The sequence below is a fragment of the Nonomuraea sp. NPDC050153 genome (assembly GCF_044460125.1).
Taxonomy (GTDB): Bacteria; Actinomycetota; Actinomycetes; order Streptosporangiales; family Streptosporangiaceae; genus Nonomuraea.
In genome coordinates, this window is the sequence record NZ_JBITJQ010000040.1 from 56,512 (window position 1) to 109,357 (window position 52,846).

50 protein-coding genes and 1 pseudogene (1 of these 51 cut by a window edge) are annotated in these 52,846 nt (G+C 71.4%); 28 read left to right on the forward strand and 23 right to left on the reverse strand.

Annotation, left to right across the window (positions count from 1 at the left end; genetic code table 11):
• Both ACIBQ1_RS52990 and ACIBQ1_RS52995 read right to left on the reverse strand, forming a co-directional pair.
• Nucleotides 1-214: the 5' portion of an alpha/beta hydrolase gene (locus ACIBQ1_RS52990; RefSeq protein ID WP_397290105.1), read on the reverse strand. 1,238 nt of this gene lie to the left of the window's left edge; 214 of the gene's 1,452 nt are visible here — the first part of the coding sequence; its start codon is at nucleotides 212-214; its stop codon lies beyond the left edge, outside the window.
• Between the two features lie 99 nt (nucleotides 215-313).
• Entirely contained in the window at nucleotides 314-517 is a 204-nt protein-coding gene (locus tag ACIBQ1_RS52995) for a DUF2530 domain-containing protein (protein WP_397290107.1), read from the reverse strand.
• An 83-nt stretch (nucleotides 518-600) separates the two neighbouring features.
• Here ACIBQ1_RS52995 and ACIBQ1_RS53000 point away from each other — a divergent pair, with 83 nt between their 5' ends.
• The 4 genes from ACIBQ1_RS53000 (at nucleotide 601) to thpR (ending at nucleotide 4,541) form a co-directional block, all read left to right on the forward strand.
• Nucleotides 601-2,043, forward strand: coding sequence for an NCS2 family permease (locus tag ACIBQ1_RS53000; RefSeq protein WP_397290109.1), 1,443 nt, complete (start codon nucleotides 601-603; stop codon nucleotides 2,041-2,043).
• Between the two features lie 117 nt (nucleotides 2,044-2,160).
• Nucleotides 2,161-2,685, forward strand: coding sequence for a MarR family winged helix-turn-helix transcriptional regulator (locus ACIBQ1_RS53005; protein WP_397290111.1), 525 nt, complete (start codon nucleotides 2,161-2,163; stop codon nucleotides 2,683-2,685).
• Between the two features lie 23 nt (nucleotides 2,686-2,708).
• The gene (locus ACIBQ1_RS53010) at nucleotides 2,709-3,932 is read left to right on the forward strand and encodes an MFS transporter (protein WP_397290113.1); all 1,224 of its coding nucleotides are present in this window, start codon (nucleotides 2,709-2,711) and stop codon (nucleotides 3,930-3,932) included.
• Between the two features lie 51 nt (nucleotides 3,933-3,983).
• On the forward strand, nucleotides 3,984-4,541 hold the full coding sequence (gene thpR / locus ACIBQ1_RS53015; protein WP_397290115.1) for an RNA 2',3'-cyclic phosphodiesterase: 558 nt from the start codon (nucleotides 3,984-3,986) through the stop codon (nucleotides 4,539-4,541).
• Nucleotides 4,542-4,636: 95 nt separating this feature from the next.
• Here the strand turns inward: thpR and ACIBQ1_RS53020 are convergent, their stop codons facing one another.
• From ACIBQ1_RS53020 to ACIBQ1_RS53030, 3 genes are all read right to left on the reverse strand, one after another.
• Nucleotides 4,637-5,605 carry an aldo/keto reductase gene (locus ACIBQ1_RS53020; RefSeq protein ID WP_397290117.1) on the reverse strand — a complete coding sequence of 323 codons (969 nt, stop codon included), beginning with the start codon at nucleotides 5,603-5,605 and terminating at the stop codon, nucleotides 4,637-4,639.
• A 197-nt stretch (nucleotides 5,606-5,802) separates the two neighbouring features.
• Nucleotides 5,803-6,957, reverse strand: a complete 1,155-nt coding sequence (locus ACIBQ1_RS53025; RefSeq protein ID WP_397290119.1) for a hypothetical protein — start codon at nucleotides 6,955-6,957, stop codon at nucleotides 5,803-5,805.
• The gene (locus ACIBQ1_RS53030) at nucleotides 6,954-7,478 is read right to left on the reverse strand and encodes a SigE family RNA polymerase sigma factor (protein WP_397290121.1); all 525 of its coding nucleotides are present in this window, start codon (nucleotides 7,476-7,478) and stop codon (nucleotides 6,954-6,956) included. Before ACIBQ1_RS53030 ends, ACIBQ1_RS53025 begins: the two co-directional genes overlap by 4 nt.
• Before the next feature lie 104 nt (nucleotides 7,479-7,582).
• Here ACIBQ1_RS53030 and ACIBQ1_RS53035 point away from each other — a divergent pair, with 104 nt between their 5' ends.
• From ACIBQ1_RS53035 to ACIBQ1_RS53050, 4 genes are all read left to right on the forward strand, one after another.
• On the forward strand, nucleotides 7,583-8,605 hold the full coding sequence (locus ACIBQ1_RS53035) for a hypothetical protein (RefSeq protein WP_397290123.1): 1,023 nt from the start codon (nucleotides 7,583-7,585) through the stop codon (nucleotides 8,603-8,605).
• A gap of 114 nt (nucleotides 8,606-8,719) precedes the next feature.
• Complete coding sequence (locus ACIBQ1_RS53040) at nucleotides 8,720-9,961, forward strand: MFS transporter (protein WP_397290125.1); 1,242 nt, start codon at nucleotides 8,720-8,722, stop codon at nucleotides 9,959-9,961.
• Between the two features lie 2 nt (nucleotides 9,962-9,963).
• Entirely contained in the window at nucleotides 9,964-10,851 is an 888-nt protein-coding gene (locus ACIBQ1_RS53045; protein WP_397290127.1) for an SDR family oxidoreductase, read from the forward strand.
• A gap of 240 nt (nucleotides 10,852-11,091) precedes the next feature.
• On the forward strand, nucleotides 11,092-13,179 hold the full coding sequence (locus ACIBQ1_RS53050; RefSeq protein WP_397290128.1) for an MMPL family transporter: 2,088 nt from the start codon (nucleotides 11,092-11,094) through the stop codon (nucleotides 13,177-13,179).
• Here ACIBQ1_RS53050 and ACIBQ1_RS53055 read toward each other — a convergent pair.
• Genes ACIBQ1_RS53055 through ACIBQ1_RS53065 form a run of 3 tightly spaced genes read right to left on the reverse strand, consistent with a single transcriptional unit; the run spans nucleotide 13,158 to nucleotide 16,464 of the window.
• The gene (locus tag ACIBQ1_RS53055) at nucleotides 13,158-13,880 is read right to left on the reverse strand and encodes a PEMT/PEM2 family methyltransferase (protein ID WP_397290130.1); all 723 of its coding nucleotides are present in this window, start codon (nucleotides 13,878-13,880) and stop codon (nucleotides 13,158-13,160) included. The genes ACIBQ1_RS53050 and ACIBQ1_RS53055 overlap by 22 nt on opposite strands.
• Before the next feature lie 36 nt (nucleotides 13,881-13,916).
• Nucleotides 13,917-15,203 (reverse strand): cytochrome P450, encoded by a 1,287-nt coding sequence (locus ACIBQ1_RS53060; protein ID WP_397290132.1) that lies wholly within the window; start codon nucleotides 15,201-15,203, stop codon nucleotides 13,917-13,919.
• Nucleotides 15,204-15,237: 34 nt separating this feature from the next.
• Nucleotides 15,238-16,464: an aminotransferase class I/II-fold pyridoxal phosphate-dependent enzyme gene (locus tag ACIBQ1_RS53065; protein ID WP_397290133.1), complete on the reverse strand. Its 1,227-nt coding sequence runs from the start codon at nucleotides 16,462-16,464 to the stop codon at nucleotides 15,238-15,240.
• Between the two features lie 117 nt (nucleotides 16,465-16,581).
• Here ACIBQ1_RS53065 and ACIBQ1_RS53070 point away from each other — a divergent pair, with 117 nt between their 5' ends.
• The 4 genes from ACIBQ1_RS53070 to ACIBQ1_RS53085 are packed head-to-tail and all read left to right on the forward strand — an operon-like array spanning nucleotide 16,582 to nucleotide 20,168.
• Complete coding sequence (locus ACIBQ1_RS53070) at nucleotides 16,582-16,824, forward strand: acyl carrier protein (protein ID WP_397290135.1); 243 nt, start codon at nucleotides 16,582-16,584, stop codon at nucleotides 16,822-16,824.
• Nucleotides 16,821-18,050 (forward strand): beta-ketoacyl-[acyl-carrier-protein] synthase family protein, encoded by a 1,230-nt coding sequence (locus ACIBQ1_RS53075; RefSeq protein ID WP_397290137.1) that lies wholly within the window; start codon nucleotides 16,821-16,823, stop codon nucleotides 18,048-18,050. The genes ACIBQ1_RS53070 and ACIBQ1_RS53075 overlap by 4 nt, the downstream gene beginning before the upstream one ends.
• A gap of 13 nt (nucleotides 18,051-18,063) precedes the next feature.
• Nucleotides 18,064-19,188, forward strand: a complete 1,125-nt coding sequence (locus tag ACIBQ1_RS53080; RefSeq protein WP_397290139.1) for a GNAT family N-acetyltransferase — start codon at nucleotides 18,064-18,066, stop codon at nucleotides 19,186-19,188.
• Nucleotides 19,185-20,168, forward strand: coding sequence for an NAD-dependent epimerase/dehydratase family protein (locus ACIBQ1_RS53085; RefSeq protein ID WP_397290141.1), 984 nt, complete (start codon nucleotides 19,185-19,187; stop codon nucleotides 20,166-20,168). Before ACIBQ1_RS53080 ends, ACIBQ1_RS53085 begins: the two co-directional genes overlap by 4 nt.
• Nucleotides 20,169-20,183: 15 nt before the next feature.
• On the opposite strand, the pseudogene ACIBQ1_RS53090 reads toward ACIBQ1_RS53085, so the two are convergent.
• Nucleotides 20,184-20,945 (reverse strand): annotated as a pseudogene (locus ACIBQ1_RS53090) (phosphatase PAP2 family protein); the annotation flags it as partial.
• A gap of 150 nt (nucleotides 20,946-21,095) precedes the next feature.
• Between ACIBQ1_RS53090 and ACIBQ1_RS53095 the strand changes: the two are divergent.
• Nucleotides 21,096-22,289, forward strand: coding sequence for a wax ester/triacylglycerol synthase domain-containing protein (locus ACIBQ1_RS53095; RefSeq protein ID WP_397290143.1), 1,194 nt, complete (start codon nucleotides 21,096-21,098; stop codon nucleotides 22,287-22,289).
• A 23-nt stretch (nucleotides 22,290-22,312) separates the two neighbouring features.
• Here ACIBQ1_RS53095 and ACIBQ1_RS53100 read toward each other — a convergent pair whose 3' ends face one another.
• Nucleotides 22,313-22,687 carry a hypothetical protein gene (locus ACIBQ1_RS53100; RefSeq protein WP_397290145.1) on the reverse strand — a complete coding sequence of 125 codons (375 nt, stop codon included), beginning with the start codon at nucleotides 22,685-22,687 and terminating at the stop codon, nucleotides 22,313-22,315.
• Between the two features lie 118 nt (nucleotides 22,688-22,805).
• Here ACIBQ1_RS53100 and lhgO point away from each other — a divergent pair, with 118 nt between their 5' ends.
• The 6 genes from lhgO to ACIBQ1_RS53130 all read left to right on the forward strand — a co-directional run bounded on the left by lhgO (nucleotide 22,806) and on the right by ACIBQ1_RS53130 (nucleotide 30,268).
• Nucleotides 22,806-23,996, forward strand: coding sequence for an L-2-hydroxyglutarate oxidase (lhgO, locus tag ACIBQ1_RS53105; protein ID WP_397290147.1), 1,191 nt, complete (start codon nucleotides 22,806-22,808; stop codon nucleotides 23,994-23,996).
• A gap of 17 nt (nucleotides 23,997-24,013) precedes the next feature.
• Nucleotides 24,014-24,706 (forward strand): response regulator transcription factor, encoded by a 693-nt coding sequence (locus tag ACIBQ1_RS53110; RefSeq protein WP_225963761.1) that lies wholly within the window; start codon nucleotides 24,014-24,016, stop codon nucleotides 24,704-24,706.
• A complete protein-coding gene (locus tag ACIBQ1_RS53115) occupies nucleotides 24,706-26,118 on the forward strand; it encodes a sensor histidine kinase (RefSeq protein ID WP_397290149.1) in 1,413 nt (470 codons plus the stop codon). Before ACIBQ1_RS53110 ends, ACIBQ1_RS53115 begins: the two co-directional genes overlap by 1 nt.
• Before the next feature lie 65 nt (nucleotides 26,119-26,183).
• Nucleotides 26,184-26,840, forward strand: coding sequence for a response regulator transcription factor (locus tag ACIBQ1_RS53120; RefSeq protein ID WP_397290200.1), 657 nt, complete (start codon nucleotides 26,184-26,186; stop codon nucleotides 26,838-26,840).
• Nucleotides 26,841-26,900: 60 nt separating this feature from the next.
• Nucleotides 26,901-28,634, forward strand: coding sequence for an ABC transporter (locus ACIBQ1_RS53125; RefSeq protein WP_397290151.1), 1,734 nt, complete (start codon nucleotides 26,901-26,903; stop codon nucleotides 28,632-28,634).
• The gene (locus ACIBQ1_RS53130) at nucleotides 28,631-30,268 is read left to right on the forward strand and encodes a YfjP family GTPase (RefSeq protein ID WP_397290153.1); all 1,638 of its coding nucleotides are present in this window, start codon (nucleotides 28,631-28,633) and stop codon (nucleotides 30,266-30,268) included. The genes ACIBQ1_RS53125 and ACIBQ1_RS53130 overlap by 4 nt, the downstream gene beginning before the upstream one ends.
• A 43-nt stretch (nucleotides 30,269-30,311) precedes the next feature.
• Here the strand turns inward: ACIBQ1_RS53130 and ACIBQ1_RS53135 are convergent, their stop codons facing one another.
• The 4 genes from ACIBQ1_RS53135 to tdh form a co-directional block, all read right to left on the reverse strand.
• Nucleotides 30,312-31,478, reverse strand: coding sequence for an MFS transporter (locus ACIBQ1_RS53135; RefSeq protein WP_397290155.1), 1,167 nt, complete (start codon nucleotides 31,476-31,478; stop codon nucleotides 30,312-30,314).
• A gap of 52 nt (nucleotides 31,479-31,530) precedes the next feature.
• On the reverse strand, nucleotides 31,531-32,433 hold the full coding sequence (locus ACIBQ1_RS53140; protein WP_397290157.1) for a LysR family transcriptional regulator: 903 nt from the start codon (nucleotides 32,431-32,433) through the stop codon (nucleotides 31,531-31,533).
• Nucleotides 32,434-32,531: 98 nt separating this feature from the next.
• Complete coding sequence (locus tag ACIBQ1_RS53145) at nucleotides 32,532-33,701, reverse strand: glycine C-acetyltransferase (protein WP_397290159.1); 1,170 nt, start codon at nucleotides 33,699-33,701, stop codon at nucleotides 32,532-32,534.
• A complete protein-coding gene (tdh, locus tag ACIBQ1_RS53150) occupies nucleotides 33,701-34,804 on the reverse strand; it encodes an L-threonine 3-dehydrogenase (protein ID WP_397290161.1) in 1,104 nt (367 codons plus the stop codon). The genes ACIBQ1_RS53145 and tdh overlap by 1 nt, the downstream gene beginning before the upstream one ends.
• Before the next feature lie 210 nt (nucleotides 34,805-35,014).
• Here tdh and ACIBQ1_RS53155 point away from each other — a divergent pair, with 210 nt between their 5' ends.
• Nucleotides 35,015-36,184, forward strand: a complete 1,170-nt coding sequence (locus ACIBQ1_RS53155; RefSeq protein WP_397290163.1) for a Gfo/Idh/MocA family protein — start codon at nucleotides 35,015-35,017, stop codon at nucleotides 36,182-36,184.
• A 20-nt stretch (nucleotides 36,185-36,204) separates the two neighbouring features.
• On the opposite strand, the gene ACIBQ1_RS53160 is transcribed toward ACIBQ1_RS53155, so the two are convergent.
• The 5 genes from ACIBQ1_RS53160 to ACIBQ1_RS53180 form a co-directional block, all read right to left on the reverse strand.
• Entirely contained in the window at nucleotides 36,205-37,368 is a 1,164-nt protein-coding gene (locus tag ACIBQ1_RS53160) for a helix-turn-helix domain-containing protein (protein WP_397290165.1), read from the reverse strand.
• 66 nt (nucleotides 37,369-37,434) lie between these two features.
• On the reverse strand, nucleotides 37,435-37,632 hold the full coding sequence (locus ACIBQ1_RS53165) for an EF-hand domain-containing protein (protein ID WP_397290167.1): 198 nt from the start codon (nucleotides 37,630-37,632) through the stop codon (nucleotides 37,435-37,437).
• A 34-nt stretch (nucleotides 37,633-37,666) separates the two neighbouring features.
• The gene (locus ACIBQ1_RS53170; protein ID WP_397290169.1) at nucleotides 37,667-38,269 is read right to left on the reverse strand and encodes a LysR family transcriptional regulator; all 603 of its coding nucleotides are present in this window, start codon (nucleotides 38,267-38,269) and stop codon (nucleotides 37,667-37,669) included.
• Nucleotides 38,270-38,397: 128 nt separating this feature from the next.
• Nucleotides 38,398-39,693, reverse strand: coding sequence for a hypothetical protein (locus ACIBQ1_RS53175; protein WP_397290171.1), 1,296 nt, complete (start codon nucleotides 39,691-39,693; stop codon nucleotides 38,398-38,400).
• 129 nt (nucleotides 39,694-39,822) lie between these two features.
• A complete protein-coding gene (locus tag ACIBQ1_RS53180; RefSeq protein WP_397290173.1) occupies nucleotides 39,823-42,102 on the reverse strand; it encodes an MMPL family transporter in 2,280 nt (759 codons plus the stop codon).
• Nucleotides 42,103-42,278: 176 nt separating this feature from the next.
• Between ACIBQ1_RS53180 and ACIBQ1_RS53185 the strand changes: the two genes are divergently transcribed.
• Nucleotides 42,279-43,520: an MFS transporter gene (locus tag ACIBQ1_RS53185; protein ID WP_397290175.1), complete on the forward strand. Its 1,242-nt coding sequence runs from the start codon at nucleotides 42,279-42,281 to the stop codon at nucleotides 43,518-43,520.
• Here ACIBQ1_RS53185 and ACIBQ1_RS53190 read toward each other — a convergent pair.
• A complete protein-coding gene (locus tag ACIBQ1_RS53190; protein WP_397290177.1) occupies nucleotides 43,512-43,976 on the reverse strand; it encodes a hypothetical protein in 465 nt (154 codons plus the stop codon). The genes ACIBQ1_RS53185 and ACIBQ1_RS53190 overlap by 9 nt on opposite strands.
• A gap of 124 nt (nucleotides 43,977-44,100) precedes the next feature.
• Nucleotides 44,101-44,751 carry a hypothetical protein gene (locus tag ACIBQ1_RS53195; protein ID WP_397290179.1) on the reverse strand — a complete coding sequence of 217 codons (651 nt, stop codon included), beginning with the start codon at nucleotides 44,749-44,751 and terminating at the stop codon, nucleotides 44,101-44,103.
• A 54-nt stretch (nucleotides 44,752-44,805) separates the two neighbouring features.
• Here ACIBQ1_RS53195 and ACIBQ1_RS53200 point away from each other — a divergent pair, with 54 nt between their 5' ends.
• From ACIBQ1_RS53200 to ACIBQ1_RS53230, 7 genes are all read left to right on the forward strand, one after another.
• Complete coding sequence (locus ACIBQ1_RS53200; RefSeq protein ID WP_397290181.1) at nucleotides 44,806-45,435, forward strand: helix-turn-helix domain-containing protein; 630 nt, start codon at nucleotides 44,806-44,808, stop codon at nucleotides 45,433-45,435.
• A gap of 79 nt (nucleotides 45,436-45,514) precedes the next feature.
• Nucleotides 45,515-46,684: a homogentisate 1,2-dioxygenase gene (locus ACIBQ1_RS53205; RefSeq protein WP_397290183.1), complete on the forward strand. Its 1,170-nt coding sequence runs from the start codon at nucleotides 45,515-45,517 to the stop codon at nucleotides 46,682-46,684.
• The gene (locus tag ACIBQ1_RS53210) at nucleotides 46,666-47,439 is read left to right on the forward strand and encodes a hypothetical protein (RefSeq protein ID WP_397290185.1); all 774 of its coding nucleotides are present in this window, start codon (nucleotides 46,666-46,668) and stop codon (nucleotides 47,437-47,439) included. Before ACIBQ1_RS53205 ends, ACIBQ1_RS53210 begins: the two co-directional genes overlap by 19 nt.
• Nucleotides 47,440-47,453: 14 nt before the next feature.
• Complete coding sequence (fahA, locus tag ACIBQ1_RS53215) at nucleotides 47,454-48,557, forward strand: fumarylacetoacetase (protein WP_397290187.1); 1,104 nt, start codon at nucleotides 47,454-47,456, stop codon at nucleotides 48,555-48,557.
• Between the two features lie 73 nt (nucleotides 48,558-48,630).
• On the forward strand, nucleotides 48,631-49,803 hold the full coding sequence (locus ACIBQ1_RS53220; protein ID WP_397290189.1) for an Ig-like domain-containing protein: 1,173 nt from the start codon (nucleotides 48,631-48,633) through the stop codon (nucleotides 49,801-49,803).
• A gap of 72 nt (nucleotides 49,804-49,875) precedes the next feature.
• A complete protein-coding gene (locus ACIBQ1_RS53225; protein WP_397290191.1) occupies nucleotides 49,876-50,307 on the forward strand; it encodes an NfeD family protein in 432 nt (143 codons plus the stop codon).
• A 3-nt stretch (nucleotides 50,308-50,310) separates the two neighbouring features.
• Nucleotides 50,311-51,387, forward strand: a complete 1,077-nt coding sequence (locus ACIBQ1_RS53230; protein WP_397290193.1) for an SPFH domain-containing protein — start codon at nucleotides 50,311-50,313, stop codon at nucleotides 51,385-51,387.
• 117 nt (nucleotides 51,388-51,504) lie between these two features.
• Here the strand turns inward: ACIBQ1_RS53230 and ACIBQ1_RS53235 are convergent, their stop codons facing one another.
• Entirely contained in the window at nucleotides 51,505-52,035 is a 531-nt protein-coding gene (locus ACIBQ1_RS53235) for a hypothetical protein (RefSeq protein WP_397290195.1), read from the reverse strand.
• Nucleotides 52,036-52,158: 123 nt separating this feature from the next.
• Entirely contained in the window at nucleotides 52,159-52,755 is a 597-nt protein-coding gene (locus tag ACIBQ1_RS53240) for a TetR/AcrR family transcriptional regulator (RefSeq protein ID WP_397290197.1), read from the reverse strand.
• Nucleotides 52,756-52,846: the final 91 nt, after the last annotated feature.

Genomic DNA, 52,846 nt, shown 5'->3' on the forward strand with positions numbered 1-52,846 from the left:
TCTTGTCGCCGTCCGGCTTGGCGTGGTCGAGCGGGACCTTGATCGTGCCGCATTCGACGCCGCGGCCGGCGGCGATCGGCTTGCCCGTCTCGTCGATGAGGTCGGTGCACTTGCCCCAGGCGACCGTGCCCTGCTCCCGTGCGGGCCGGTCAGCCGTGCCACATCCGGCGAGGACCGCCGCGGGCAGGAGGAATGTCACTATGGCCTTCTTCATGCCGACAAGCATGCTGAAGCCGGGATACGCCGAAGTAGTGAGTGGAAACACGACATCCGCGTGACTTTGGCGGAGATCGATAGATGACGAATGTCAGTGTCAGCGTGGGCGGCGTACGAACCACATGCCGAAGAGCCCGAACCCGATCCCGGTCACGCAGGTCCAGATCCACCACGTGTTCTCGGGAGCGGGACGGAAGATCAGCAGAGCGATCAGCGCGACGGCCCACACCGCGGTGCCGACCGCGACGGCGGCCGTGTCGTTGGTCTTGATCGGCTCCGGATCGGGGTGCCATTGCTTCACGTTGTCCAGCCTAGCTTGCAATAGGGTCTCGATCTCATCACCGACTCTTTTCCCAGCTCATCGCGACTGTCACTGTTCGCGTCGTGAGCGACACTCGTAACGCTATCGACCGCTTCTTCCAAATCTCCCAACGAGGCTCGACCGTCTCCCGTGAGGTGCGGGGCGGCCTGGCCACGTTCTTCACCATGGCTTACATCGTGGTGCTGAACCCCATCATCATTGCCAACGGCACGGACGTGCAGAAGCAGGTCATCGGTGACGGCACGACGCCCAACGTGGCGCTCGTCGCCGCCGGGACGGCTTTCGTGGCGGGCATCCTGACGATCCTCATGGGCGTCGTCGGCAGGGTGCCGTTCGCGATGGCGGCGGGCCTGGGCCTGAACGCCTTCGTCACCTTCAACATCGCCAGCGTGATGACCTGGGAAGAGGCCATGGGCCTGGTCTTCCTCGAAGGCGTCATCATCGCCGTCCTGGTGCTGACCGGGCTCAGGACGGCGGTCTTCCACGCCATCCCGGCCCAGCTCAAGACCGCCATCAGCGTGGGCATCGGCCTGTTCATCGCCTTGATCGGCTTCGTGGACGCCGGGTTCGTGCGCCGGGTGCCGGCCGGGCCGCCGCTGGAGATGGGCATCGGGGGCGCCCTGACCTCGTGGCCGATCTTCGTGTTCGTGGTCGGCCTGCTCGTCACTGCCGTGATGGTGGCGCGCAAGGTCAAGGGCGCCATCCTGATCGGCATCGTCGGCACCACCGTGCTGGCGATCGTGGTGGAGCTGATCACCAAGTCCGGCCAGGTCTCGGACAAGAACCCCGGGGGCTGGCAGCTGAACGTGCCGAAGGTCCCCGACGAGATCTTCGGCTTCCACAACCCGCTCACGCTGTTCACGGAGTTCGACCCGTTCGGCGCGTTCAGCCGGATCTCGGTGCTGCTGGCCGTGCTGTTCGTCTTCACCCTGCTCATCACGGACTTCTTCGACACCATGGGCACCATCGTGGGCGTCGGCCGCCAGGCGGGCCTGGTGCAGGAGGACGGCACGCTGCCGCGTACCAGGGAGATCCTGCTCGTCGACTCGATCGGCGCGGCGGCCGGCGGCGCGGGCTCCGTCTCCTCCAACACCACCTACATCGAGTCGGCCGCAGGCGTCGGCGAGGGCGCGCGCACCGGTCTGGCCAGCGTGGTCACCGGGTTGCTGTTCCTCGTGGCGATCTTCTTCGCGCCGCTCGTCAAGGTCGTCCCGTACGAGGCCGCCGCGCCCGCGCTGGTCGTGGTCGGCTTCCTGATGATGACCTCGATCCGCGACATCGACTGGGACGACTTCGAGGTCGCGATCCCGGCGTTCCTCACCGTCGTGATCATGCCGTTCACGTACTCGATCTCCAACGGCATCGGCGCCGGCTTCATCAGCTACGTGCTGATCAAGGTCGTGCGGGGCAAGGCGCGCGAGATCCACCCGCTGCTGTGGGGGGTCACGATCCTGTTCGTCCTGTACTTCGCGATCGGGCCGATCCGGGTGCTCTTCGGCGTCTGAGCACGCCCCCGAAGCCGCCCTGCGCGTGCGGGGCGGCTTCGAGGTACCAAGGAGGTACCAGATATTTGCTTTCGGAAATTTCTCGACATGCCGTATAGTTAGCAAAGGTAATGACACATGCTAACCAACACCCAGCCCAAGACGGACCTGCGCAGCGACGCAGGCCTGGCTTCAGCCCTGCGCGTCTCAATGGCAAGGCTGACCAGGCGCCTACGACGACAGGCGGCAGCCCACTCGCTGACTCCCACGCAGTTCGCGACGCTCGCCGAGATCGAGCGCAGGAGCTCTCGACGAGAGAGCGAGGGACGAGCCAACGAGGAGAGAAGCGGGCGCGACAATCAGCAGGCACGGCATTCCGGGATAACCCCCGGCGAATTGGCCGAGCTCGAGAAGGTTCAGCCCCCCTCGATGACGCGCGTGATCGCCGCCCTCGAGGAGCGCGGCCTGGTCTCGCGCAGCCCGCACCCGACCGACCGGCGACAGGTGACCGTGACGATCACCGAGGCCGCCGAGAAGCTGCTGAAGGAGGAGCGACGCCGCAAGGAGGCGTGGCTGACGCAGCGGCTGAAGGAGCTCTCGCCGGAGGAGCGGTCGGTGCTTCGGCAGGCGGCGCCGATTCTGGAGAAGCTCAGCAGGATATAGAGCCTGAAGAACCCAAGACCGGGATGTTCCGGTCGCTCAGGATTCCTAACTACCGCATGTTCGCGGCCGGTGGCATCGTCTCCAACGTCGGCACCTGGCTGCAGCGCACCGCCCAGGACTGGCTGGTGCTCGACCTCACCCACGGCAGCGCGGCGGCGCTCGGAACGGCGACCGCGCTGCAGTTCCTGCCGATGCTGATCTTCGGGATGTTCGGCGGCGTGCTCGCCGACCGCTACCCCAAGCGGCCCATCCTCATCGCCGCCCAGTCGCTCATGGCCACCCTGGCCCTCACCATCGGCGTGCTCACCATGACGGGCTCGGCCCAGGTCTGGCACGTGTACGTGATGGCGTTCCTGCTCGGCCTGATCTCCTGCGTCGAGGTGCCCACGCGGCAGGCGTTCGTGGTCGAGATGGTCGGCCGGCGAGACCTGTCCAACGCCATCGCGCTGAACAGCTCCATCTTCAACCTCGCTCGCGTGGTCGGCCCGGCGCTCGCCGGTGTGCTGATCTACGTGCTCGGCGGCACGGGCCCCATCTTCCTGATCAACGCGACGACCTTCGGCGCGGTGATCTCCAGCCTGGTCTTCATGCGCAAGTCCGAGCTGAACCCCACCGAACCCGTGCCCAGGGCCAAGGGCCAGCTCCGCGAGGGGCTGCGGTACGTGATCGAGCGCGAAGAGCTGCTCATGCCGGTGCTGCTGATCGGGTTCGTGTCGATGTTCTCGCAGTCGTTCTCGATGTCGATCGCGCTCATGGCCCGCGAGGTGTTCAAGGCCGGGGCGTCCTCGTTCGGGCTGGCCTCCAGCATGTTCGCGGTGGGCGCGCTCGGCGGCGCGCTGCTCGCGGCGCGCCGGGCACGCCTGTCACGCAAGGTGCTGATGGCCGGGGCGCTCGGCTTCGGGCTCTTCCAGATCGCCACCGGGCTGGCCCCGTTCTATCCCGTCTACCTGCTGCTGCTGATCCCGACCGGGATCGCGCTGATCACCATCAACACGGCCGCGAATGCCAGCGTCCAGATCGCCACGTCGCCGGACATGCGGGGCCGGGTCATGGGGATCTACATGCTGGTCTTCACCGGCGGGGCCCCCGTGGGCGCGCCGCTGATCGGCTGGCTGTCCGAGCTGGGCGGGCCGCGGGCGGGCGTGATCCTGTCCGGCGTGCTGGTGCTGGTCGGCACCGGGCTGGCGGTGCTGGTGACGCGCCTGATCAGCGCCCGCGTCGCGAAGCCCGCGCTCGCCGTCGCCTGAGCCCCACCCTGGGGCTCGGGGCGACGCGCGGGCAGGGGAGAATCAAGTCGTATGAGGCTGTTCGCGGCGCTGGTGCCGCCCGACGAGGTCCTGGACGAGATCTCGCGCGCCATCGCGCCGCACGTCGGGCAGGTGCCGGGGCTGCGCTGGCCGGATCGCGCCACCTGGCACATCACGCTGGGCTTCTTCGGCGAGGTGCCCGAGCAGGTGCTGCCCGAGCTGGAGGAGCGCCTGTCCCGCGCCGTACGCCGCTACAGCGTCCTCGACCTCGCCTTCGCCGGCTTCGGCGCCTTCTCCTCCGCCCGCCGGGCCAGGGTCTTCTGGGTGGGCGTCACGGGCGACTCCATGACCAGGCTGGCGGACTCCGTCAAGGCGGGCGCCCGGCGGGCCGGGGCCGCGCAGACCGATGAGAAACGGTTCCACCCGCATCTCACGCTCGCCCGCGCCAAGACGGAGACGGACCTGCGCCCGCTGGTCGAGTCGCTGTCCGAGTTCAGCGGCTCGCCGTGGCGGGCGGAGCAGGTCCGTCTCGTCCGAAGTCACGCAGGACCCCAGGTGAGGTACGAGTCACTCGCCGAATGGGCGCTGGCACCCTCCGGGCAGAGCTAGGCTCCAGACCGTGGATCGTCCTCGCAGTTGGCTGCTGCCCATTGTGCTCGGCCTGCTCCTGCTCATCGTCGTCATCGGCGCCCTGGTGAGCTGACCTACCAGGCGTAGTCCTCCGGGGCCGTCTTGTGGCCGGGGAAGATCTCGTCGATGCGGGCCAGCGTGGCCTCGTCGAGGTCGATCTCCAGGGTGCGCAGGCTGCCCTCGAGCTGCTCCAGGGTGCGCGGGCCGATGATCGGCGCGGCCACCGCCCGCTGCTTGAGCAGCCAGGCCAGGGCCACGTACGCCGGGTCCTCGCCCAGCTCGTCGCAGAGCTTCTCGTACTGCTCGATCTTGTCGCGGTGCTTGTCGAGCTGCTTGACCATGTGCTCGGAGGCCGAACGGCCCTTGTCGATCTTGCGCAGCACGCCGCCGAGCAGGCCGCCGGCCAGCGGGCTCCACGGGATCACGCCGAGCCCGTAGTCCTCGCACGCGGGCAGCACTTCCAGCTCGACCGTGCGGGTGAGCAGGTTGTAGTGGGACTGCTCGCTGATGAGGCCGTTGACGTTGCGCCGGGCGGCCGCCTCCTGGGCCTTGGCGATGTGCCAGCCGGCGAAGTTGGACGACCCGACGTAAATGATCTTGCCCTGCTGGCGCAGGACGTCCATCGCCTCCCAGAACTCCTCGTACGGGGTGTCCCGGTCGACGTGGTGCGCCTGGTAGATGTCGATGTAGTCGGTCTGCAGCCGCTTCAGCGAGGCGTCGCAGGCCCTGCGGATGTTCAGTGCGGACAGCTTCTGGTCGTTGGGCCAGTCGCTCATCTTGCCGTTGAGCTTCGTCGCGATGACGGTCTTCTCCCGGCGCCCGCCGCCCTGGGCGAACCACCGGCCGATGATCTGCTCGGTGATGCCCTCGCCCAGCTTCCAGCCGTACACGTTGGCCGTGTCGAAGAAGTTGATCCCCAGCTCCAGGGCCCGGTCCATGATCGCGAAGGAGTCTTCCTCCGAGGTCAGGGGGCCGAAGTTCATGGTGCCGAGGCAGAGCGGACTCACCTGGAGGCCACTGCGTCCGAGGTTGACGTAATCCATGACTCAACCCTAAAGACCTGGAGTGCACTCCAGGCCATACACCAGGTTCATGATCTTGAATGGAGCGCCGACGGTCATCCGCGCTTCATGATCGCTTTACTTCGCGCCGCCGTGGCGGTGGCCAACGGGCTCCTGGTGGTGCTCCAGGGCACCGGCTTCCACCGCCACAGCGCCAAGGTGGGGCAGGTCCTCGTCGGCTAGAACCCCGGGACGATGAGGTCGCCCGACCAGGCCTTGTATGTGTACTCGGCGAGCTTGCGGATCCGGCCGGTGTTGACGTCGATCGCGTACGTGACCTCGCCCAGCGTGGGCACACCGTCCTTCTTGCCCCCCCAGGACATGTCGCGCAGCACGTCGCTGAGCACCACTTCCGTGGGGCTGTGCCAGCCGCCGATCCGCGGGAAGCGGAAGCCCTCCGGGACGTCGGTGAACTTGGCCCTGGACAGGACCTTGCCGGTGGTGAGGTCGAGCGTGACGATCGTGTCGAAGTCGTGGGTCACGACGTGGTCCTTGACCTCCTGGCCGTCGAGATAGACCAGCGTCCGCCCGTCCGCGGACAGCTCGCCGACCTGCGGCGAGGTCTGGTTCAATGGCGTCACCTTCCCGTCGTCGAACAGCCCCAGCCGGTCCTTGCCGTCGCTGACCACGACCGGGCTCCCGCCGTTGCCGATCCGCCGCACGTGCCACCCCTTGGGGATCTCGGCCACCTGGCCCGTCTCCATGTCCACCACGGAGTTCGTCCGACTCGGCAGGCCGAGAAAGCGCCCGTCAGGGGAGAGGATCAGTAGCGTCCCGTTCTTCACCATCGTCTCCCGCGTGACAGTCTGCGGGGTGAGCCAGATCCGGCCGTCCGCCAGGTCCCGGACCGCGAACTTCTGGTCCTTCTCGCTGTAGTACGCCACCCGCTTCCCGTCCGAGGAGATCGCCAGGGGGCCACCGGTGTTCATGTAGTTCTCGGGGACCTGCTCGGTGTACACGCTGAGCGCCTCGGGCATCCGGAAGCTCCCGCCGGTGCGGGTCACCAGCCGCCACTGGGCGCATTCCTGGCCGGCGAAGGTGTGGGTGTTCTTCCGGTAGTCCCACTGCCTGCCGCAGAAGTCGTAGTACGCGTACGCGGCCGGATCCACGCCGGAGGCGGGCAGTACGTTCGCGATCTCGCCGCTGGTCATCGAGGCGCCGTTCGGGGTGGTGATCAGGACGGTGGCCGTGAGCGCCGCCGCGACCAGCGACGCCACCGCAGAGCCGAGCGTCGCCGCCTTCCGCCTGCGCGCCCCCCGTACGACCCGCTCGGCCAGATCGACCTCGGGCGCCTGGGCGGCGATCAGCTGGAGCTCGTCACGGAACCTGGTCATCGGTGGACCTCCTCAGGATCGACGTCGTGGAGCAGATCGGCCAGCTCGGGGGCGAGCACGCGTAAGCGGCCGAGCGCGTGGCTGGTCTGGCTCTTGACCGTGCCGGGCGAGCAGCCGAGCAGGTCGGCGGTCTCGTCGATGCTGCGGTCCTCGTAGTACCGCAGCACCAGCACGGCCCGTTGCCGCGGCGTCAGGCGCATGAGGGCCTGCTGCAGCGTCATCCGGTGCAGGCTCTCGTCCCCGGGGTCGCGCCCGGCCTGGGTCTCCGGCGGCAGCGCGGTGAGCGTCTCCGCACGCCTGCGCCGCCGCCAGGAGATGTGCTCGTTGACGAGCGCCCTGCGTACGTACGCCTCCGGATTGCCGTCTTTCGCCAGCTTCCTCCAGTGCCTGGCCGTACGCATCAGAACGGTCTGCAGCAGGTCCTCGGCCTGCGGGGCGTCGCCGGTGAGCAGGTACGCGGTGCGCATCAGCGCGTGCTGGCGGCCGCGGACGAACTCCTTGAAGCCCTCATATGGGTCCATGCGTCTCCTTTCACTCGCTATCAACGCGGACACGAGCGGCGGCGTTGGAGGTCAGCCTTGGAGGGCGACTCGTGGGGCATGATGTCGGAGTGGGGGATGGAGTGATGAGGGCGCTGGCCGCCGCGGGGGCCGTGACGATGGCCACCTGCGCGTTGTTCGCTGTTCCCGCCCGTGCGGCGGTGGCGGACGAGGGGATGGAGAGGCTTTTCACCTTCAAGGACCCCAAGATCACGGAGTCCAGCGGGCTGGCCGTCTCGCCGACGCACAAGGGCATCTATTACACGCACAACGACAGCGCCGCCAGCCCCACCTTCTACGCCGTGGACGGCAAGGGGCGCACGCGGGCCACCTTCCAGGTGCAAGGCGCCCAGGCGAGAGACTGGGAGGCCATGGCCGCCACCAAGGACCCGGCCACGGGGCAGGCCACGCTGTGGTTCGCGGACATCGGCGACAACCTGAACGGGGCCTGGCCGGACATCTCGATCTACCGCGTGGTGGAGCCGCAGACCCTCAAGGACGCCACCCTGCCCGCGACCCGCTACCGCTTCCGCTACGCCGACGGCGGCCGCAACGCGGAAGGCATCATGATCAACCCTCGGACGGGCCGCCTCTACGTGGTGTCCAAGGAGTTCGCGGGGTCCGTCTACGCCGCGCCGAAGAAGCTCCGCACCGACAAGACGAACGTCCTGCGCAAGGTGGCCGTCGCGCCCCTCATGGCCACGGACGCCGCCTACGCCCCGGACGGCTCCTCGTACGTCGTCCGCACCTACTTCTCCGCCACCATCTACAGCTCGTCGGGCAAGATGATCACCAGGGTGTCGATGCCGGAGCTGAAGCAGGCGGAGTCGATCGCGTACACCGCGGACGGCAAGTCCCTCCTCACGGGCTCGGAGGGGGCCCAGAGCCCGGTCTACCGCGTCACGATTCCCGCGGCCGCCCGTCCTGCCACCACCCCCAGCCCGACGTCGGCGGCGCCGCAGACGCCCGCACAGGACGCGGGCGCGGCGTCCCGGGCGGCCGTCGACGCGGGCGCGACCGGGTTAAGCATCAAGGACATCCTGATCTGGGTCGCCGCCGCCGCGACCGCCGTCGGCACCATCACCTTCATCGCCCGCCGCACCCGCTGACCCCGCCCCCGTCGAGTACGTATCGAGGATCAATCGTGAAACGCGATCGTTCCGATGAAAAACATGCGTTGGACTCATTGATCCCCCATCCCCGAGGCTGTCGGCATGACGGCGATGAGACCTCATCCGGACGGCCGCCTGTCGCGCGGGCTGCTCCTGCTCATGTCAGTGGCGACCGGGCTGGCGGTCGCCGGTAACTACTTCGCGCAGCCGCTGCTCGACCTGATCGGCCGGGAGCTGGAACTCGGGCCGTCGCAGGCGGCGCTGGTGGTGACGGCCGCGCAGGGCGGGTACGCGCTGGGGCTGATCCTGCTGGTGCCGCTCGGCGATCTGGTGGAGCGGCGGCGGCTGGCGGTGTCGCTCTACGCGGCGACCGCGGTGTTCCTGCTGGTGTCGGCCACCGCTCCCAACGGCACGGTGCTCCTGGCCGGTGCCGCACTGACCGCGCTGGCCTCGGTGGGGGCGCAGGTCGTGGTGCCGTTCGCGGCCACGCTGGCGGGCCCGGCCGAGCGCGGCCGGGTGGTCGGCACCGTGATGACCGGGCTGATGCTCGGGCTGCTGCTGGCGCGCACCGCGTCCGGCGTGCTGTCGGAGCTGGGCGGGTGGCGGACGGTCTACTGGGCGAACGCGGCACTGATGGCGCTGATGGCCGTGCTGCTGCGCGTCTTCCTGCCCCGGCTCGGCGGGGACGGCGGAGGCCTGACCTACCTCGGACTGCTGCGCTCGACGGTGGCGATGTTCCGGCACGAGCCGCTGCTGCGGTGGCGGGCGGGTATCGGCGCGTTGAGCCTCGCCTCGTTCAGCGTGCTGTGGACGGCGCTGACCTTCCTGCTGTCGCGGTCGCCGTACGACTGGCCGGAGTCGGCCATCGGCCTGTTCGGGCTGGTCGGCGTCGTGGGCGCGCTGACCGCCACGGTGGCGGGGCGGCTGGCCGACCGCGGATACGTACAGGTCGTGACCGGTGCCGGGACGGTGCTGCTGGTGGCGTCCTGGCTCGCGCTCGCGGCGGGGGCGCAGTCCCTGATCTGGCTGCTCGCCGGCGTGCTCGTGCTGGACCTGGCGCATCAGGCGGTGCTCAACAGCAGCCAGAACGTCCTCTTCGCGCTGCGGCCCGAGGCCCGCAACCGGATCAACTCCGCCTTCCTGACCGTCTTCTTCGCCGGGGGCGCGGTGGGGTCCGCGCTGGCGTCCGTGGTCTGGGTGCGCGGCGGCTGGACCGGCGTGTTCGTCCTGGGCGTCGCCCTGTCGGCCGGGACCGTCGTGCTCTGGGCCCTGGAACGCATCACCCTCGACCGGCCGGCGGGCAAGCCCCCCAAGACCGTGCTCCCTGCCCCCGTTACCGCCAAAGGAGAATGAGCGTGTCACGCACCGTACTGATCACCGGGGCCACCGGGACCGTGTCCACCGCGCTGATCGACGCGCTGGAAGCAGCCGAGGTGGATCTTCGGGCTCTCGTCCGTGACGAGTCCGGAGCGGCCGGCCTGTTCGAGCGGGGCGCCGAGGTCTTCGTCGGTGATCTCGACGACGCCCGGTCGCTGCCGCCCGCCTTCGAGGGCGTGCAGGACGTGTGGCTGCTGACCCCGAACGGCCCGCGCGCCCCGGAGCACAGCATGAACGCCGTGTGGGCGGCCCGCCAGGCCGGTGTGGAGCGCGTCGTCCGCCTGTCCGTCGTCGGTGCGGCGCACGACGCGCCGAACCGCAGCGGCAGGCTGCACGCGCTGTCCGACCGGGAGCTCGAACGGCAGGGCATGCGCTGGACGATCCTGCGTCCGCACTGGTTCATGCAGAACCTGCTGAACGAGGCGGGCGACATCGCCGCCACCGGCACGTTCTCGCTGAACCTGGCCTCGGCGCGGATCGGCATGATCGACGTACGCGACATCGCCGAGTGCGCGGCCCGCGTGCTCCTCGATGACCCGGAGCGTCACCACGGCGAGACGTACACGCTGACCGGGCCGCGCTCACTGACGTTCGACGAGGTCGCCGGCCAACTGGGGCTCGCTCTCGGCAGGCCCGTCACGTACCTGCCGATCGGCGACGACGCCAAGCGCAAGACGCTGCTCGGCTACGGCGTCCCGAAGTGGATCGTCGACATGCTGGAGGAGTACGCGCAGGCGTACGCCTGCGGCTGGGGCGACTTCACCACCGACACGGTCGTGGACCTGCTCGGCCGCCCGCCGCGCGACATCGCCGAATTCGCCCGCGACCACGCCACGGCGTTCACCTCGACCGGAGACGACAGATGACGAGATCGATCAGGGCCCTTGACGCGATCCTCGCCGCGCTCGCGCCGGCCGTCACCATGGGCGGCCCCGCCGGAGCGACCGCGGACCGGCGGGCCGGGGGACTTGGGGGTTGATCGCGTTTTGTGCTCGATCGACTACTATCAGTCGTCATCCTGATGATCGAGCAACCAGTAGGGGTGGCCGCCCGTGTGGCAGCGTGATTTCGTGCCTCAGGGCAGAGGCGGGAGAGGCCACGCCCTGATGACCCGGGCAGGTGTGACGATCGCCGATCACGGGCGGCTGGTGACGGCGATCTGGCTGGCCGTGGCCGCGCTGTCGCTGGTCCTGCTCCCGCAGTTGCAGCAGCGGCTGAAGCCGCCCGCCTGGGAGATCGAGGGCTCCCCGTCGCAGCGGGCCACGGCCATGCTGGCACGCGAATTCCCCGGCCTGGGCGCCGAGCGGATGGTGCTGGCGTTCGACTCGCCGAGGTGGGTCGCCTCGGACCCGCGCTACCGCCGCGCGGTCGCCGCCACGGCCGGCGCGCTGGCCGCCCGTCCCGAGATCGGCGCCGTCCACCGGATGCGGCCCCTGCCCGGGCAGGATCCGCGCCACGCGTACGTGACGGCGGGCGTCTCCGGCGACGAGGCCGGCCGCCGTCAACGGCTGGACACCCAGCGGGCCGCCGTGCGCGACGCCGTACGGCAGGCGTCCGCGGGCGCCGTCACGGTCACGCCGGTCAGCACGAGCGCGACGTACGAGGAGCTCAACCGCGCCGGAATCGACGACCTGCGCACCGCCGAGATCGTCACCGTCCCCGCGGCCCTGCTGATCCTCGTGCTCGGCCTGGGCGCGGTGGGCGCCGCCGTCGTCCCGCTGCTCGTGGCCGCGGCGGCGATCCTGGCCAGCCTGGCCGTGCTGGCCGGGATCGCGGCGCCGGCCGGGGTCGACTCGACGGTGGTCACCGTCATCTGCACCCTCTGCCTCGGGCTGGGCCTCGACTACACCCTGCTGATCATGTTGCGTTACCGCCAGGCCCGAGCCGGCGGCGACGACCCCCGGACGGCCGTGGGCGGGGCCATGGCGACCGCGGGATCAACGGTGGCCTGGTGCGCGGTCGCGATCCTGCTCGCCTGCGCGAGCCTGTTCGTCGTCCCCGCGCCCGTCGTGCGGACCATAGCCGTGGCGAGCATGCTCGGCACGGCCATCACGATGACGGCCGCCCTGACGCTCCTGCCGGCGCTGCTGCCGAAACTGGATCGCCTGCTCGGCTGGGGACGCCTGCCCCGGCGGCGCCGGGCGGGGACGACGCCGAGGTGGGTGACCTGGGCACGGCACCTGATGCGCCGCCCGTGGCGCTACGTTCTCGGCGTGACCTCCGTCATGCTGCTGGCCGCGGCCCCGGTCGCGGGCCTCCGGCTGGGCATGCACTACGAGAGCTCCTCCATCGCGCACTCCGACCTCGGGCGGGCGCTGGCCCGGATGGAGAGCGACGGGCTGGCGAGCACGACGACGCTCGCCCTGCCGCGCCAGAACGGGGCCGCGCCGGTCGAGACGCGCGCGCTGGTGGCCGCGCTGCGCGCGGACCCGCGCGTGGCGCAGGTCACGGTCATGGACAACGGCCGGAACCTGACCGTGCTGTCCGTCGTCGAACGCCACGCGCCCGACAGCGCCCACTCCGCCGCTCTGCAGCAGCACATGCGCGATCTCGCCCGCCGGCATCTCCCGCCGGGCCAGGAGACGCTGGCGGCGGGGGCGGCGGCGCTGCTCGCCGACCTGGCCGAGGAGTTCCGCACTCGCCTGTGGCAGGTGCTCGCGCTGGTGCTGGGCTGCTCGTTCGTGCTGCTCATGCTGATGTTCCGCAGCCTGCTGATCCCGGTCAAGGCCATCTGCATGAACCTGCTGTCGATCGGCGCGGCCTTCGGGCTGCTCACCCTGCTGTTCCAGCACGTGGGTGCGGCGGGGACGGTGAACGTGGCCCTGCCGCTGCTCGCCTTCACCCTGGTGTTCGGGCTGTCGCTCGACTACGAGGTCTTCCTCACCCATCGCATCGCCGAGCACCACCGGGCCACCGGCGACAACACCGAGGCGGTGATCGAAGGCATCCGGCACACCGCCCATCCCATCACGCTGGCCGCCGCCGTCATGGCCACCACGTTCTTCGGCCTGCTGCTCACCCATCGGGCGGATCACCAGCAGGCCGGGTTCGCCGTCGGCGCGGCCATCATCCTCGACGCGACGCTCGTCCGCATGGTCCTGGTGCCGGCGCTCATGCGGCTGTTCGGCGAGCGCAACTGGTGGCTGCCCCGGCTGCGGTCGCGGCGCGTGCGTCAGGTGGTGGTCGCGGAATAGACGCGCTTGATGAACGGGCGCTCGAAGAGGTAGTAGAAGGCGTAGATGCCGATCTGGTAGAGCGCCGCGCAGGCCAGGCCCTCCAGCGAGCGCGACCAGAGGGCCCAGCCGTAGGCGTGCAGGTTGCCGACGCTGTACATCGGGTTGCTCAGGTAGCGGTAGGGGCCGGAGGTGACGAACTGGCCGGGGGAGGCCGTGCCGCGGAACATGTCGTGGCAGTAGTAGGTGTCCAGCCCCGCCACGTACCCGGCCCAGGTCTTGCACGTGAGTCCGGCCGCCATGAACGCCGCGCCCGCCAGGTAGCTGGCCCAGACCGGCATAGCCGAGGGAAGGCTGTCGCCGAAGGCGTAGACGACGACGCCCTGCGCGAAGCCCTGGTTGCAGAACAGCACGCCGAGACCTGTCTCGTAGATCGGCATGGCGCGCGCCTCGCCGAAGCGGCCGAGGAGCCTGCGCCGCCCCGGGCCGCCGAGCACCAGGCTCAGCCCGCCGTAGTACAGGATCCAGACCGCGACCGCGTACCAGCAGGCGAGGGACGGTGTGACGGCAGGCAGGACGGCGAGGTAGTGCAGCGCGAGCATCCCCGCGAACAGGGCGACGCGCGCCACGCGGTGAGAGCCGTCCAGCCGCAGCCCGGACATGCCGAGGCTGACGACCACGAACCGCCGCACCGCCGAGGCGCGGTCGACTGAGACGAGCATGTGACACCCTTCGATGGATCGTCAGGAACGAGAACGTCAGCGGCGGCGCGCGACGACGAGGCAGTCCTCGCCGGGCGAGTTGGAGATCGCCCTCCACCGGACCGGCTCATCGGGGGCCTTGGCGGGGGACAGGGCGAGCGTGCGGGTGAAGACCCGCAGAAACGCCTTCATCTGCATGATGCCCAGGTGGTCTCCCAGACAGGTGTGGGAGCCGCCGCCGAACGGCATCCAGCCGTAACCGCCCGGCCGCCTGTCGAGCCAGCGTTCGGGCCGGAAGGCCGTGGCATCGGGATAGAGGACGGGATCGTGATGCAACGACCGCAGATGAACGATGATCGTGGTGCCCGGCGACAGCACGCGACCGCCCAGCTCGAACGGGCGTCTCACCGCGCGGCCGAAGAAGGCCACGGGAGGCCGCACGCGCAACGCCTCGTACGCCACCGCCCCGGCGTAGACGTCCGCCGCCGCTTCGTCGCTCTCGTCGGTCAGCCGGCGCAGCGCGTCGGGGTGGCGCACCAGGCGCTCGAATGCCCACGCCAGCCCTGTGGCGGTGGTGGTGCGGGCACCGGCGATGATGCTCATCACCTGGTCACGGACCGCCTGGTCGGTCAGCCGCGCGCCACGCTCGTCGCGGGCGCGCAGCAACGCTCCCAGCAGGTCGTCTCCCTCGTCGCCGCGCCGCCGCCGGCCGATCTCGTCGTAGATCAGCCGGTCGCAGGCCGTCTTCGCGCGGTGGTAGGACCGCCACAGAGCGAGCCCTCCGACCTGCCGCAGGCAGTAGCGCACGGTGATCTCGTAGGAGTCGGCCCGCCGGAACAGCTCGCGCAGCGGCCCCTGCCAGGCGGGACCGGGACCCACGGTGATCGCCAGGATGGCCTCCATCAACGCCAGGTGCAGCAGCGGCCGCAGGGCGAACGGCGTGCCGATCGGGCACTCGTCGGCGACCCGCTGGGCGAGCTGCTCCGTCGCGGCGCGCAGGCGCAGTGACACCTGCTCGCGGACGGCCGGCGCCATGATCGTCCGGAGCCGGCGGTGCTCCGGGCCCTCCAGCCGGGCGAGCCCCTGCGGGCCGATGACCGGCTCCTGAACGCGGTTGGCCGCCGAGGAGTCGATGACGTCGGCGGGGGCTCGGCAGACGTCCCTGACCAGGGTCGGATCGGCCAGCATGACGGCCTTGCCCACACCTGGGATCCAGAGGCCGAACATGCCTTCGGTCCGGCCGAACATCCGGTCGAAGACCCGATCGCCTGCGATCAGGGCAGCGAGCATGACACCGCTGCCGATCCACGGCTCCCACACCGGAACCGCTGCTCGATGGGGCACTGGCCCTCCATGACGGTCGTGGCTCGACGGGGGATCAGCGACGCCCGCCGCCCGGAACGGCATCGGCGGAGGCCGGCGAACCCGGACCCAGCCGGCCGAAGGCGGCGGCCACGGCCTCCAGGATCCGATCCACCTGGGCGTCGGTATGGGCGGCGGTCACGCTCAGCCGCAGCACGGACCTCCCACCGGGGACGCTCGGCGGGAGCATGGCATTGGCCAGCACCCCCTGGTCGAACAGGTCCTTCCACAGGCGGCAGCACAACACGGCGTCGCCGACCTCCAGCGGCACGGTCGGGGTCTGCGCCGCGGACAAGGGAAACCCGAGCGCGGCCAGCCCGGAGCGCAGGCGCCGGGCGGCGGCCATGACCCGCAGACGGCGTTCCGGCTCGGCGCGGATGACGTCGAGCGCGGCCAGCGCCGCCGCGGTGCACGACGGCGACAGGGACGCGGAGAACATCGCCGCCCGGGCGCGATGGCGCAGGAAGTCGATGACCTGCGCCGGCCCCGTCACGGCGCCGCCGACGGTGCCGAAGCACTTGGAGAACGTCAGGGTCTGCACGTCGATCGCCGACTGCCGCCCGAGCAGTTCGGCGGCGCCCCGGCCGCCCGCGCCCAGCAGCCCCACGTCGTGCGCGCTGTCCAGGATGACGCGGGCGCCGTGCCGGATCGCGAGGTCGGCGACGCCGGGCAGGTCGCCCAGATCCCCGGTGACCGAGAACATGCCCTCGGTGAGGATCAGCAGGCCGGCGGCGGGGTCGGCGGCCGCCAGGAGTTCGGCGAGATGCGCCATGTCGTTGTGCCGGTAACGCTGGAGCCCGGCCTGCCCCAGCCGGAGGGCCTCGATGAGCGAGGCGTGGACGTGCCGATCGGCGAGCACCACGTCGCCGCCTCCGAACAGCGGGCTGAGCGCCAGGTTGGCCTGATAGCCGGTGGAGACCACCATCGCCGCCTCGTGCCCGAGGAAGTCCGCGAGCTCGCCTTCCAGCCTCCGGTGCGACTCCAGGGTGCCGTTGAGGACGCGGGAGCCGGAATTGCCGGTGCCGAGGCGTCGCAGGGCCTCGGCGCCGGCCGCCTTCAGGCGGGGATCGTCCGACAGGGCGAGGTAGTCGTTGGAGCCCGCCATGAGCACGCGACGGCCGTCGATGATCACTTCACCGTCGCCCAGGCGCTCGTGAACCGGCTGATAGAAGGGATAGATCCCCTCGGCCAGCAACGCCGGCACCTCCTGAGGCGGCCGGCATTTGGCGAAGGCGTCGGTCATGGAGAGGCTCCCGGTGGGTGTTCCGCGCTCGTCGATCAAGTTTAATAACTTATAGTAATTGAACCTCTCCGTAGAGTAATGATTGCTCAATGTGCCACTGACCGATGAGGAGCACGCATGAGTGACGAGGAAGTCTTCCAAGAGCTGCGTTCGATCTGCGCGAAGATTCTCACGGTCGATCCCGCGCTCCTCTCGCGGGACGTGGACCTGCGCGAGGAGCTGGAGGCCGACAGCCTCGACATGGCCGAGATCGCCGCGGCCATGGAGGACCGCTTCAAGCTCACCGTCGACCTCGACACCGCCCAGCAGGCGCGCACGCTCGCCGACGTGGTCGCGCTCCTCCAGGCCGCCGGCGCATGACCGGCTCGCGCGTCCGGGTGGCCGTGACTGGCCTGGGCGTCCGCACACCCGCCGGCAACCAGATCAAGGAGTTCTGGGAGACGGTGGTGGCGGGCCGCTCCTGCGCCCGTACGATCACCTCCCCTGGCTTCGGCGGGCTGCCCGTCGACTTCGCCTGCCAGGTCTCCGACCTGTCCGCGTCCGGATATGTGACGCCCAAGCAGGAGCGCCGGATGGACCGCGCGACGCTGCTGGCCGTGTGCGCCGCCGCCGACGCGGTCTCCGACGCCGGCCCGGCGCAGGTCCCGCCCGAACGCCGCGCCGTCGTGACCGGGACCGGGCTGGCCGGCAACGAGACCGGCGAGGCCACGCTGCTGGGCCACGACGGCCGCGGCGATCCCAGCGCTCTGTACGTGCCGAAGGTGATGCACAACGCCGCCGCGGCGTTCATCAGCATGCGCCATCGCCTGCTGGGCCCCAGCCTGACGATCTCCACGGCCTGCGCCTCCGGCGGTCATGCCGTCGGAGAGGGGCTGCGCCTGCTCCGCGAGGGCTCGGCCGACATGGTGCTGGCCGGTGGCGCCGAGGCGTGCGTGTCGCCGACCATCCTGCTCGCCTTCCACCGCTGCGGCGCCCTGTCGCAGCGTAAGGCCGAGCCGGAACGCGCCTCGCGGCCGTTCGACGCCGAGCGCGACGGCTTCGTGCTGGCCGAGGGCGCCGCCTTCGTCGTGCTGGAACGCCTGGAGGACGCGGTGCGGCGCGGCGCCCGCGTGTACGCGGAGCTGGCCGGATACGGCCGCACCTCCGACGCGTACCATCTGACGATGCCCGACCCCGACGGGGACGGCGCCGAGCGCTGCATCCGGCAGGCCCTGGCCGACGCCCGCGGTTCGGCGGGGGACGTCGTGCACGTCAACGCGCACGGCAGCGGCACCCCGCTCAACGACGCCACCGAGGCCAAGGTGATCGCCCGGCTGTTCGGGCCCGGCCGGGTGCCGGTGACCTCGACCAAGAGCGTCCTCGGCCACGCCATCGGCGCCGCCGGGGCCATCGAGGCCGTCGTGAGCGTGCTGACGCTGCACGAGCGCCTGGTCCCGCCCACGATCAACCTCGACTCGCAAGATCCCTCGTGCGAGATCGACGTGCCGCGCGAGCCGCGGCCGCTCGTCCCCGGCGCCGTGGTGTCGAACTCGTTCGCCTTCGGAGGTCACAATGCCAGCCTCGTCTTCACCCCGGCTCCTTCCTGACGGCGCGAACGGCATGACGGTGACGGCGCGGCCGGTGCGCACCCGCCGCCGGCTGCGGCAGTTCGTCGAGCTGCCCTACCGGCTGCACGGCCGCGAGGCCGCCTTCGTGCCGCCGCTGCGCGAGGACTGCCGGCGGCTGCTCGACCGGCGCCGCAACCCCTTCTTCGCCTACGGTGACGTCGAGCTGTTCACGGTCGTCGTGGCGGGGCGGGTGGTGGGCCGGATCGCCGCCGTGCACAATCCCCGCCACAACGCCGCCCACCAGACACGTGACGGCTTCTTCGGCCAGTTCGAGTGCGTCGACGACCAGGCGGTCGCCGGGGCGCTGCTGGACGCCGCCGCGCGGTGGGCGGGCGAGCGCGGCCTGACCACCCTGCTCGGCCCGGTGAACTTCACCATGAACGACGAGTGCGGCCTGCTGGTGGACGGCTTCGACACCCCGCCGAGCGTGCTGATGCCCTACAACCCGCCCTACTACCGGGAGTTGCTGGAAGGCTGCGGCCTGATCAAGGCCAAGGACCTGTGGACGTGGCATCGCGGCTCCCATCCGCTCGACGATCGGCTCCGCCGCCTGGCCGAGCACGTCCAGCGGCGTCATCGGCTCTCCGTGCGCCCGCTGGACCTGGGCGACTTCGCCGCCGAGCTGGGCCGGATCAGGGGTGTCTACAACGAGGTGTGGGAGCACAACTGGGGCTTCACGCCGATGACCGACGCGGAGTTCGCCGCTCTGGGAGGCCGGTTGCGCCAGGTCATCGATCCGAGTCTCGTCCTGCTGGCCGAGGTCGCGGGGGAGGCGGTCGGGGTCGCCGTGGTGCTGCCTGACGTCAACCAGGCGCTGCCGGCCGCCCGCGGGCGGCTGACCCGCTGCGGGCTGCCGATCGGGCTGGCCCGCCTGGCCTGGGCGGCCCGCCGCATCGACCGTACCCGCGCGGTGCTGTTCGGCGTGGTGGAGCGGCTGCGCGGACGGGGTGTCGAAGCCCTGCTCTATGCCCGCGCCTTCGAGGCGCTGCGGGCACGCGGGCCCATCGACTGCGAGCTTGGCTGGACGCTGGAGGACAACCGGGCCGTCAACCAGTACCTGATGGCCGACGGCTGCGTGCGGTCCAAGACGTACCGCATCTACCGGCGCGAGTTGTGACCCGCTACCTGCTGACCGGCGCGACCGGCTTCGTCGGCGGCCACCTGACCCGCGCGATCCTGGCCCGCGGTGACGCGGTCACGGCGCTGGCCCGCCCTTCGTCGCGCGCCCGGGCACTGCGCGAGCTGGGCGTGGACGTCGTCGGCGGCGACCTGGCGAGCGGCGACGGCGTCCGCGAGGCGCTGCGCGGCGCCGACCGGGTGATCCATCTGGCCGCCGCGGTCAGGGCGCGCACCGCCGCGGAGTTCTGGGCCGCCAACCGCGACGGCACCGCGAACCTCGTCCGGGCCATGGCCGCCCTGCCCCGCCCTCCCCGGCTGGTGGTGTGCTCCTCGCTGGCCGCGGCCGGCCCCTCGCCCGTGTCGCTGTACGGCCGCAGCAAGCGGGCGGGGGAGGACGTGGTTCGCGAGCACGCCCATCTGGTGCGGGCGGTCGTCCTGCGTCCCTGCATCGTCTACGGCCCGGGCGAGCCCGCCCTGGTGCCCGCGCTCCTGCCCCTGATCCGGCTCGGCCTGGTGCCCAAGGCCGGATTCGGCCCTCGCCGGTACGGCATGATCTATGTCGATGACCTGTGCGCGGCCCTGCTCGCCGCCGCCGAACGCGGCCGGACCCTGAGCCGGGCCGATCCCGCCGCCGGCGTCTATCCCCTGAGCGACGGCACCGCCCACCACTGGCGCGACATCTGCGCCGCCGTCGCCGAGGCCGCGGGCCGGCGCGCTCCCGCCGTCCTACCTGTCCCCGTGTCCCTCCTGGCCGCCGTCGCCGTGCTCGCCGAGGCCGCCGGGCGCCTGCGGGGAGCGGTGCCCGTTCTCAACCTGGACAAGGTACGGGAGATGCGCCGCGCCGACTGGACCTGTGTCCCCGACGACGCCGTGCGCGACCTCGGCCTCGCGCCGGCCACGTCGCTCGGCGACGGCCTCAAGGCCACGATTGACGGCATGAGCGGCCAGGGCCACCAGGAATCCGGCCAGCGCGTCTGAGACGTAGTGATACCAGTCGTACACCACGGCGATCGTCAATCCGATCGTCAACGCCCACAGGACGCGCCGGGCGAGCCTGGAGACGTGCCGCCGCAGCGTCAACAGGGTGATCCAGGCGCCGGCCACGTGCGGAGAGGGGAAACACGTGCCGGGCGGGTCGAACGCGGCCATGATCGCGTTCTGCAGGTCCGTGATCAGGTATCCCTCGGGGCGGCCGGACGGGAACCCCTCCGGCAACGACGCCGCCGGCCCGGCCAGCGGGACGAACATGAAGCCCAGGTAGCACGTCAGCAGTGCCAGCAGCGCGCCGAACAGATAGCGCTCGGCGAGCAGCCTGCGCCCGCGGGCGTACAGGAACAGGGGAATGAGGAAGCCGCCATAATAGGAGAAATAGCAGAATGTCAGGATCTCGGTGAGGAGTGGAGAGTGGATCGCGCCGAGAGAGACATTGGGATGGGCGCCGAAGAATGACTTCTCCCATGTGTTGAGGGTCTCGTCGACGTATCGTCCATGAATGAAGAGCACCGTCTGGGCGGCGGCGGAGTACATGAAGGGAAGCATGAGCAGCGGACCGGCGAACCGCAGCGCGGGCAGGTGGAACCTACCGCCCAGACCGGACTCTCCCCAGGCCAGGGCCAGGATAAGGACGCCGAGGAGGCAGCATCCCGCGATCATCGCCGGCCGGTCGCGCGCCGGCTCACCCCACCCGATATAAAGAATCCCGGTAATTCCGAAATAGCCTAGGACGAGTATCTCGACCGGTCGCAGTTTCGGCATTCTCGTTCGCCCCCGCCAGTAACATGAGCAGCCGTGGACAGTAATACTTCAGGTGCGGCGACTTGTCCAACGGAGGCGGTGCCGCTGACTTTCGGCGACCATTACCTGTTGTGTCTGGGTGCAATCGCGACAGATGATTCGCGCCTGTACATGGCGCTCGGCGCCCACCTGCCGGGCGCGCCGCCCGCACCGGAGGACCTGCACAGGCTCGTCGCGGAAAAGGTGCGGCAGGCGCCCGTCCTGCGCTACCGCCTGACGGGCTCGGGGCGGCGGGCGTGCTGGGCTCCCGACCCCTGCTTCGACCCGGTCCGGCACGTCGAGCACCACCGCCTGAGGTCAGGGCAGGACATTCACCAGGCGGTCGCCGACGTCATGGGCGGCCGGCGGCTGTCCCGCGAGCGGCCGCTGTGGAGGCTCGCGGTGCTGCACGGCCATGCCGCCGGCGAGCACGTCCTCCTCTACTACGTCCATCACGCCTTCCAGGACGCCCTGGGGTGCCTCAGCGTCGTCCGAGCCCTGACCGGCGACGAGACGCTGCCGCTCCCGGCACCCGTGCCCCGCGCGGAGATCTCGATGGCCTCGACGATCCGCAGGGCGCTGCCCGACCTGGTGCGGGTGGCCGCCGCGCCGCCGCGCTGGCACCCCACGCGGACGGCGAGCGGCACGAACCGTCGTCTGCTCGTCGTCCCCCTCGACCTGGCGGCGCTGCACGACATCGCCCGCCGCACGGACGCCACCATCACGCAGATCGGCCTGGCCCTGGTGACCGGCGCCCTGCGCGCGTGGCAGCCGGAACTGTGGAGCTCCTCAGCGCGGCGGCGCGGAGCGATCGCGATCAACCTGGCGGTCAGCCTGCGCGGCCGGCGCGATCACGCGGCGCTGGGGAACCGCGTCTGCTTCCTGCCCATCACCCTGCCCTGCGCGGAGCCCTCGCCACGCGAACGACTGCGCCTCATAGCTGAGCAGAGCACTCTCGCGAAGATCGTCCATCAGCGCCGGACCGCACGTGGGCTCTACGAGATCCCGGCCGCGGTGGCCCGGCCGATGTTCAGGGTCGTCCTGCCCCTGGCCACCCGAGGCCGGGCCAACCGGCTCGACGTCGGCGTGATCCAGGCTGCCCAGGTGTTCCCCGGCGCCCGAGACCTGTTCGCCTGCCCTCCGCTGGCCCCGGGGGTCGCCGGGATGATGACGGTCCTGCACTCCGGCGACACCGCATCGGTCTCGGGCGTCTTCGACACCCACGTGGCCCACCCCGAGCAGGTGCTCGACCTGGTGCGCGGGGCCGTCGAGGAGCTGCGCGCCGACGTCGTCGCCCATCCGTCCGCGGGTCCCGACGGCCCCTGAGGCGGGTGCGCCACCGCTCCGGCTCATCGGAAGTTGCGCATGGTCGCGGTGAACATGTCGCCGCGCAGGGCCTGCTCGACGACGGTGATGGCGCGGGCCAGCCGGACCAGCCGCGGCCCCTCCTCGCGATAGACGTCGAGCACCGCCTCGACCGCGTGCGGAGGGAGATGACCTTTGAGATCCACCGCGGCGCCCCGGTAGCCCGCCCTGGCGGCTTCGACCGCGGCGTTCACGTGGTGGATGGCCATCCTGGCCAGGGCGATCGGATGGCGCCTCAAGATCTCGTAGGCGCGGTAATCGGGGGGCACGGCGTCGAGCAGCCAGGTCACGGCCGAGGTCTCCCAGTCAGGGACGCTGGGTGGCCTGACCTCGGGTGGCCACTCCGGCGGAAGGTACATGCCGCCATCGTACTCATGTTCGACTGGATGTCCCCGGAAGGGCCCGCTGCGCCCATCGGCTCAAGTACCGGATCGCCCGCATATGGCGGGGACGGCCGGATAGCCGGAAAATCGTCATGTGACGGAGAAGATCGGAGTCGTGGGAGCGGGCATAGTCGGCCTGGCCGTGGCGCGTGAGCTGGCGCGGGCCAGGGGCGCCGAGGTGACCGTGCTGGAGAAGGAGTCGCACGTCGGCGCCCACCAGACCGGCCACAACAGCGGCGTCGTCCACGCGGGCATCTATTACCCGCCGGGCTCGCTCAAGGCCCGGCTGTGCCGCGAGGGCGTGGCGCTGCTCAAGGAGTACTGCGCCGCGAACGCGCTGCCGTACGACGAGGTCGGCAAGCTGGTCGTGGCCTCCACTCGGGCCGAGCGGCCGCTGCTGAGCGCGCTGGCCGAGCGGGCGCGCGCCAACGGCGTGCCCGGCATCGCCGAACTCGACGGGCTGGCGCTGCGCGAGATCGAGCCGCACGCGGTCGGCGTCGGCGCGATCCACTCGCCGCACACCGCGATCTGCGACTTTCCCGCCGTCGCCCGGCGCCTCGCGCTCGACGTGGAGGAGATGGGCGGGTCCGTACGGCTCTCGCATCCGGTCAGGGCGATCAGGGAGCGGTCCGGGGGCGTGGAGGTCATCGCGGCCAGGCGGAAGTTCACCTTCGACCGGCTGGTGGTGTGTGGCGGCCTGGGCACCGACACGGTGGCCGGGCTGGCGGGGCATCCGGGGGACGTTCGGATCGTCCCGTTCAGGGGGGAGTTCTACGCGCTCCAGGGCGCGGCCAAGGACCTCGTCCGCGGGCTCATCTATCCGGTGCCGGATCCGCGCTATCCGTTCCTGGGGGTGCACCTGACGCGCCAGACGGACGGCGGGGTGCTCGTGGGGCCGAACGCGGTGCTCGCTCTGGCCTACGAAGGCTACACCTGGCGAAATATCCGAAATTTCGGTCAAATCCTTGGCTGGCCGGGGACGCTGCGCATGGCCAGAACCCACTGGCGCACGGGGATCAAGGAAGTCCACGGATCCCTCGTCAAAGGCGCGTTCCTCCGGGCCGCCCGCCGCTACGTCCCCGCGCTCACCGCCGCCGACCTCGTACGGGCTCCCGGCGGCGTACGCGCCCAGGCGGTCTCCAGGGACGGCCGCCTGGTCGACGACTTCGTGGTGGACGTGCACGGCAACATCGTCCTGGTGCGCAACGCGCCCTCGCCCGCCGCCACCTCCAGCCTGGCAATTGCCCGGCACATTGCCGGAATTGTCCCAGCACTCGTCCGATGAGGGCATCCTTGAACGTGATGGAATCACGCCTGCTGATCGTCGAGGACGACCCCAACATCCTCGAACTCCTCGCCGCGAGCCTGAGATTCGCGGGTTTCGACGTGACCACCGCGAAGAGCGGCCACGACGCCGTCGCCGCCGTGCAACGGCACCGGCCCGACCTCGTCGTGCTCGACGTCATGCTGCCCGACCTGGACGGATTCGAGATCGTCCGGCGGCTGCGCGGCGGCGGGCTGCACACGCCCGTGGTGTTCCTGACCGCCCGTGACGAGACCGAGGACAAGATCCGCGGGCTCACGATCGGCGGCGACGACTACGTGACCAAGCCGTTCAGCCTGGAGGAGGTGGTCGCCAGGATCCACGCGGTCCTGCGCCGTACGAACGGCGACCTCCCCGCGGCCCCGCCGCGGCTGACGTTCGCCGACATCGAGTTGGACGAGGAGAGCCACGAGGTGTGGCGCGGGGGCAACGCGGTGGCGCTGTCGCCGACCGAGTTCAAGCTGCTGCGCTACTTCATGACGAACGCCGGCCGGGTCCTGTCCAAGCCGCAGATCCTCGACCACGTGTGGGACTACGACTTCAGGGGCGAAGTGGGCATCGTCGAGTCGTACGTGTCCGTGCTCCGCCGGAAGATCGACAACCGCAGCCCCCGGCTCATCCACACCCTGCGCGGTGTCGGATACGTCCTACGCCTGCCACCGAGCCCCTGATGCGCGGCCTGCCGCTCCGGATCAAGCTCATCGCGTCGATGCTGGCCCTGCTGGGGTTCGGCATGACCTTCATCGGCCTGGTGAGCGTCTCGGTGCTGCACGGCTACCTCATCGACCGGGTGGACAGCCAGCTCGGCCTGCTCAACGCCCGCATGCACAAGAAGGTCGTGAGCGACTGGAAGAAGGACCGGGACACCTCGGAGCGGCCGATCATCATCGAGTCCGACGCGGTCGTCCTGGTCAAGGAGCCGGGCGGCGAGTTCGTGCCGATGCTGACCGACCGTGACGTGGACGCGAAGCCGAAGCCGGTGCTGTCGCCCTCGCCGGGCCCGGAGCCGTACACGGCGCCGGCGCTCAGCGGGGACGGCGAGTGGCGGGTGCTGGAGCGCGTGGTCCAGCGGCAGACGCTCGTGGTCGCGGTGGACCTGGAGGAGGTCGACGCGATCACCCGGCGGCTCGTGCTCATCGAGTTGCTGGGCGGGGGCGGCATCCTGCTCCTCCTGACCGTCGCGGGCATCACGATCGTGCGGCGGAGCATGCGCCCGCTGGGCCAGATCGAGCGCACGGCCGAGGCCATCGCCGGCGGCGAGCTGGGCCGCCGGGTGCCGGACGCCGACCCGCGTACCGAGGTCGGGAGCCTGGCCAATTCGCTGAACGGGATGCTCGCCCAGATCGAGACCGCCTTCGCGGCGCGCTCGGCGTCGGAGGCGGCGGCCCGCCGCTCCGAGGACCGCATGCGCCAGTTCGTCGGCGACGCCTCCCACGAGCTGCGCACCCCGCTGACCTCCATCCGCGGCTTCGCCGAGTACGCCAGGCAGAACCCCGGCGCCGACCCCTCCGAGCTGATGCAGCGCGTGGAGAAGGCCGCGGGCCGGATGAGCCTGCTGGTGGACGACCTGCTGCTGCTGGCCAGAGTGGACCAGCAGCGCCCGCTGAAGATGCGCCCGGTGGACATGCTGGCGCTGGCCGCGGACGCCGTGCAGGACGCCAGGATCCTCGCGCCCGACCGGATCATCAAGCTGGACGTGGTCGGCGGCACGGCCCTGATCGTCTCGGGCGACGAGGTACGCCTGCGCCAGGTCATCAGCAACCTCGTCACCAACGCGATCATCCACACCGACCCCGGCTCGCCGATCATCGTGCGCATCGGGGCGGGCTCGGAAACGCTGTTCCTGGAGGTCGTCGACAACGGCCCCGGGCTCACTCCCGAGCAGGTCGAGCACGTCTTCGAGCGCTTCTACCGCGCCGACTCCGCCAGGTCGCGCCGCCGTTCCGGCGAGGACCGCGGCAGCGGGCTCGGCCTGGCCATCGTGCAGGCGCTCGTCAAGGCCCACAGCGGCACGGTCACGCTGGACAGCGCGCCGGAGACCGGCTCCACCTTCCGGGTCGAACTCCCACTCGCCTTGGAGTGAGCCTTCAGCTAACCCTCAGGTGCCTGGGTCACTCTAAGTAGGTGACAAAACCCGAGGCGCTGATCATGGTGGTGGACGACGAGCCCAGCATCAGGGACCTCCTGTCCGCCAGCCTGCGCTTCTCCGGGTTCGAGGTGCTGACCGCCGCCGACGGGCATGAAGCCGTGGAGGTGGCCGACCGGGCCTCGCCCGACCTCGTGGTGCTGGACGTGATGCTGCCCGACCTGGACGGGTTCGAGGTGGCCAAGCGGATCGACGCCCCCGTGCTGTTCCTGACCGCTCGCGGCGACACCGAGGACAAGATCGCGGGGCTCCGCGTGGGCGACGACTACGTGACCAAGCCGTTCAGCCTGGAAGAGGTGCAGGCCAGGATCCGGGCGGTGCTGCGGCGCACGCGCGGGGAGGGCGCGCCGGCGAGCAAGCTCAAGGTGGCCGACCTGGAGCTGGACGAGGACGCCCGCGAGGTGTGGCGGGGCGGCCGGCAGGTGCGGCTGTCGCCGACGGAGTTCAAGCTGCTGCACTACTTCATGGTCAACGCGGGGCGCGTCCTGTCGAAGGCGCAGATCCTCGACCACGTCTGGAACTACGACTTCGGCGGCGACGCCGGCGTCGTCGAGTCGTACGTGTCCTACCTCAGGCGCAAGGTGGACGACGTCGAGCCGCGGCTCATCCACACTCTGCGCAGCGTCGGCTACGTGCTGCGGGAGCCGCCGCCGGGTTAGGGCGCGACACCCGCCACCTGCGGTGGACCGCCGAACGCGGATCACCGTAGCGTGGGTGGTATGGATCTGCTGGCCGCGTTGGAGGCGCTGCGCCGGCCGCTGGATCGCGACCTGTTCCCGTTGGCGGTCGGCGAGGCGGCGCGAGACCGGCGTGCCCTGCGCGAGCTGGCCGGGCAGCTCGACGACTACCTGCTGCCCCGGCTGCGCGCGCTCGACGCGCCGCTGCTGGCCGTCGTCGGCGGGTCCACGGGGGCGGGCAAGTCCACGCTGGTCAACTCGCTGGTCGGGGCCGACGTGACCGAGCCGGGCGTGCTGCGGCCCACCACGCTCGTTCCCACGCTGGTGGCCGGCCCCGCCGACCACGCCTGGTTCATGGGCCAGAACGTGCTGCCCGGCCTGTCCCGCGCCACGGGCACCGGTCCTGGCGCGCTGCGGGTGGTCACCTCCGACGCCCTGGGCGCCGGCCTCGCGCTGCTCGACGCGCCCGACATCGACTCGGTGGTGGTCGCGAACCGGGAGCTCGCCGCCCAGCTGCTGGCCGCCGCCGACCTGTGGCTGTTCGTCACGACCGCCGCCCGTTACGCCGACGAGGTGCCGTGGAGCTTCCTGCGCTCCGCCCGCGAACGCAGCACCGCCCTGGCCCTCGTGCTCGACCGGGTGCCCCCGGACGCCGTCGAGCCCGTCTCGCGCGACCTGATCCGCCTCCTCGCCGAGAACGGCCTCGAAGGCACCCGGCTGTTCACCGTCCCCGAGTCGGCGCTTCCCTCCGAGCGGGCCAGGCTGCCGGAGGAGACGGTGCGGCCCATCTCCTCCTGGCTCACGGGGCTGGCCACCGACGCGGCGGAGAGATCCCGCGTCGTGCGCCAGACGCTGTCGGGGGCGCTCGACAGCCTGGCCACCCGGGTGCCCGCGCTGGCCGAGGCCGTCGAACGCCAGCGGTCCGCCTTCGACACCCTGCACTCCGTCGTGGCGGGCGCCTACGCGGGCGGGATCGCCGACTTCGACGCGGGCATGCGTGACGGGTCGCTGCTGCGGGGCGAGGTGCTGGCCCGCTGGCAGGACTTCATCGGCACCGGCGACCTCATGCGCACGCTGGAGAGCCGGGTGGGATGGCTGCGCGACAGGATCGTCGGCCTCTTCACAGGACGGATGCCGGAGGCCCAGCTCAGGGACGCCCTGGAGAGCGGGGTGGGGGCGCTCATCAGGGGCGCCGCCGACGGGTCCGCCGAGCGCGCCCTGGAAGGCTGGTCGGCCGCGCCCGGCGGCGCCGGCCTGCTGGAGCGGCTCGGCCCCATGGAGTCCGCCCGCCTCGGCCGCGCCTCTCCCGACGTGAGCAAGCGCGCGGAGGCGACGGTCCGGGGGTGGCAGGAGTTCGTCCTGGACCTCGTACGTGAGGAAGGGCGCGAGCGGCGCACGGCCGCCCGCGTGGCCTCGTTCGGGGTGAACGGGGCGGGGCTGCTGCTCATGCTGGGCGTGTTCGCCTCCACCGGAGGGCTGACCGGCATCGAGGTGGGCATCGCGGGCGGCACGAGCCTGCTGTCGCAGAAGCTGCTGGAGGCCGTCTTCGGCGACCAGGCCGTGCGGACGCTGACCGTGCGGGCACGGGACGACCTGCGGGATCGGGTGCGGCTGCTGCTGGAGGAGGAGTCGTACCGGTTCACGGCCCAGCTGGAGGCGGTGGAACCGCCCAAGGGGACGGCGAACGCGCTGCGCGCCGCGGCCGAGCGCATCCAGGCCCACCGCGCGGAGCTCCCGGGTCCTCCGGCGCCGCTCGCCCCGGAGGAGGGTCCGTGAAGCTGCTGCGTCGCAAGGAGGGGCCGTCCCTCGACTCCCGGCTGGCCGCCCTGCTGGAGGCCGCCGAGCTGGCCGAGGGGCGGCTGCCGGAGGAGGCGGTGTCCGGCGCGCGTACGGTCGCCGAACGGGCCGGCGTGCGCCGCAGCCTCTCGATCGAGCACACCGTGGCCGCGCTGGCGGGCGCGACGGGCAGCGGCAAGTCGTCCCTCTACAACGCGCTCGCCGGCGCGGACCTGGCGGCGGTGGGCGTCGTCCGGCCCACCACCTCGGCCGCCCAGGCGGCGCTGTGGGACGGAGAGGGCTCGGGCCCCCTGCTGGACTGGCTGGACATCCCCCGGCGCCACCCCGCCGCCCCCGCCTCCGACCTGTCCGGGCTGGTCCTGCTGGACCTTCCCGACCACGACTCCATCCAGGTGTCCCACCGCCTGGAGGTGGACCGGCTGGTGGAGCTGGTGGACCTCCTGGTCTGGGTGGTGGACCCGCAGAAGTACGCCGACGCCGCCCTCCACGACCGATACCTGCGCCCGCTGGCCGCCCACCGGGGCGTCATGCTGGTGGTGCTCAACCAGGTCGACCGCCTGCCGGAGACCGCCGTCGACCGCTGCCTGCGAGACCTGCGGCGCCTGCTGGACGAGGACGGCCTGGAAGGCGTACCGGTCCTGGCCGTCTCCGCCCGCACCGGCGCGGGGCTCGCGGAGCTGCGCGCGCTCATGAACGACCGCGTCGCGGAACGCAAGTCCTGGTCCACCCGCCTGGCCGCGGACATCACCACCGCCGCCGCCCGCCTTGGCCCGCCGGAGGAGGCCCCGGCGGGTCAGGTGACGGACCGGGCGCTCACGGCCTCGCTCTGCGCGGCGGCGGGGGTGCCGCTGGTCGTGGAGGCGGTGGCCAAGGGGCACCGGCACCGCGCCGTCGTCGCCACCGGCTGGCCCGTCACCCGCTGGGTCCGCAGGCTCAGGCCCGACCCGCTGCGCAGGCTCCGCATCGGCGTCTTGGCCCCGGCGAGCAGGCCGGCGGGTGGGGTGCCGGCCGGGCCTTCGGGGCCCGGGGCCGAGGTCGTCGGCCGTACCTCCGTCCCGGCGGCTTCGGCTCTTGAGAGGGCCAGAGTCGAGACGGCGATCAGGGACGTCGGCGAGGCGGCCGCGTCGGGCCTGCCCGGCCCGTGGGCGGCTGCGGTGCGGCAGGCGGCGCGGTCCCGCTCCCAGGAGCTGGCCGACGCCGTGGACCGGGTGGTGGCCACGACGTCCGCCTCCGCGACGAAACGGCCCAGGTGGTGGCGGGCCGTGAACGTGCTGCAGTGGCTGGTGTTCGCGGCCATGCTGGCCGGTGCCCTGTGGCTGGGCGGGCTGTTCGGGATGGACTACCTGCGCCTGCCGCAGCCGCCGCTCCCGACCGTGGGCGCGGTGCCGTGGCCGACGGTGCTGCTGGCGGGCGGGGCGCTGGCGGGCGTGCTGATCGCGGCGCTGTCACGGCTGACCGCCTGGGCGGGCGGCAGGCGAAGGGCCCGGCGTACGGCCAGGGCCCTGCGTACGGCCGTGGGCCGGGTCGGCGACGATCTCGTGCTGGCCCCCGTGCGCGTGGAGCTCGACCGGTACACCCGCTTCACCGAGGCGCTCACCCGAGCTCGCGCGTGATCCGCCCTGCTCGGCCCGTGCCACCGCGCCGGAGCGGCGCGGCTCAGCCCGTGCCGTCGCGCCGGAGCAGTACGGCCGCCAGCGCCGCGCCCGCCAGCGCGAGGCCGGAGGCCGCCAGGAAGGGCGCCGAGGCCCCTAATCGTTCCCCGGTCACGCCGGCCGCCCCCGACCCCAGCGCACCCCCGACGCCGATGGCCGTGGAGACCCACCCGAACGCCTCCGCCTGCGCCCCCGGCGCGTACTCGTCCACCAGCAGCGACGACGTCGTCAGCGCCGGATTGAGCGCCAGCCCCCCGCAGAACAGCACCATCCAGAACACCGGCCACGACTCCACCAGCGCCAGCGGCGCCAGCACCGCCCCGAGCACCAGTGTCAGCGCCACCAGCCGCACCCCGGCCCGGGACGCCCAGGATCGGGCACCGTAAGCGGCGGCCCCCGCGATGCCGCCCAGCGACAGCGCCGCCACCAGCACCCCGGTGGCCGCGGGCGCGTGGCGGGCGGTGGCCAGCGCGGGCACGCCCACCTGCAGCGCCCCCAGCGTCCCGCCGAGCAGCAGCACCACGGCCAGCAGTACCGGCATCCGCCGGTCCGCGAACACCCGCCCGCGCTCCCGCACGGGCCCGCGGGCCCCCGCCCGCAGTGCCCGGGTGAAGCCCAGCGTCCCGGCCCCTGCGGCGACGGCCACCAGCCCCAGCCCCAGCGAGGTCGTGGTCAACGCGATCATCGCCCCGAACGCCAGCGGCCCCACCAGCATGGCCAGCTCCTGCACCAGATAGACCAGGCTGTAGGCGGCGGTACGCCCTTCGTCGGCCACCCGGCGCCCCCATTCGAGCCGCATGCTCACCGAGATCGGCGGCAGCCCGACCCCGGCCACCCAGGCCAGCGCCACCACGACCCACCAGAGCCGGTTCCCGGCGGCCACGACCAGCGTGACGAGCGCGGCCACGTGCACCAGTGCGGTGACGAGGAGCACCGGCCTGGACCCGCGCCGGTCCATGAGCCGCCCTTGCACCGGCCGCCCCATGCCCACCCCCATGGAGAACGCCGCCGCGGTCACCCCCGCCAGCACCAGCGAGCCGCTCGCGCCCTGCACCACCAGCACCGTCCCGACGGGCGCCACCTGCTGCGTGAGCTGCGCCAGGAACCCCAGCACGGCCTGCGCGGGCACGCCGGGTATACCGAGCAGGGTTCGATAGCGCGGGCCTCCCATGGGCCGCACGCTATCCCGGAGATCAGGAGATGTCCGGATAAGTAGGGGTTTTTCACCCCGCGTCGAGAGAGCGGCCGATCGTGCGCAGCGTCGACAGGAGCGGGCGCAGGAGGGGATGAGCGTCGGAGCCGCGGCGTACGGCGGCGAAGACGCGGCGCTCGGGCCCCGGCGTCCGCCGGACGGCCACCCCGGTCAGCGCCATGTCGCGCAGGGCCAGTCGCGGCACCAGGGCCACCCCCGCCCCCGCCCCGACCAGCGCGACGACGGCGCGGAAGTCGTCGGAGCAGTGGGCGAGGTTCGGCGTGAAACCCGCCTGCCGGCAGGCGAACGTGATCACGTCGTGCACCGGGTTGCCCGGGTAGGGCCCGATCCAGGTCTCCGAGGAGAGCGAGGTCAGGCTCGCCTCCGCGGCCAAGGGATGGTCGTGGGGGAGCACCAGGTCGAACGGCTCGGCGTAGAGGGGCAGCCGGGACAGGCGCCGGTCGGCGGCGTCGGGGGCGCCCCGGTACTCGACCGTGATGGCCAGGTCGGCCTCGCCGTCCAGCAGCATGGCCAGGCTGTGGTCGCCCTCGGCGTCCAGCACGCGTACGTGCAGGCCGGGGGAGGTGGCGCGAAGCGCGGCGATGGCGGGGGAGAGCACGGCGCCGATCGCGGTCGCGAAACAGGCCACGGTGACCTCGCCGGCCTCGCCCGTGGCGTATGCCGCCACCTCGGCCTTGGCGCGTTCGAGCTGGGCGAGCACCTCGTTCGCGTGACCCAGCATGATCTTGCCGACGGCGGTGAGGTGGACACCGCGGCCGTCGCGGGTGAGCAGCCGGTGGCCCACCTCGTGCTCCAGCGCGGCGAGCTGCTGGGACACGGCGGACGGCGTGAGGTGCAACGCGGCCGCCGCGGCGGTGACCGTGCCGTGGTCGGCCACCGCCCGCAGCGTGCGCAACCGCCGCGTGTCTATCACCCGTGCTCCTTGGCCTCACTCCCGGAGGCGCGCCTGATCGCCGCTTCTCCGGCAGCGAGAATACTCGCCCGCCGGGACGGCAGGGCCCCGGGCGGCCGTCAGCCGCGGGCCTGGATGAACGCCCGCACCGCGCGGTCGACGTCCTCCGGCGAGTGGGCGGCGGAGAGCTGGACGCGGATCCTGGCCTGGCCGTGCGGCACGACCGGGTACGAGAAGCCGATGACGTAGATGCCGAGGTCGAGCAGGCGATCGGCCATGGCCGCGGCCTCGGCGGCGTCGCCGATCATCACGGGCACGATCGGGTGCTCGCCGGGCAGGATGTCGAACCCGGCCCCGGCCATCTCCCCGCGGAAGCGCGCCGTGTTGGCGTGGAGCCGCTCGCGGGCCTCGTTCGAGGTCTCCAGCAGGTCGAGGATGCGCAGCGACGCAGAGGCGATGACGGGGGCCAGCGAGTTGGAGAACAGGTACGGGCGCGAGCGCTGGCGCAGCAGCTCGCAGATCTCCTTGCGGGCCGAGACGTAGCCGCCGCTGGCGCCGCCGAGGGCCTTGCCCAGGGTGCCGGTGACGATGTCGATCCGGTCGGTGACGCCGTGCAGCTCCGGAGTGCCCCGGCCGGTCGGCCCGACGAAGCCGACGGCGTGGGAGTCGTCGACCATCACCATGGCGTCGTACTGCTCGGCCAGGTCGCAGATCTCCCGCAACGGCGCGAGATATCCGTCCATGGAGAACACGCCGTCGGTCACGATCAGCCGCCGCCGCGCCTCCGACGCCTCCTTCAGCCGGGCCTCCAGCTCGGCCATGTCGCGGTTGGCGTAGCGCAGGCGCTGGGCCTTGGAGAGCCTGATGCCGTCGATGATGCTGGCGTGGTTGAGCGCGTCGGAGATCACCGCGTCCTGGGCGTCGAGCAGGGTCTCGAACACGCCGCCGTTCGCGTCGAAGCACGAGCTGTACAGGACGGTGTCCTCCATGCCGAGGAAGTCCGACAGGCGTGCTTCCAGCTCCTTGTGCACCTCCTGGGTGCCGCAGATGAACCGTACGGACGCCATGCCGAACCCCCACCGGTCCAGCGCCTCCTTGGCCGCCTCGATCACGGTGGGGTCGTCGGCCAGGCCGAGGTAGTTGTTGGCGCAGAAGTTCAGGACCTCGCGCCCGCCGACGCTCACCGACGAGCTCTGCGGGGAGCCGATCACGCGCTCGGGCTTGAGCAGCCCGGCCTCGGTGATCTCGTCGAGCGTCGTACGCAGCTGCTGGCGCACGTTGGTGAACATCAGGCGTCGCTCCTGTTCATGGTCGCGGCCGCTTCGGCCTCCGTTGGCTCGTTCCTCGCTCTCTCCGGCCAAGCTCCTCCGCTCCAGTCCATGATGACCTTGCCCGTGCGGCCGCTGGCGGCCGTGTCGAAGGCGGCGTCGAAGTCCTGGTACGAGAACCGGTCGGTGATGACGGGGGTGAGGTCGAGGCCCTTCTCCAGCAGGACCGACATGTTGTACCAGGTCTCGAACATCTCCCGCCCGTACACGCCCTTGATCGTGATCATGGAGGTGACGACGGTCGCCCAGTCGACGGCGAACTCCTCCGCGGGCAGCCCGAGCATGGCGATCTTCCCGCCGTGGGTCATGTTCGCGATCATGTCGCGCATGGCCCGCGGGTTGCCGGACATCTCCAGCCCGACGTCGAAGCCCTCGCGCATGTGGAGCCGGCGCATGCCGTCGGTGATCGAGGACCTGGAGACGTTCAGGGCGAGGGAGACGCCGAGCTTGCCGGCCAGGGCGAGCCGCTCGTCGCTGACGTCGGTGATCATGACGTTGCGGGCGCCGACGTGCGTGGCCACGGCCGCCGCCATCAGCCCGATGGGGCCCGCGCCGGTGATCAGCACGTCCTCCCCGACCAGGGGGAAGGACAGCGCGGTGTGCACGGCGTTCCCGAACGGGTCGAAGATGGCCGCCACGTCGGGGTGGACGGGGGCCCGGTGCACCCAGACGTTGGACGCGGGCAGCGTGACGTATTCGGCGAAGGCGCCGTCCCTGTTGACACCGAGGCCCACCGTGTTGCGGCACAGGTGCCGGCGGCCGGCCATGCAGTTGCGGCACTTGCCGCACACGAGGTGGCCCTCGCCGCTGACGAGGTCGCCGACGGCGACGTCCTCGACGCCCGGCGCCACCTCGACCACGTGGCCGGAGAACTCGTGCCCGACGATCAGCGGGAGCCGCAGGGTGTGCCGCGCCCAATCATCAAATTTCCGGATATGCAGGTCAGTGCCACAGATGCCGGTCCGCAGGACCCGGATCTTCACCTCGCCGGGTCCCACCTCGGGCTCGGGCACGTCCACAAGCCAGAGGCCGGCCTCGGCCTTCTCCTTGACCAGCGCTTTCATGGCTCCATTCCCCCCAGTCCGAACCTAACGCACTGTGCCCTCCCACCTCCTGAGATGTCCATCGAGGGATTCTTAAGTGCCCCCACAGCTTCGCTTCACGCCCCAGCAAAGGCGAGCGCGCTTGCTTAGATCTGCGTGGTTGGCGCTATTTATTTGCATAAATGAGTACTAGCCTGGCGTCTGCTGCGGCTGATTCGGGAAGGGACACCAGTGGAAGACCTGCGTATCGGAGTCATCGGCCTCGGACTGCGGACGAGCCTCTCCCTGCACGCGCACCGGCCGGGCAGGGGTTCGATCGTGACCGCGCTGTGCGACTCCGACCCGGCGGCGCTCAAGAGGCAGGCGGGGCGGTTCGAGGCGGAGTTCCTGACCGGTGACCACCGCGAGCTGCTCGACCGGCCCGACCTCGACGCGGTCATCGTCAACACCCCCGACGACACCCACGAGCGCATCGCCATCGACTGCCTCCGGGCCGGCAAGGCCGTCTACCTGGAGAAGCCGATGGCGATCACCGTCGAGGGCTGCGACAACGTCCTGCGCGCCGCCCGCGACACCGGCACCCGCCTGTACGTGGGGCACAACATGCGGCACATGGGCGTGGTACGGCTCATGCGCGACATCATCCGCAAGGGCGTCATCGGCGAGCCGAAGACCGTCTGGGTGCGCCACTTCGTCTCCTACGGCGGCGACTACTACTTCAAGGACTGGCACGCCGACCGCACCCGCACCACGGGCCTGCTGCTGCAGAAGGCGGCCCACGACCTGGACGTCATCCACTGGCTCGCGGGCGGTTACACGACCAGGGTGAACGCGTTCGGCGACCTCATGGTCTACGGCGACCTGCCGCGCCGCGCGCCCGGCACGCCGCGCCCCGACGGGTGGCTCCAGGAGTACGAGTGGCCGCCCACCTCGCGTACCGGCCTGCACCACGTCGTGGACGTCGAGGACGTGTCGGTGATGAACATGCGGCTCGACAACGGCGTCATCGCCGCCTACCAGCAGTGCCACTTCACGCCCGACTACGTGCGCAACTACACGGTCATCGGCACCGAGGGCCGCCTGGAGAACTTCGGCGACGGGCCCGGGGACACGGTCAAGGTGTGGAACCGGGGGCCGACGGACTACCGGGACGACTGCGACATCGCGTACCGGGTGCCTCCGGCGGAGGGCACGCACGGGGGCGCGGACGCGCAGATCATGGCGGAGTTCTGCAGGTTCGTCCGGGACGGCGGCGCGACGGACACCTCGCCGGTGGCGGCCAGGATGAGCGTGGCGGCGGGCTACATGGCCACGATGTCGCTGCGGAACGGGGGCATGCCGTACGACGTGCCGCCCCTCGACGCGGAACTGGCCGCGTACTTCGACGCCGACCGGCGCTGATCCCGCCTACCCGGTGACGCTCAGGTGCGGGTGCTCACCTGGACGGCCTGTCTGGCCCGCAGCGCGATCTCCAGCTCGAAGCGGATGTCCGGGTCGGCGAGCTGGTCGCCGTACAGCTCTTCGAGCTGCCGCAGCCGGTAGCGCACGGTCTGCGGGTGCACGTGCAGCCTGGCGGCCACCTCGCCCGCGCCCCGGCCGTGCCGCAGCCAGGCCAGCAGCGTCTCCGCCAGCCGGTCCTGCTGGGCGGGCCGCAGGTCGGCCAGAGGCGCCAGGCGCACCTCCGCCAGGGCGCTGACCAGCTCCTCGTCCTTGAACACCACCAGCGTCGCCATGTGGTCGGCGCACCGCAGCGGCCCGCGGGGCAGGATGCCGCGCCGCGACAGCTCCAGGGCCTCCCCGGCCCAGCGCAGCGACGTCGCGGCGGCCGAGAGGGGCACGGCGGGGCCGATCGCGGCCTGGCGTCCGCGCAGGGCCTGGTCGAGCAGCTGGGCCTGGCCGGGCCCGGTGGGGTCGGGCGCGAGCAGGCAGGGCACGGGTCTGTCCAGCCCGGTGAGCACGTCGGGCGGTAGGGCGGGGGCGCGGTAGGCGGCGTGCCGGTCGTCGAACGCCACGCAGGCGACGGTCCTGGGCTGCCGCCACCCGGCGGACCTGGCCAGCTCGGCGATGGCCTCCGCGCTGGCGGGCGGGCGGCTGAGCAGCAGGTCGAGCAGGCGCCCGCGGCGGCGTTCCGTCTCGCCCGCGGCGTGCGCCCTGGCCTCCTCGAAGCCCTCGGCCGCCGCGTCGGCGAGCTGGTCGAGGTAGACGAAGATGGCCTCGCCCAGGTCGTACAGGCTCTGCGGGGACAGGCGCAGCGGCTCGGCGAGCTCGGTCAGCCGTCGCCAGCAGACCCGGGCGCCGAGCCGCATCGCGGCCTGGAGCGCCTCGAGATTGCGGCCCTCGGCCGCCTCGCCCTTGCCGATCATGCGGAACGGCTCGGGGTCCCAGGGGGCGCCCGGGTGCTCGACGCGGTCGAGAAAGCCCTCGATGGCCTGCTCGACCGCCATCTTGACGACCTTGAGGTAGAGCTCGTCCGATGGCCTGGCGTACTCGGGGATCCGGGTCTGGATCTCCTCGATCACCTCTGCCGAGACCCTGCCGACGCCCGCCCTGAGCGCCTGCACGGGGATTTCACTCGTGATGACCATCGTCCCTCCCGTCGCCATTGTGACCCAGGCAACAGGAGAATGTGTAGCAAGAGCTTGTTTTTGTCACTACTGGAGGAAGGCGGCGAACTCCTCCAAGTCGATCAGGCCATCGCCGTCCTTGTCGAGCTTCTGCACGCCCTCCTGCGCGGCGTCCAGCGTCACCGGCCGGCCGAGCACCTCCATCAGCTTCACGAGCTCGACGGCGGAGATGCGGCCGTCCTTGTCGGCGTCGATGAGGTCGAAGGTGACGGCGTAATCGCTCATGGGGGATCGCCCTTCTACGTGAATCGATGTCGCGTCAGACCTTAGTCGCGACCAGTCTCAGCGCGTCGATGAATGCCACGACTTGTGGACTCACATCCCCTTCCCGCCAGGCGATGGCGAGTTGTCCGGGAGGCATGGCCACCCCCCCGCCCTCGGTGGCCAGCACGTACGTCCTCAGCCCCGGCGGCACCGGCAGCCAGGTGAACGCCACGTCGGAGGACCCGTCGGCCAGCCCGCCGCTGGGATCGTCCCAGCCCACCAGCCTCAGCGACACCTCCCATCCCGGCATCGCCGTCCGGAACCGCCGCAGCGCCTCCTGCTGCAGCCCCCTGCCCACGGCCGTCTGCATCCCGATCACCAGCGTTCCGGCGGGCGCCGCCGCCCGCGCGGACTCGACGCCGCTCGCCCACCGTTCGAGCAGGTCGCGGGCGATCGGCAGGAGCGCCTGGCCCTGCCTGGTGAGCGCCATGCCGGTGTGAACCCGCTCGAACAACCGGAACCCGAGCTGCCGCTCCAGCACCCTGAGCTGCTTGGACAGCGCCGGCTGGGACACGAACAGCCGCTCCGAGGCCCGCGTCACGTTCAGCTCCTCGGCCACCGCCACGAAGTACCGCAGGTCACGCAGGTGCACATCCACAACCAATGGTTCTACCAAAGGGTCTTGGACTGCCTGGTTAACGTGACCGCCGGCCAGGGCGCGTCGCACAATCGCGCTCCTGGCCGGCCGCCTACCTCTGACGGTACGCCTCGGGGGTTTTCCCGGCCTCAGGCCGCGTGCAGGTAGACCTGGCCGAAGACCTCCGACAGGTTCTTCAGGTCGGTGGCCACGTCCACCTCGGGGTTGGCCGGGTCGTAGATGGTCGCCAGGCGGGGGCGCACCGCGTCGAGCTTCTTGAGCTGGTCCCACGTGGCGTTGGCGGCCCACTTCTCGCCGTACACCCGGCTGACCTGGCCCTGGTCGTTCTGCCAGCGGGTCCACAGGGTGACCGTCTCCGCGGCGTCGTCCTGGAGCGGCGACGCGATGCGCTCGGTGATGGCCTTGGTGACCTGCTCCTCGGTGAGGTTGGAGGTCCCGGCGGCGGCGAAGGAGGCGTCCTCGCCGGCGATCTGCGCGTAGGCGTCCCAGGCGCGGGCGCGGACCTGGATCCACTGGTTGCGCTGGGCCTCGGCGGCGTCGATCTTCCAGGTGGCGTACTCGGTGGCCAGGTGGCCGTCGTCCAGGGCGAGCTGGTCGATCAGGCCCTTGGAGAGCCAGACGCCGATGCGCTCGGGGTCGAGCAGCGGGTACTTCTTGGTCATCTCGGCCTTGCAGGCGTCGTTCGCGCCGCAGCCGAACAGCGGCACCACCGTGTGCGCGGCCAGCTTCTTGCCCGGCACCGCGGTACGCAGCGCGGCCGTGGCCTCGTTGACGAACTTGTCCAGCTCGTCAGCCGTCGCGAACGTCTGGTTGTAGCCGAGCTGCGAGGTGAACCTGACGCCGACCACCCCGGGCTGCGCGGCGACCAGCGCGGCGATCTTCTTGACGCCCTCGGCCAGCTTGCCGGCCTTGTAGTCGTCGGCCAGCTCGGTCTCGATCCAGAGGCGCATGGTGGTCTGGACGGCGGCCTGCGCGGCCTTGCCGGCCGGGGTCTCCTGCGCGGACTCCTTCTCGGCGGCGGTGACGCCGGTGGGGTCGACGTAGCCGCACTCGTCGCCGTTCTGGCATTCGGGCGTGCCGCCGTCCTCGGCGCCCGGCACGTCCGGGGAGTCGCCGTCGTGCAGCTGGCCGTCGCCCTCGGAATCGGTCGGGCAGAAGTTGCCCTCTTCGGTGCAGTCCACGGTGATGGGGTTCGGGGGACCGGCTTCCTTCATGTGCTCGCCGTCGTTGTCCAGCCAGAACCGCGCGATGTCCGCGGCTTCTTCCGGGGTGGCCAGCCAGCGGCAGACCACGTACGCCGGGGTGTCGCCGGACATCAGGTCATTGCAGTTTCTGTCGCCGTCCGCCGACCACGCCGGAACGCCGACCCCCAGGAGCGAGAGGGCTAATCCGATGACGAAGACCTGCCGCAGCCGCTTTCGCATGGCACCTTTACTTCCAGGGGATGATCGTGGGCATATCGCACACTATCCGGACGATCAATAACGTTCAATGAGATCCATAGCTTCTTCACGCAGTATTCGACGTGAAGTAGTCGCCTTAGTTACGAACGCTCACTCGTCCACCTCGACCCAGGTCCAGCCCGCCCCGCCGGGATCGGCGCGTACCGCCCGGGTGCGCCCTTTCGCCACCTTCACCCATTGCGGCTGCGCCGGCTCGGCGGGCACCGGCACCGGATCGGTGTCCGCGCCGAAGGCGGCCGGCCGCCCCTTGACGGTGATCGCGGGCCGCCCGGACGTCAACGGGCGCCGTTCGCTCCGGGGAGCGGGCGCGAGGGCGGGCCTCTCCTGGGGCGCCACGACGTCGTACTCGCTCGGGGCCGCGGCGGGGGAGGCCCCGCGGGGGCGCAGCGGCCACCAGTTCGCCGGGCCCAGCAGCCTCATGGCCGCGGGCACCAGCAGCAGCCGCACCAGCGCGGCGTCCACCGCGACCGCCACGCACAGGCCCGCACCGAGCAGCCGCACCACCGCGATCCCGGCCGTCGCGAGCGCGCCGCCGACCGCCATCATCGTCAGCGCGGCCCCCATGATCACCCCGGCGGCCTCCCGCGGGGAATCCCCGGCACGCGGCCACGCGGAACGCGCCTCCGAGACCAGGAACACCTGGTGGACGACCGACAGCCCGAACGCCACGACCCCGATCAGCACCGCGACGGAGACGTCCAGGGGTCCCGCGAAGCCCAGGAAGCCGCCCTGGAACGCCCACACGATCACCCCGAACGACGCTCCCAGGGACAGCACGCTCGCGACCACCGCGGGAACGGGCACCACCAGCGACCCGAAGGCGAGCGACAGCGGCACCGCCATCGCCGTGCAGACCACCACCGCCAGCCACGGCAACGTGCCGGAGAGGCCGGCCAGGAGGTCCAGCCGCGCCGCGACGGGCCCGCCGACCGCGACCTGCCGGACGTCCGGCCCAGGCGCCATGGACCTGATCGAGGTCACCAGGTCCCCGGCCGCCGCCGACGCGGGGTCGAGGTCGTGGCGGACGGCGAGCCGCACGGCGCTGTTCGGCCGCGAGAGCCCTGCCATCTCGACCCCGGTGACGTGCGGCAGCCGCTCCAGCCGCTCCATGAGGGGGCGGACGTCGAGCGCGGTGACGGCGGTGCCGTCCAGCGGCTCGACCACGACGTGCACGTCGATCGGCGACAGGGCGTTCTTGACGAACTCGCGCTCGATGGTCCCGGCCACCCGGCGGCCCTCGGAGGCGGCGGGCAGCGCCCGGTGGTCCGCGTTCCCGAACTCGACGCGCAGGAGCGGCGCCGCCAGCGCGACCAGCACGGCCGTCACCGCCACCAGGTACACGACCGGCCGGCGGGCCACGCCGTCCCGCATCCCGCCGTCCCGCCGTGCGTACGCGGGCCTGACCCGCAGCGCGTCCACCCGCCGCCCGAGCACGCCCAGCAGGGCGGGCACCACGAGCAGCGCGGCCACGGTCGCGACCAGCGCCACGGCCGCCGCCGCCGGCCCGAGCGAGCCCAGGAACGGCTGCGGGAACAGCGTCAACCCCACCAGGGACGCGGCCACGCTCACCCCGGCCACGGCCACGGCCCGCCCGGCGGTGGCCACCGCGCCCGCCACGGCCTGCTCGTTCGAGGCCCCGGCCCCGATCTCCCTCCTGAACGCCTTGAGCAGGAGGAGCGAGAACTCGGCCGCCAGCCCGAGCCCGAGGAGCACGACGGCGTAGAACGAGTAGACGGACACCTCGGGCAGCAGCGCCAGCGCGCCGAGCACCGCGAGCAGCCCCACGACCAGCGGCAGCAGGGCCGCCACCAGGCTCCCGAACACCACCGCCAGCAGCACCAGCAGCACCGGCGCCGCGACGGCCGCCACGCGGGCCAGGTCGCCCGCGGCCTCCCTGTCGAGCTCCGCCTGTACCGGCACCGGCCCGCCGACCGCGACGTGCAGGTTCTCGACGCTCTTGAGCCGCGCCGCGACGGCGGCGTAGCTCGCCCGCTTGGCCCCCTTCAGCGTGACGATCGCGTACGTCGAATGCCCGTCCTTGGACACCATCTCCTTCGACCCGGTCGTCCAGTACGTGACCATCCCGCGCGCGTACTCGGCAGGCAGCCCGCGCAGCGAGTCGTGCACCGCCTTCCGGTAGCGCGGGTCGCGCACCTTGACCGTCGGATGCCGGTAGAGGACGACCACGTCGGGGCTCTGACCGCCGTACCACTCCGCGCCCCACCGCGCGGCGGTCGCGGAGCCGGCGCGCGGGTCCTCGAAGCCGCCGCCCACCGCCTGCCCGGACAGCGCCGTCGGCGCGAGGAGCAGGGCCGCCACCACGCTCAGCGCCAGCAGCGTCCACCTACCGCGATAGACCAGCCGCCCCAATGAAGTCCCCTCGCCGACAGCAGGGTCCTAGCAAATTACGGGAGAACGAAGACGGATTCTTGCCACACGCGCACACATTCCGCTTCCGGAGTTGTCAGCGGACCAATATTCAGGCGACATCAGCGAGGGAACCCGGCAGAATGGCATGGTTTGGCTGTTTTCAGGGGGGCAGGCCGGTGCACAGTTATCTCAGCGATCTCGGGCTGCTCCGGGACCGCCGGTTCGCCCTGCTGCTGTCGGCGCGGACCCTCTCGGTCCTCGGCAGCGCGTTCGCGCCCGTGGCCCTGGCATTTGGCGTCCTCGGCCTGCCCGGCGCCACCGCCGCGACCCTTTCGGTGGTGCTCACCGCCGAGTCGGTGCCCATGATCGTGTTCATCCTGTTCGGCGGGGTGCTCGCGGACCGGCTGCCGCGCAAGTGGGTGATGATGGCCGGCGAGTCCCTGATGGCGGTGGGGTTCTTCGCGCTGGCCGCGATGCTGCTCGCCGGCTGGACCCCGCTGCCGGCGCTGTCCGCGGCGGCGGCGCTGACCGGAGTGGGCACGGCGATCATGTTCCCGGCGCTGACCGGGATCATCCCCGAGGTCGTGCCGCCCGACCGGCTGCAGGCCGGCAACGCCCTGCTCGGCCTGGGCCAGAACGCCTCCCGAGTGGCGGGCGCGGTGCTGGGCGGCGGCACGGTGGTGCTGTTCGGCGGGGGCTGGGCGCTGGTGGTGAGCGGCGCGATGTTCGCGGTGGCGGGCGCGCTGCTGGCCCTGCTGCGGATGGATCCGGTCGCGACCTCGCGGGAGCGGCACTCGGTGCTGGCCGATCTGCGGGACGGCTGGCGGGAGTTCAGCTCGCGGCAGTGGATCTGGGTGGTGGTCGCGCAGTTCTCGCTGATGGTCATGGCCATCCAGGCCGGTCACGGGGTGCTCGGCCCGCTGATCGCGAAGGAGACCCTGGGCGGTCCCGCCGCCTGGTCGGCGTTCCTGGCGGGCGAGGCCGTCGGGACGATCGTCGGCGTGCTGGCCGCCATGCGGCTGCGGCCCCGGCGGCCGATCCTGGTGGCCGTGCTGCTCTGCCTGCCGCCCGCGCTGCCGTACGCGCTGCTCGGGCTGGACGCGCCGCTCTGGGCGATCGTGATCGGGGCGTTCGTGCTGGGCGTGTGCTTCGACCTGTTCGGCGTCCTGTGGCAGACCACGATGCAGCGCGAGGTCCCGGCCGAGTCGCTGTCGCGGGTGAGCTCGTACGACGCGCTCGGGTCGATGATGTTCGGGCCGATCGGGCTGCTGCTGGCGGGGCAGGCGGCCGACCTGTTCGGCACCGAGGAGACGCTGCTCGCCTGCGCCGTCATCATCGTGCTGTCCACCCTCGCCGCCCTGCTGGCCCCCGGAGTGCGCAACCTGCGCGCCCCCGAGCGGGAGCCGATCTCAAGCTGACTTGAAGTAGGCGTTGGCCCTGGGCTGGAACATCAGCGTCATCGCCCCGAGCACGGCCACCACGTGCAGGATCCGGCTGCCCGCGAAGAGCAGCCCCATCGCGTCCGCCCCGGCGACGGCCTCGCCGATCGAGCCGCCGGCCAGCAGCCACTGGACGGGTTCGATCACGAGCGAGAGCGTGCCGAAGACACCGAGCGTCACGGCGAGGGTCAGGCGCGCCCAGTTCTGGCCGGCCTTGAGCCGCAGCGCCATGAAGACGGCCGCCGCGAACACCACCAGCCGGATCCCGACCTGCGGCAGCAGGCCGGCGACCGTGGCGCTGCCCGTGAACAGCTGATCGGAGACCACCAGCACGGTCTCCAGCGCCCCGAAGGCGACGGCCGCCAGCCAGAGCATGGCGGCGGTGTGGACGACGGGCGGCAGGTCGGTTCTGCGTGAGTCCAGGACGGTGGTCATGGCATTGCCTCCGTGGATTGAAGCGGCTATGCCTGAAGTGTCCGCTCCTGAGCTGGGCCGGAGCATGCCCGCTGACCGCCGAGTTCCGGTGAGGCGGGCCCTACCGCGGGTGCGCCGGGAGGCTTCAGGCGATGATGAGCCGTACGACGACGCCCGCGCAGTTGCCCGCCACGCAGATCCGGACCGGCACCTCGGAGACGCCCGGGGCCGCGGGCACGCCGCCCACGTGGCCGTCGGGCCCGATGGTCACGGCGCGGGGCAGCTTGGCGCGGTCGGTCACGGTGAACGTCGGGATCACGCCCTCCGGGCCGCCGTTGATGCCGATCTCCCCGCTCAGCGGGGTGCCGGCCCGGCCGGGGAAGGTCAGCGAGCGCGGCTCCCACGGCACGTTGGCGAGCACGACGAGGGTGAGCCGCTGGTCGCGGCACGTCTGCCCCGCGCACATCCGGACGGCGGCGAGGTAGGTGCCGGAGCGCTGCGGCGTGCCGTACAGCCGGCCGCTCCGGTCGACCTTGATCCCGACGGCGAGGTAGGCGGGGCGGAACGTGGCGCCCTTCGCGGTGGGCAGCAGCCGCTGGCGCACCTCGATGCCCCGGGTGACGTAGAAGGTGTCCTCGACCAGGCTCCCGTCCACGGGGTCGAGCGGGACCTGCCGGGACACCAGGGTCATGGTGAGCGAGGGCACAGTGGCGAACACGGTGGCGGACACGGCGGCGGACAATCCGCACATGGCGAGGCCTGCGAGCAGGAACACCCACCACTGCCTCATCGTCACCCCCCACGGGCTATGTACCCGCGCCGCACGGAGAGTCACCGGATAATCGTTCGCATGGCCGCTGAATCCGCTCAGACCCTGGAACGCGGGCTTCGCCTGCTGAGACTGCTCGCCGACGGGAAGGGCGGACGGACGCCCACCGAGCTGAGCGCCGAGCTGTCGCTGAGCCGTCCCGTGGTGTACCGGCTGCTGACGACGCTGATGAACGAGGGGTTCGTGCGGAGGGACGCCGAGGGGCGGGTGCACCTCGGGTTCGGGGTGCTGGTGCTGGCCCAGGCCGTGCAGCCGCTGTTGCGCGCCGCGGCGGTGCCGACGCTGCGGCGGCTGGCCGAGGACGTGGGCGCGACCGCGCACCTGACCGTGGCCGAGGGCGACGACGGGCTGGCCGTGGCGGTGGTGGAGCCGTCCTGGACCGACATGCACGTGGCCTACCGCGAGGGCTCGCGCCATCCGCTGGTCAAAGGCGCGGCGGGGCAGGCGATCCTGGCGCTGCGCGAGGGGCGTCACGACTACTTCGCGACGGAGGGGCAGTTGCAGGAAGGGGCGCGGGGCGTCGCCGCGCCCGTCACCGGGCTGCCCTGGTTGGAGGCGTCGGTGGGGGTGGTGACGTTCGGGCCGCTCGAGGAGTCCACGGGGCCTCGGGTGGTCGCCGCAGCCGCCGAGCTGGCCGCCGCGCTGGGTTGACATCTCCAGGCCGATGGCGGACGGTTGTTACATATAGAGGACATATCCGTCCGGTAAGCGGACACTATGGAGGCAGCGGATGCCGTACTACCGCGTCGTTGGGGAGGTGCCGCGCAAACGGCACGTGCAGTTCAGGCGGCCGGACGGCGGTCTCTACGCGGAGGAGCTGATGGGCGAGGAAGGGTTCTCGTCCGACTCCTCGCTGCTGTACCACCGCTACCTGCCCACCGCGATCGTCAAGGCGGAGGCCGTCACGCCGACGGTGGAGACCCGGCTGGAGCCCAACCTGCCGCTCTCGCCGCGCCATTTCCGCACGCAGGAGCTGTCCGGCGCGGGAGACCTGGTCTCGGGGCGCCTGCTGCTGGCGGGCAACGGCGACGTCCGATTGTCGTACGCCGCCGGCGACCGGCCGAGCGAGCTCTACCGCAACTCGATGGGCGACGAGTGCGTCTACGTGCAGGGCGGCCGGGTCCGCTTCGAGTCCACGTACGGCGTGATCGAGGCCGGCGAGGGCGACTACGTCGTCATCCCGACCGGAACGATCCACCGCTGGGTGCCGGACGGCCAGGTCAGCGTGCTGGCCATCGAGGCGGCCGGGCACATCAGACCGCCCAAGCGCTACCTGTCGCAGTACGGGCAGTTCCTGGAGCACGCCCCCTACTGCGAGCGCGACCTGCGCAGCCCCGCCGAGCCGTTCACGGTCGAGGGCGAGGAGGTGCCGGTGCTCGTGCGCACGCGGGGCGGGCTGACCCGGCTGGTCTACCGCAACCACCCGTTCGACGTGGTGGGCTGGGACGGCTACCTCTACCCGTTCGCGTTCAACATCGACGACTTCGAACCGATCGTGAAGAAGACGCACGCGCCGCCGCCCGTCCACCAGACGTTCGAGGGGCCGGGGTTCGTGGTGTGCTCGTTCTGCCCGCGGCCGCTCGACTTTCACCCGGAGTCCGTGCCGATCCCGTACAACCATCACAACGTGGACTCCGACGAGTTCATGTTCTACGTGGGCGGCGACTACTCCGCGCGCAAGGGCTCGGGCATCGACGTCGGGTCGATCTCGCTGCATCCCGCCGGGTTCACGCACGGGCCGCAGCCCGGCGCGGTCGAGGCGGTGATCGACGCGGTCTCCCGGGGCATCACGACGACGAGCGAGAAGGCCGTCATGGTGGACACGTTCCGCCCGCTCGACCTCGGGCAGGGCGCTCTGTCCTGCGAGGACACCGGCTACGCGTGGACCTGGTCACGATGAGCGTGTACACGGCACTCGTGGACGACGCGGGCCTGTTCCCGCCGACGTCCCTGCACATGGACGAGGCGCTGGCACGCAACCGGCGCGATCTGGAGCACGGCAGCTCCGTGCTCACGCACCGGTTCCTGTGCCCGGCCAGCCGGCTCCACCGGCTGCGCGACATGGACTACCGGCCGCGGCGGATCGGGCTGATCGTGGACCAGGAGGAGGTGCCCGCCTTCGACGACCTGCCCGTGGACTTCGTCGAGATCCGGCTGCCGCCGGGCACGACGATCGAGGCCCTGGCCGGCCGGCTCCGGCTGCCGGCGGGCGTGCGGCTCTTCGTGGAGGTGGCGGCGGGGAAGGTGGGCGTCGAGGTGCCCGGCGGGGTGGGGCTGAAGGTGCGCTGCGGCGGCCTGACGGCCGACACGTTCCCGCCGGCGGAGCATCTCGCGGCCTTCATCGGGTGCTGCGTCGAGCGCGACGTCCCGTTCAAGGCCACGGCCGGGCTGCACCACGCCGTACGCCACTTCGACCCCACGCTGGGCGTCGACCGGCACGGCTTCCTGAACCTGCTGCTCGCCGTCTGCGAGGCCGTCGACGGACGCGACCCGGTGCCCGTACTGCGGACCACCGACGTCGGGCATCTCGTACGTCTCGCGCAGGGCGTACCGGAAGACACCGCGAAGCGGGCGCGGCGGCTGCTGGTGAGCTATGGCTCGTGCAGCACCAGCATCCCTGTCGAGGACCTGCGCACACTGGGGCTGATCGCGTGACGGAGGGAAATTTCGTGAGCTGGGGAGTGGACAACCTGCCCTATGGCGTGTTCTCGCGTCCGGGCCAGGCGCCCCGCGTGGGCGTGCGCTACGGCGACAAGGTGCTCGACCTGGCGCCCGCCCTGCACGACGAGGTCTTCGAGTCGCCCTCGCTCAACCCGTTCATGGCCCGGGGGCGGACGGCCTGGCGCGACACCAGGACGCTGATCCGGAACAAGCTCACCGGCGACGTCGCCGTGACCGAGCGGCATCTGGTCCCGCTGGAGCAGGTGCGGCTGCACATGCCGTTCGAGGTGGCCGACTACGTCGACTTCTACTGCTCGATCGACCACGCGAGCAACATCGGCCAGATCTTCCGGCCCGGCACCGAGCCGCTGCAGCCCAACTGGCGCCACCTGCCCGTCGGCTACCACGGCAGGGCCGGCACGGTCGTGGTGTCCGGCACCCCGGTCAGGCGCCCGCACGGGCAGCTCGGGCGCGGGGTGTTCGGGCCGTGCGCGAAGCTGGACATCGAGGCGGAGCTGGGGTTCGTGGTGGGCGTGCCGACCGAGCTCGGCTCGCCCGCGGGGGCCTTCGAGGACCACGTGTTCGGGGTGACGCTGGTCAACGACTGGAGCGCGCGCGACATCCAGTCGTGGGAGTACGTGCCGCTCGGGCCGTTCCTGGCCAAGTCGTTCGCCACCTCGATCTCGCCGTGGATCACGCCGCTGGAGGCGCTGCCCCGCGTCCCCGGCCGCGCCCAGGACCCCGAGCCGGCCGGCTACCTGCGCAGGCGGGGCGACTGGGGGCTGGACATCTCCCTGGAGGTCCTGCTCAACGGGGAGGTCGTGTCGCGGCCCCCGTACGCGGGCATGTACTGGACGCCCGACCAGATGCTCGCCCACATGACGGTGAACGGGGCCTCCCTGCGGACCGGCGACCTGTTCGCCAGCGGCACGATCTCGGGGCCCGCGCGCGGCGAGCGCGGCTCGTTCATCGAGCTGACCTGGAACGGGACCGATCCGCTCAAGCTCGCGAGCGGCGAGACGCGCTCGTTCCTGGAGGACGGGGACACGGTGACGATCCGGGCCACCGCCGGCGCCCTGACCTTGGGGGAGGTCTCCGGAACTGTCGCGTAAGTGACTCAACGTGCTTGCCTGCTGACTCGCCGCTACCCTGGGACCGCCCCTTCCCTCGGACAGAAGGAGTGACATGCGGCGGGCCGCGATGACTTGTGTCGCCTTCCTCCTCATGGTCTGCGGCTGCTCCTCGGTGACGGCCGAGGCCCCGTCGCCGCCCCCGGTCGTGCGGGTCTCGCCGGCGCTCGACTCCAAGCGGGCCCGCACCGACCGCGGCCTGGTGGTCAAGGCCCGCGGCGGCACGCTCAGCCGGGTGCTGGTCTCGGAGGGCGGGCAGCAGGTGCCCGGCCGGCTCGACGACTCCCGCACGACGTGGCGCTCCGCCTGGACGCTCAGGCCCGCCGCCGAGTACACGGTGTCCGTCACGGCCGACGGCGCCCGCGGCCCGGCCACGGTCGCCGTCGGCCGCTTCCACACCCGGTCCGCGGGCAGGCCGTTCCAGGTGGCCGCGACGGCGCCGCTGCCGGGCGAGACGGTCGGCGCCGGCATGCCGGTCATCATCGACTTCGACGCCCCGGTGGCGGACAAGGCGGCCGTCGAGCGGGCACTGGAGGTCAAGGCGGAGACCCCGGTCGAGGGCGCGTGGCGGTGGATCAGCGACACCCAGGTGATCTACCGCACCCGCCGGTTCTGGGCGCCCCACCAGCAGGTCACGGTCACCGCGCACCTGGCCGGCGTCCGCGCGGGCGCCGGCGTCCACGGCACCACCGACTCCACCTTCGCCTTCACCGTCGGGCGCAGGCAGACCAGCACGATCGACACCCGGACCCACCAGATGATCGTCCGCCGCGACGGCGAGATCGCGCAGCGGATGGCCATCAGCGCGGGCATGGCCACCACCCCCGAATACACCACGACCAGCGGCATCCACCTGACCATGGACAAGGGCAACCCGGTCCGCATGATCTCCCCCGGCCGGGTCAAGGGCGACCCCGGCTACTACGACCTGCTGATCGACCACGCCGTGCGCATCTCCAACAGCGGCGAATACGTGCACGCCAAGGACAACGTGTGGGCGCAGGGCCGGGCCAACGTCAGCCACGGCTGCGTCAACGCCCGGCCCGACCAGGCGGCCTGGTTCTACGACGGCTCGCTGCGCGGCGACCCGGTCACGATCGTCGGCACCGACCGCCGGCTCGAATGGAACAACGGATGGGGCTTCTGGCAACTCCCGTGGGAGAAGTGGCGGGAGGGAAGTGCCCTGTTCAGGGCCGGTCCCACGGGCGGATGGGTGCCGTCGGGTTGATTCCAGGATTACGGTAGAGAGGGGGGAACCAGTCACGAACTCAGGCCCGTTGTCCCATCAGGAGGGCCGGACATGGATGAATGGATCATCTGGGTAATCCTCGCGGTGGTGCTCGGCGTGGCCGAAATATTCACCCTCACGGCCTCACTCGGGCTGCTGGGCGCGGCGGCGCTCCTGACCGCCCTCACCGCCGTCATCGGATTGCCCGTGCCCCTGCAGTTGCTGTGTTTCGCCCTGTCGTCCGCGGCAGGTCTGCTGGTGCTCAGGCCGATCGCGATGCGTCACATCAGGCAGCCTCCGCTGCAGCGGTTCGGCGTGGAAGCGCTCGTCGGCAAGCCCGCCTACGTGGTCTCGGAGGTGACGGGCCGCGACGGTCGCGTACGCATCGGGGGAGAGGAGTGGTCGGCGCGCGCCTACGACGAGACGCTGGTGATCCCCACAGGGGCGACCGTCGACATCATCGAGATCGAAGGGGCGACAGCCCTCGTATATCCCCGGGAGTGACTCATGGATCCGCTGTTGCTGGTCGGACTGCTCGTCATACTCTTCGCGGTGTTCACCGTGCTCAAGGCGGTGCGGATCGTCCCGCAGGCGCGGGCCCGCAACGTCGAGCGCCTGGGCCGCTACCACCGCACCCTCAAGCCGGGTCTCAGCTTTGTCATCCCCTACGTCGACCGCGTCTACCCCATGATCGACCTGCGCGAACAGGTGGTCTCCTTCCGGCCGCAGCCCGTCATCACCGAGGACAACCTGGTCGTCGAGATCGACACCGTCCTCTACTTCCAGGTCACCGACCCGCGGGCGGCGGCGTACGAGATCGCCAACTACATCCAGGCCGTCGAGCAGCTGACCGTCACCACGCTGCGTAACGTCGTCGGCTCCATGGACCTGGAAAAGACCCTCACCTCGCGCGACACCATCAACAGCCAGCTCCGGGGCGTGCTCGACGAGGCCACCGGCAAGTGGGGCATCCGCGTCAACCGCGTCGAGATCAAGGCCATCGACCCGCCCAAGACCATCAAGGACGCGATGGAGAAGCAGATGCGGGCCGAGCGCGACAAGCGGGCCGCGATCCTCAACGCCGAGGGCCAGCGGCAGTCGCAGATCCTCACGGCAGAGGGCGACAAGCAGAGCCGCATCCTGCGCGCCGAGGGCCAGCGCACCGCCGCCATCCTGGAGGCCGAAGGCCAGTCGCGCGCCATCGACCAGGTCTTCCAGGCCGTTCACCGCAACGACCCCGACCCGAAGCTGCTGGCCTACCAGTACCTCCAGGTGCTGCCGCAGCTCGCGCAGGGCGACGGCAACACGTTCTGGGTGATCCCGAGCGAGGTCACCTCGGCGCTGCAGGGGGTCTCGAAGGCGTTCACGGAGGCCCTGCCCCGCTCGGCGGCGACGCGGGAGGAGGCGCCGCAGACGGCGGAGTTCGACGAGGAGGTGGCCAAGGCCTCGGAGGCGGCGGCCGAGGCGGTGGCGGACGCCCAGGATGCCGAGAGCCCCGACGGCCCGCGCCAGCTCACCCAGGGCGTCGAGGAGCCGCCCCCGTTCCCGGACCTGGACCGCAAGCACACCGAGGCCGAGCGCTGACACCCCACAGAGGCGCCCACCCGTGGGCGCCTCCGGCTGAAGGTCGAGGAGTGAGGCTTTCGCGCTCGGGGTGCGGCAGCGAGGGGCGAGGTCCGAGGTCGACGGTGTGACGTGTGGTCAGGCGATGACCTCGAACAGGTGGCGAAGCCCGTCTTCCCGATGTGCGGCTCGGGCCCGGCAGCTGAGCCTCACGAGCGCGTCCGCCAGAGCGACATCCGGATTTTCCGGCGGGATGTCGTCCCCCATCCGCGTGCGCAACCACTCGGAGATCTCGGCCCACGAGTAGAGACGGATGTTGTCGGCCTCGATGAGAGGAGCGGGAAAACCGCCGGGGCCCCGCTGCCCTGCGGCGAGCTGGCGCAGGCTGGCCTGCGTGCGCCCACCGTGCCGACGGGCGGCGTCGCCCAGCGTCACGCCGTCGTCCTCCCCGACGGCGATGGGCCAGAGACCGGGGACCGTCTTGATCTGGGCGATCACGGAGGCGATCGCATCCAGCATGCTGTCCGCCTCGCGGTCGCACAGCACATAGACGCTGCCATCCTTGTCTCCGGATACCGTGCAGTCATCCAGACCAGCCTCGAACAGAGCATCCAGCTCTTCGTCGGTAAGCGCCCGATTCAGAGTGACGTGGAAATCCCAGGTGATCACGGCCCCATCCTCGTTTCTTCGCGCACTCCGTGTGATCGGCCAACCACGTAGCAATCTTGCTACCGCGTTGCACGGATGGCGGCGGTTCCAATCCTGGAGCCCCTACTTTCGGTAGCCAAATGACTACAGTATGTCGCTTTTGGGCCAGGCGGACATGGCGAGGGTGGCGATGTGGAGGAGGTCGGCCTGGGGGGCGCCGTCGCGGGACTGGGTGGACATGCCCTGGATGACGGCGGCGTAGAACGTCGCCAGGCCCGCCGGGTCCGTGCCGGGCGGGAGGCGGCCGGCCGACAGGTCCTCGTCGATCCGGGCCTTGAGCGCCGCCTTGCTGCCCTCTCTGAAGTCGCGTAGCAGCTCCTCGACCTCGGCCGACTCCGGCCCGCAGTTCACCGCCGCCGTGATGATCAGGCACCCCGTCGGGTGCGATCGGTTCGAATACTCGATGGCGGCCTCGCGCAGCACGCGCTCGATGGCCTGGCGTCCGGTCGGCTCCTCGGCGAGGGCGCGGGTCGTGAAGGCCCCGTACGTCTCCTGGTAGCGGCGCACCGCCTCCTCGAACAGCCGCCGCTTGTCGCCGAAGGCCGCGTACAGGCTGGGGGGACGGATCCCCATCGCGGCGGTCAGCTCGGCGATCGAGGTCGCCTCGTAGCCGTGCCGCCAGAACGCGAGCAGCGCCGTCTCCAGCGCCGCTTCCCTGTCGAACGCCCGCTGTCTGGCCATTGGTAGTCAGGGGCGCGGTGCCGTGAAGGCCCGGTTCCCCATCCCCCTTTCAATTCCGTACGTGCGGTTTTCCCGCATACGGCTTACCGAT

What these genes read in the sequence shown, in the direction of transcription:
- ACIBQ1_RS53225 (WP_397290191.1), top strand. Translation starts at nt 49,876, where the DNA reads ATGGATGAATGGATCATCTGGGTAATCCTCGCGGTGGTGCTCGGCGTG.
- ACIBQ1_RS53160 (WP_397290165.1), bottom strand. Translation starts at nt 37,368, where the DNA reads ATGGTCATCACGAGTGAAATCCCCGTGCAGGCGCTCAGGGCGGGCGTC.
- ACIBQ1_RS53020 (WP_397290117.1), bottom strand. Translation starts at nt 5,605, where the DNA reads ATGGATTACGTCAACCTCGGACGCAGTGGCCTCCAGGTGAGTCCGCTC.
- ACIBQ1_RS53200 (WP_397290181.1), top strand. Translation starts at nt 44,806, where the DNA reads ATGGCCGCTGAATCCGCTCAGACCCTGGAACGCGGGCTTCGCCTGCTG.
- ACIBQ1_RS53010 (WP_397290113.1), top strand. Translation starts at nt 2,709, where the DNA reads ATGTTCCGGTCGCTCAGGATTCCTAACTACCGCATGTTCGCGGCCGGT.
- ACIBQ1_RS53220 (WP_397290189.1), top strand. Translation starts at nt 48,631, where the DNA reads ATGCGGCGGGCCGCGATGACTTGTGTCGCCTTCCTCCTCATGGTCTGC.
- ACIBQ1_RS53175 (WP_397290171.1), bottom strand. Translation starts at nt 39,693, where the DNA reads ATGCGAAAGCGGCTGCGGCAGGTCTTCGTCATCGGATTAGCCCTCTCG.
- ACIBQ1_RS53120 (WP_397290200.1), top strand. Translation starts at nt 26,184, where the DNA reads ATGGTGGTGGACGACGAGCCCAGCATCAGGGACCTCCTGTCCGCCAGC.
- ACIBQ1_RS53030 (WP_397290121.1), bottom strand. Translation starts at nt 7,478, where the DNA reads ATGGACCCATATGAGGGCTTCAAGGAGTTCGTCCGCGGCCGCCAGCAC.
- ACIBQ1_RS53055 (WP_397290130.1), bottom strand. Translation starts at nt 13,880, where the DNA reads ATGCTCGTCTCAGTCGACCGCGCCTCGGCGGTGCGGCGGTTCGTGGTC.
- thpR (WP_397290115.1), top strand. Translation starts at nt 3,984, where the DNA reads ATGAGGCTGTTCGCGGCGCTGGTGCCGCCCGACGAGGTCCTGGACGAG.
- ACIBQ1_RS53240 (WP_397290197.1), bottom strand. Translation starts at nt 52,755, where the DNA reads ATGGCCAGACAGCGGGCGTTCGACAGGGAAGCGGCGCTGGAGACGGCG.
- tdh (WP_397290161.1), bottom strand. Translation starts at nt 34,804, where the DNA reads ATGAAAGCGCTGGTCAAGGAGAAGGCCGAGGCCGGCCTCTGGCTTGTG.
- ACIBQ1_RS53125 (WP_397290151.1), top strand. Translation starts at nt 26,901, where the DNA reads ATGGATCTGCTGGCCGCGTTGGAGGCGCTGCGCCGGCCGCTGGATCGC.
- ACIBQ1_RS53080 (WP_397290139.1), top strand. Translation starts at nt 18,064, where the DNA reads ATGACGGTGACGGCGCGGCCGGTGCGCACCCGCCGCCGGCTGCGGCAG.
- ACIBQ1_RS53095 (WP_397290143.1), top strand. Translation starts at nt 21,096, where the DNA reads ATGGCGCTCGGCGCCCACCTGCCGGGCGCGCCGCCCGCACCGGAGGAC.
- ACIBQ1_RS53025 (WP_397290119.1), bottom strand. Translation starts at nt 6,957, where the DNA reads ATGACCAGGTTCCGTGACGAGCTCCAGCTGATCGCCGCCCAGGCGCCC.
- ACIBQ1_RS53040 (WP_397290125.1), top strand. Translation starts at nt 8,720, where the DNA reads ATGAGACCTCATCCGGACGGCCGCCTGTCGCGCGGGCTGCTCCTGCTC.
- ACIBQ1_RS53230 (WP_397290193.1), top strand. Translation starts at nt 50,311, where the DNA reads ATGGATCCGCTGTTGCTGGTCGGACTGCTCGTCATACTCTTCGCGGTG.
- ACIBQ1_RS53050 (WP_397290128.1), top strand. Translation starts at nt 11,092, where the DNA reads ATGACCCGGGCAGGTGTGACGATCGCCGATCACGGGCGGCTGGTGACG.
- ACIBQ1_RS53075 (WP_397290137.1), top strand. Translation starts at nt 16,821, where the DNA reads ATGACCGGCTCGCGCGTCCGGGTGGCCGTGACTGGCCTGGGCGTCCGC.
- ACIBQ1_RS53205 (WP_397290183.1), top strand. Translation starts at nt 45,515, where the DNA reads ATGCCGTACTACCGCGTCGTTGGGGAGGTGCCGCGCAAACGGCACGTG.
- ACIBQ1_RS53115 (WP_397290149.1), top strand. Translation starts at nt 24,706, where the DNA reads ATGCGCGGCCTGCCGCTCCGGATCAAGCTCATCGCGTCGATGCTGGCC.
- ACIBQ1_RS53190 (WP_397290177.1), bottom strand. Translation starts at nt 43,976, where the DNA reads ATGACCACCGTCCTGGACTCACGCAGAACCGACCTGCCGCCCGTCGTC.
- ACIBQ1_RS53100 (WP_397290145.1), bottom strand. Translation starts at nt 22,687, where the DNA reads ATGTACCTTCCGCCGGAGTGGCCACCCGAGGTCAGGCCACCCAGCGTC.
- ACIBQ1_RS53065 (WP_397290133.1), bottom strand. Translation starts at nt 16,464, where the DNA reads ATGACCGACGCCTTCGCCAAATGCCGGCCGCCTCAGGAGGTGCCGGCG.
- ACIBQ1_RS53165 (WP_397290167.1), bottom strand. Translation starts at nt 37,632, where the DNA reads ATGAGCGATTACGCCGTCACCTTCGACCTCATCGACGCCGACAAGGAC.
- ACIBQ1_RS53035 (WP_397290123.1), top strand. Translation starts at nt 7,583, where the DNA reads ATGAGGGCGCTGGCCGCCGCGGGGGCCGTGACGATGGCCACCTGCGCG.
- ACIBQ1_RS53145 (WP_397290159.1), bottom strand. Translation starts at nt 33,701, where the DNA reads ATGTTCACCAACGTGCGCCAGCAGCTGCGTACGACGCTCGACGAGATC.
- ACIBQ1_RS53005 (WP_397290111.1), top strand. Translation starts at nt 2,161, where the DNA reads ATGCTAACCAACACCCAGCCCAAGACGGACCTGCGCAGCGACGCAGGC.
- ACIBQ1_RS53135 (WP_397290155.1), bottom strand. Translation starts at nt 31,478, where the DNA reads ATGGGAGGCCCGCGCTATCGAACCCTGCTCGGTATACCCGGCGTGCCC.
- ACIBQ1_RS53070 (WP_397290135.1), top strand. Translation starts at nt 16,582, where the DNA reads ATGAGTGACGAGGAAGTCTTCCAAGAGCTGCGTTCGATCTGCGCGAAG.
- ACIBQ1_RS53110 (WP_225963761.1), top strand. Translation starts at nt 24,014, where the DNA reads ATGGAATCACGCCTGCTGATCGTCGAGGACGACCCCAACATCCTCGAA.